The organism is Pantoea dispersa (assembly GCF_019890955.1).
GTDB classification, from domain to species: Bacteria; Pseudomonadota; Gammaproteobacteria; order Enterobacterales; family Enterobacteriaceae; genus Pantoea; species Pantoea dispersa.
Window position 1 is genome coordinate 3250657 of the sequence record NZ_CP082346.1, and the last position, 57671, is coordinate 3308327.

The following is a 57671-nucleotide window of genomic DNA, read 5'->3' on the forward strand; positions in this document are numbered from 1 at the left end:
AATAAAACGGTTCAGACGCTTCATGGTATCGCTGCGCCCCAGTTCGATGCGCACATCGTCGCTGGTCACCAGCTGCCACGAGCGCCGCGCCGTCATCGACGCGACCTTCAGGGTAAACTTACTGGCCCGCAGCACATCACTCATGGTGTGATAGCCGGCCAATACCTCTTTCTCACTGCCTTCCGGACCATACAGCATCGGCAACGTCTCTTTGCCGATGTGGCTGGCCGGGACGCTGAAGGAGACGCCATCGGCGTCCACCATGTGCGAGTCATTCCAGCGTGCCACCGGGACGTACTCCACCAGGTTTATCTTCAGCTCATCAGGCCACTGCTTGCGCACGCTAACCTGTTTAATCCACGGTAACCGCTCGATCTGCTGCTGGATAATGTCCACGTTCTGCGACATGAACGTTCCCGGCGCGCCGAGCGATAAAATCGCCTGACGAATATCATCGTGCGTGGTGTAGTGGGTTTCGCCCGTCACCACCAGCTTCGACAGCGGCAGTCGCGACGCATCGTTCATCCACTTCAGCACCACTAGGCCGCCAGCCACCATGATGCCCATCACCAGCAGCAGGAACACGATGCCAAACAGCCGTGCTCCGTTGCTCCGTCCGGAGCGCGCACGCTCCTGAGGTTCGCGATTTCTTACGCGCAGTGCCGCCTGAGACATATCAGTCAGCCAGCTCCAGAATGCGCGCCACCAGTTGCGGGAAGCTGTATCCCGCCTGCTTTGCCGCCATCGGCACCAGGCTGTGGCTGGTCATGCCTGGCGAGGTGTTCACTTCCAGCAGCTGGAAATTGCCGTCACCGTCGACCATCACATCAACCCGTCCCCAGCCGCTGCAGCCTAACGCGCGCCACGCGGCCAGCACTAATGTCTGCAGTTCCGCCTCTTTCTCCGCACTCAGGCCGCTCGGGCAGAAGTATTGAGTATCGTCAGAAATGTATTTTGCTTCATAGTCATAGAACTCGCTGGCGGTCTGAATTCTGATTGACGGCAGAATTTCGTCGCCGACGATGCCCACGGTGTATTCGGCACCGCTGAGAAAAGCTTCCACCAGCACGTCATCATCATGGCGAAACGCCTCCTGCAGCGCGGCTGGCAGCGCTTCCGCCTGGTTCACGCGGCTGATGCCAACGCTGGAACCTTCACAGCTTGGCTTCACAAACAGCGGCAGTCCGAGCGCGGCGATCGACGCCTGCGCTGCAGCATCCAGCCCCTGCTCATACTGCTGGCGCGTCAGCCAGACAAATTTGCCCGCCGGTAACCCCCTGCCCTGCCACAGCAGTTTGCTGCGCAGTTTATCCATGGTGATGGCCGACGCCATGACGCCGCTGCCGGTGTAGGGCAGTTGCAGAAACTCCAGCAGCGCCTGCAGCGTGCCGTCTTCGCCACCGCGACCGTGCAGCGCGATAAACACTTTGGCAAAGCCCTGCTGCCGGAGGTCCAGCACTGAGACGTCACGGGTGTCGACACCGTGCGCATCAATGCCCATCTCGCGCAGTCCCGCCAGCACCGCGCTGCCGGACATCAGTGACACCTCACGCTCGGCGGAGGTACCGCCCATCAATACCGCGACTTTCTCAGCCATGGCGCGCCTCCGTGTTCAGAGCCGGCTGCAGCTGAATCTCAGCCAGCTTGCGGGCAATTTTGCCGATGTTGCCGGCGCCCTGCACAATCACCAGATCGTCGCCGGACAGCAGCGGCGCCAGCGCATCCGGCAGCGCTTCGTGCTCGGAGACCAGAATCGGATCAACCTTGCCGCGATTGCGGATGGCACGGCAGAGTGAACGGCTGTCCGCGCCCGGAATAGCGGCTTCGCCCGCCGGGTAGACATCCAGCATCAGTAACACATCCACCTGTGACAGCACATTGGCGAAATCATCGAACAGGTCGCGGGTGCGCGTGTAGCGATGCGGCTGAAACACCATCACCAGCTTTTTCTCTGGCCAGCCGGCGCGCGCCGCTTTGATGGTGACATCCACTTCGGTCGGATGATGGCCATAATCGTCGACCAGCATCGCGCTGCCTGGCTTACCGTTAACGGCTGCGGTGTCAAACTCGCCCAGCACATCGAAACGTCGACCGGTGCCCTGGAAACTCTCCAGCGCCGCCAGAATAGCGTTGTCGTCAATGCCCTCTTCGCTGGCAACCGCCACGGCTGCCGCGGCGTTCAGCGCGTTATGGCGACCCGGCGCATTCAGCGTCACGTGCAGCACCGGTTTGTCCTGACGAATCAGGGTGAAGTGGCCCTGCGCGCCGCGCTGTTCGTAGTTTTCGACCCGCACATCCGCATCGTCGCTGAAACCATAGGTGGTGACCTGACGGCCCACGCGCGGAATCAGATCGCGAATCACCACATCGTCCACGCACATCACCGCGCGCCCGTAAAACGGCAGGTTGTGCAGGAAGTTAATAAACGTCTGCTTCAGGTTCTCAAAATCGCCCTGATAGGTATCCATGTGATCCGCTTCGATGTTAGTGACAATCGCCACCATCGGTTGCAGATGCAGGAAAGACGCGTCGCTTTCGTCCGCTTCCGCAATCAGATAACGGCTGCTGCCGAGGCGCGCGTGCGTACCCGCCGCTTTAACCAGACCGCCATTGACGAACGTCGGATCGAGACCGCCTTCCGCATAAATACTGGTCACCATCGCAGTGGTGGTGGTTTTACCGTGCGTGCCGGCAATCGCGATGCCGTGACGGAAACGCATCAGCTCAGCCAGCATCTCCGCCCGGCGGATCACCGGGATACGCTGCTCACGCGCCGCCACCAGCTCCGGGTTGTCCTGCGCCACGGCGGTGGAAACCACGACGACGCTGGCGTCGGTAACATTTTCCGGGCGATGGTTGAAGTAAATGGTCGCGCCCAGCGAGGCCAGATGCTGCGTAACCGGATTGGGCGCCAGATCGGAGCCGCTAATGTGATAGCCTTCGTTCGCCAACACCTCGGCAATACCGCCCATGCCGGCACCGCCGATGCCGACAAAGTGGATGTGCCGGACGCGACGCATCTCGGGCACAATAGAACGCAGTTTTGCCAATTGTTGTGTATTCATCTGTCTCTGTTACCTGTTTTCCCGTTTGCACCTGCATTCAGATGCGGGCCAGTCAAACTGACCGGTTAACTTACTTCGCGACGCGCGCAACCTCTTGTGCCACCCGCTCGGTCGCATCAGGAATCGCGACCTGGCGGGCTTTTTCCGCCATCGCCAGCAGCGTGGCGCGATCCCAGTGGCGCAGCGTGTCTGCGACGGCCGCAGCAGTAAACTGCGGCTGCTCGAAAATTTTGGCCGCGCCGGCTTTTTCCAGCGGCAGCGCATTCCAGTACTGCTGACGATCTTTGTGCTGGAACGGCACGAAAATCGCCGGTAAACCCGCCGCCGCCACTTCACTGACGGTCAGCGCGCCGGAGCGGCACACCACCACATCGGCCCACGCATAGGCTTGCGCCATGTCATCGATGAACTCGGTGACCTTATGCTGCGGCTGGCCAGCGGCCTGATACGCCTGCTGCACGGTCTCACGTGCGCCTTTGCCGGTCTGATGCCACAACGTGATGGCGTCACCCAGTTCGGCGGCGACCTGCGGCACGATCTGATTGAGGATGCGCGCGCCCTGACTACCGCCAATCACCAGCACGCGAATCGGCCCGCTGCGGTGTGCCAGACGCTGCGCCGGCAGCGGCAGCGCCAGCACATCATTACGCACCGGGTTGCCCACCACCTCAGCAGTGGGGAACGCGCCCGGAAAGGCCTGCATCACTGTGGTAGCGATTTTCGCCAGCCACTTATTGGTCAGCCCGGCAATACCGTTCTGCTCGTGCAGCACCACCGGGATGCCGCAACTCCACGCCGCAAGGCCGCCCGGACCGGAAACATATCCGCCCATGCCCAGCACCACATCCGGCTGCCAGTTTTTCATGATGCGGCGCGCCTGGCGCCACGCATTGAAGATGCGCACCGGTGCCAGCAGCAGGGCCTTTACGCCTTTACCGCGCAGTCCGCTGATGCGGATGAAGTCGATATCGATGCCATGCTTTGGCACCAGATCGGCTTCCATCCGGTCTGCGGTTCCCAGCCAGCGCACCTGCCAGCCTTGTTCGATCAGATGATGCGCCACGGCCAGTCCGGGGAACACATGTCCGCCGGTACCCCCTGCCATGACCATCAGCCGTTTACCACTCATCGGGCACCTCGGGTAAACGCCTGGGCTTTTGCCAGACGCGTTTCATAATCTATGCGCAATAAAAACACGATGGCGGTCGACATAATGATCAGACTCGATCCACCGTAACTGATCAGCGGCAGCGTCAGGCCCTTGGTCGGCAGCATACCCGCCGCCGCACCAACGTTAACCAGCGCCTGGAAGCTAAACCACACGCCAATGGAACAGGCGAGGAAGCCGGAAAAACGCTGGTCGATTTCCAGCGCGCGACGGCCAATCGACATTGCGCGAAAAGCGACGAAGAATACCATCAACAGCGCCAAAACCACACCGACATAACCCAACTCTTCACCGATAATTGAGAAGATAAAGTCGGTATGCGCTTCCGGCAGATACTCCAGTTTCTGCACCGAGTTGCCCAGGCCCTGACCCCAGAACTCACCGCGGCCAAACGCCATCAGCGACTGAGTCAGCTGGTAGCCGCTGCCGAACGGATCTTCCCACGGGTTCCAGAAGGAGGTCACGCGGCGCATACGGTAAGGTTCCGCGATAATCAGCAGCACCACGGCGAAAATGCCGGAGCCGATAATCGCCAGGAACTGCCACAGTTTGGCGCCCGCCAGGAACAGCATCGCCAGCGTGGTAACAAACAGCACCACCACGGTGCCGAGGTCCGGCTGGGCCAGCAGCAGCACCGCCAGCACCACCATCACGCCCATCGGCTTACAGAAGCCCCAGAAGTTGTTCCGCACCTCTTCCACTTTGCGCACCAGATAGCTGGCGAGATAGCAGAACAGCGACAGCTTGGATAACTCCGCCGGCTGAATACGCAGCGGCCCGAGCGCGATCCAGCGCGATGCGCCGTTAACCGAGCTACCGACCACCAGTACGATCAGCAGCATCGCCACCGAAGCCATCAGCATCGCGTTACTGTAGCGCTGCCAGAAATCCATCGGTACGCGCAGCGTCACTAACGCCATCCCCAGCGCCAGTGCGATATAAAAGGCATCACGCTTGGCAAAGTAGAACGGATCGTCGTTAAGACGCTGTCCAACCGGCATCGACGCCGAGGTGACCATGACAAAACCGATAATCGCCAGGCCAAATGTCAGCCACAGCAGCGTGCGGTCATATAGCACCACCGGCGCGTCGTCGTTGTCGCGCGCGCCCATCACCCAATCACGCAGGCGCAGCGAAATAAAACTGGCGATACTGGCTCCGGGAATACGCATCAGCTCAGCTCCTTCGCCAGTTGCGCGAAGCGATCGCCGCGCTGTTCAAAATTACGGAACTGGTCGAGGCTGGCGCACGCCGGTGACAGCAGCACCAGGTCGCCCGCCTGCACCTGCGCGGCAATCTGCGTCATCGCCTGTTCGAGCGTGTCGGTGCGCGTCGCCACTGCCGGACGCAGCGCGGCCAGCGCGTCGCCGTCACGGCCAAAGCAGAACAGCCGCACGTTGTCGCCCTGCAGATAGCGCGTCAGCGGCGTAAAGTCCGCCCCTTTGCCATCGCCACCCAGCAGCAGCCACAGCGTACCTTTCACCTGCAGGCCGTTAAGCGCGGCTTCGGTGCTGCCCACGTTGGTGGCTTTCGAATCATTAATCCAGCGCACGCCATGCGCTTCGTGCACCAGCTGGAAGCGATGCGGCAGGCCGCTGTAGGTGGTTAACGCTTTCAGGCTGGAGGCGCGCGGGATATTCACCGCATCGGCCAGCGCCAGCGCGGCCAGCGCATTGGTGTAATTGTGCTGCCCGACCAGCTTCATCTCGTCGGTATTAAGGACTTTCTCGCCCTTCACCCGCAGCCAGGTACTGCCCTGCTGCTGGTTGAGGTGATAATCGCCAACGTCGATGCCAAAGCTGACGCAGCGGCGATCGGCGCCGCGCACCGGCATGGTCATGCCATCGTCTGCATTCACCACGCAGATATCCGCGTTTTCATAGATGCGTAATTTAGCGGCGCGGTACTGCTGCATGCCGAGCGGATAGCGATCCATATGATCCTCAGTGACGTTGAGGATGGTTGCCGCCGCCGCTTTCAGGCTGTAGGTGGTTTCCAGCTGGAAGCTGGAGAGCTCCAGCACATACAGCTGCGCCGGCGATTTAAGCAGCGTCAGCGCTGGCAGCCCAATGTTGCCGCCTACGCCCACCTGCCAGCCCGCGGCGCGCGCCATTTCGCCCACCAGCGTGGTGACAGTACTTTTGCCATTGGAACCGGTGATCGCCACAATCGGCGCCTGCGCTTCACGGCAGAACAGTTCGATATCGCCGACAATTTCAATGCCGGCGTCAGCCGCTTCGCTCAGCGCCGGGTGCGCCAGCGCGATGCCCGGGCTGGCGATGATCAAATCGCACGCCAGCAGCCAGTCGCTGTTGATACCGCCAACGTGGCGCTCCACCTGCTCTGGCAGTTTGTCCAGCCCCGGCGGTGACAAACGGGTATCCATCACGCGGGGCGTTACGCCCTGCGCGAGGAAGAAATCAACACAGGAGAGGCCGGTAATGCCTAATCCAATGATGACGACTTTTCTGCCCCGATAGTCAGCCATGATTAACGTACCTTGAGCGTTGCCAGGCCAATCAGCACCAGCATCAGCGAAATAATCCAGAAGCGCACGATCACGCGCGGCTCCGGCCAGCCTTTCAATTCATAGTGGTGGTGAATCGGTGCCATGCGGAAAATACGCTGACCGCGCAGCTTAAACGACCCCACCTGCAGAATCACCGACAGCGTCTCGACCACAAATACGCCGCCCATGATCACCAGCAAAAATTCCTGACGCAGCAGCACTGCCAGCGTACCCAGTGCGCCACCCAGCGCCAGCGACCCCACGTCGCCCATAAAGACCTGCGCCGGATAGGTGTTGAACCACAGGAAGCCGAGACCGGCCCCGACAATCGCGGTACAGACAATCACCAGCTCACCGGCGTGACGCAGATACGGGATGTGCAGATACTCGGCAAATTTCACGTTACCGGTCGCCCAGGCCACCAGCGCAAATCCCGCTGCGACAAACACCGTTGGCATGATGGCCAGGCCATCCAGACCGTCCGTCAGGTTGACCGCATTACCGGTTCCGACGATCACAAAGTAGGCCAGCACCACGTAGAACAGGCCGAGCTGCGGCATAACATCTTTGAAGAATGGCACCACCAGCTGTGTGGCAGGCGTATCTTTACCAGCGATGAACAGCGCGAACGCCACACCAAGCGAAATCACCGACATCCAGAAATATTTCCAGCGCGCGATCAGGCCTTTAGTGTCTTTACGCACCACTTTGCGGTAGTCATCAACGAAGCCAATTACGCCAAAACCGACCAATACCACCAGCACACACCAGACGTAAGGATTGGACGGATAAGCCCACATCAGCACCGAAACCGTGATGGAGGTCAGAATCATTATGCCGCCCATGGTCGGCGTGCCGCGCTTGCTGAAGTGCGACTCCGGACCATCGTTACGTACCACCTGGCCAATCTGCAGTTTCTGCAGCCAGGCGATCAGGCGCGGGCCCATCCATAAAGAGATGAACAGAGCGGTCAGCAGGCTGACAATGGCGCGAAACGTCAGATAGGAAAAGACGTTAAAGCCGGAATAAAATGCGACCAGATGTTCGGCCAGCCAGACTAGCATGTTCCTTTCTCCTGTAAGCTCTGTACTACCTGCTCCATGGCGGCACTACGTGAACCTTTAACCAAAATAGTGATGTCCGCATGTTGGGACAGCAGCGTGCGTAAACGTTCAGTCAGTTCAGCTTTACTGGCGAAATGTTCGCCCCGGCCGCTGCTTTCACTAATCAAATGGCTGAAGCTGCCGGTGCTCAGCACACAATCAATACCAGCGGCTTTCGCCGCTTCGCCCACCTGACGATGACAGGCTTCGGCTTCGTCGCCCAGCTCGCCCATGTCGCCGACCACCATGACGCGGAAGCCCGGCATATCGCCCAGCACCTGCGCAGCGGCGGTCATCGAACCGACGTTGGCGTTGTAGCTGTCATCCAGCAGCAGCTGATTACCGGCGAGGCGAATCGGGAACAGGCGCCCAGGAACAGGCTGTAAGGTTTTAAGGCCAGACTGGATAGCGGTTAACGGCGCGTCAACCGACAGCGCCAGCGCGGCAGCAGCCAGCGCATTAGCGATATTGTGCCGACCCGGCAGCGGCAGCTCGACGGCGATGTCGCCGCGCGGCGTGTGCAGGGTAAACAGCGTGGCGTCAGCGCGCAGTACGATATCGCTGGCGCGGAACTCCGCGTCTGCCATCGGCTGCGGCGAAAAGCGCCACAGGGTTTTATCAGCAAACTGCGGCTGCCAGTTGGGCAGATCGTTGCTGTCAGCGTTGATGATTGCGGTGCCGTGCACCGGTAAGCCGCCAAAGATTTCGCCTTTGGCTTTTGCCACGCCCGCCAGCGAACCGAAGCCTTCCAGATGCGCCGCCGCCAGATTGTTGACCAGCGCGGTTTCCGGACGCACCAGATTGGTGGTGTAGGCGATTTCACCCTGATGGTTCGCGCCCATTTCAATCACGGCATACGCGTGTTGCGGGGTAAGACGCAGCAGCGTCATCGGCACGCCGTAATCGTTGTTGAGATTACCGGCGGTATACAGCGTTTCACCGCACTGGCGCAGAATCGCCGCGGTCATCTCTTTTACTGAGGTTTTACCGGAGGAGCCGGTCAGCCCCACCACGCGCGCTTTCGACTGCTGACGCACCCAGGCGCCGAGCTGACCAAAGGCGATACGCGTGTCAGCGACCACCACCTGCGGCACGTCAACCGCTAAACGACGATTCACCAGCAGCGCCTGTGCGCCACTGGCGATAGCGTCGGCGGCAAAATCGTGCGCATCAAAACGTTCGCCCACCAGCGCCACAAACAGGCTGCCTGGGGTGACTTTACGGGTATCCGTGGTGACATCCGCAATAGTGAGATCGCTGCCGTGCAGCTGCCCACCGCAAATCTCTGCCAGGGTTTTCAGCGTAACCGGAATCATGCCATTACCCCCAGCAAACGGGCGACGGTGTCGCGGTCAGAGTAGTCAAGGCGGCGGTTGCCGATGATTTGATAATCTTCATGGCCCTTACCGGCCACCAGCACGATGTCGTCGGCGCTGGCCTGCATCACCGCATGGGTAACCGCCTGCGCTCGTCCTGCAATGACGCGAGCCCGGCCCGGATCGAGCAGGCCGGTGAGAATGTCGTTAACAATCGCCGTCGGCTCTTCGCTCCGCGGGTTGTCATCGGTGATCACCACGATATCGGCAAACTGTTCGGCAATCGCGCCCATCAGTGGACGTTTGCCTTTGTCACGGTCGCCACCGCAGCCAAATACGCACCACAGCTGACCCTTGCAGTGCAGCCGGGCCGCTTCCAGCGCTTTTTCCAGCGCGTCTGGCGTATGTGCGTAATCCACCACCACCGTCGGCTTGTGCGCGGCGGTGAACACTTCCATACGACCGCACACCGGCTGCAGCTGGCTGGCACTGGCCACCAGCGTGTCGAGCGGATAATCCAGCGTCAGCAGTGTCGCCAGCGCCAGCAGCAGATTGCTGACGTTAAAGGCGCCCATCAGGCGGCTGTCAAACTCGCCTTTGCCCCAGCTCGAACTGAACTGCACGTGTGCGCCGCCGTCGTGATAATCGATCGCCGTCGCCTGCAGCCAGCGGCCACGACAGCCGGGCTGCAGGTTGTTGCCCAGCGTGACAGCCACGGCATCCGGTAATTTTTCCAGCCAGCGGCGGCCCACTTCATCATCAGCGTTGATGATGGCCTCGCCTACCTGATGCTCAGAGAACAGCAGCCACTTGGCCGATTCGTAGCCCTGCATGTCACCGTGATAATCAAGGTGATCGCGACTCAGATTGGTAAATACCGCGGCGGCAAACGGCAGCGCGGCCACGCGATGCTGCACCAGACCGTGCGAAGAAACTTCCATCGCTGCCACGGTAGCCCCCTGCCCGACCAGGTCGTGCAGAATATGCTGTACATCTACCGCCGAACCGGTGGTGTTTTCACTCGGCACCAGCTGACCGTACAGGCCATTGCCCACCGTGCCCATCACCGCGCCGGTTTCGCCCAGCAGGTTGGCCCACTGCGCAATCAGCTGCGTGGTGGTGGTTTTGCCGTTAGTGCCGGTCACACCAATCAGCTTTAATTTTTCAGCCGGCTGCTGGTAGAAACGCCCGGCCAGCGCGGAAAGGCGCTGCGGCAGCTGGGCCAGATAGATAACCGGGACGCCGTGCATCTCGCGGATATCCCCATCGCTGGCTTCGCCTTCAGCCTCGGCAATGATCGCCGCCACACCCTGGGCGATGGCCTGTGGAATAAATCGACGTCCATCAGCATGATGGCCCGCCACGGCGATAAACAGATCGCCAGCAGCCGCAGCGCGGCTGTCCAGTGTCATGTCACGGAGTGGACGCGCCGGCGCGCCAGGCACCCACGGGGCCAGCAAGTCGCGCAGGTTACGATCTGTCACTTGATTCCTCACTTCTCTTATTCTTCACCAACTCGTTTTTATCCACCGTTGGCAGCGCATCCGGTTCAATGTTCATGGTGCGCAGCACACCGCCCATGATGGCGCCAAATACCGGTGCAGAAACCGCACCACCATAATATTTACCGGCCTGGGGATCGTTGATTACCACCACCAGCGCAAAACGCGGGTGACTGGCAGGCGCAACGCCCGCGGTGTAAGCAATGTATTTATTGACGTAGCGTCCGTCCGGCCCGACTTTTTTCGCGGTACCGGTTTTGATCGCGATGCGATAGCCCTTGATGGCGGCTTTAACACCACCGCCACCCGGCAGCGCCACGCTTTCCATCATGTGCATCACGGTTTTCACCAGGTCTTCCGGGAAAACACGCTCGCCCGCCACCGGCGGGTCAACTTTGGTAATCGACAGCGGGCGATTGATGCCGTAGCTGCCAATGGTTGCGTAGACTCGCGCTAACTGTAACGGCGTTACCATTAGCCCATAGCCGAAAGAGAAGGTGGCCCTCTCTATGTCAGACCACCGTTGTTTTTGAGGGTATAAGCCACTACTTTCCCCGACCAGCCCCAAATTGGTCGGTTTACCCAGGCCAAAGCGCGCGTAAGTTTCTACCAGCGCTGAGGAGGGCATCGCTAACGCGAGGCGCGAAACCCCGACGTTACTCGACTTCTGCAGAACCCCGGTAAGGGTCAATTCGTTGTAGCGCGCCACGTCTTTGATCTCATGGCCATTGACGCGATACGGCACGGTGTTCAGAACGCTGTTCTCTTTCACCACGCCACGCTGCAGTGCGGTCATCACCACCATTGGCTTCACGGTGGAACCTGGCTCGAAGATGTCGGTAATAGCGCGGTTACGCATGACGTCTTTCGGCGTGTTGCTGAGATTATTGGGGTTGTAAGCCGGGCTGTTGGCCATCGCCAGCACTTCGCCGGTGTTCACGTCCACCAGCACCGCAGTGCCCGATTCGGCTTTGTTGAAGGCAACGGCATTGTTCAGTTCGCGGTACACCAGCGCCTGCAGGCGCTCGTCGATGCTCAGCGTCAGGTTGTGCGCGGCGCGACTGTCGACCGAGGAGATATCTTCAATCACCCGCCCGTAGCGGTCTTTGCGCACGGTACGTTCGCCCGGCTCGCCGGTCAGCCATTTATCAAAGCTCTTCTCGATGCCTTCAATGCCCTGGCCGTCAATGTTGGTGAAGCCAATCAGGTGGGCAGTGACCTGGCCGGCCGGATAGTAGCGCCGCGACTCCTGACGCAGGTAAATACCGGGCAGCTTGAGCTTTTTCACGTATTCGCCAATCGCCGGGTTAACCTGACGGGCGAGGTAAATAAAGCGCCCTTTTGGATTGGCGTTGACGCGCGCCGCCAGCTGATCGAGCGGGATCGACAGCGCATCCGACAGCGCTTTCCAGCGGCTATCAACGGTGACGCCGCCGTGCTCGGTCAGCTCTTTGGGATCGGCCCAGATGGCGTTAACCGGCACGCTTACCGCCAGCGGGCGTCCGGCGCGATCGCTGATCATGCCGCGTGCGGTAGGCACTTCCTGCACGCGCAGCGAACGTAAATCGCCCTCCTTCACCAGCTTATCCGGGCTGATGACCTGCAGCCACGCCACGCGCGACAGCAATCCACCCAGCGCAAGAAGAATACAGCCGCACAGCAACGCAAAACGCCAGCTTACAAAGCTGGCCTTATCTTCCTGTTTTCTTAACTTCAGCGTTTTGCCTGCGCCGCTCATTGAGGTCTGCGATTCCTTATTTCTGCACCACAATATTTTCCTGTGAAGGATCAACATGCTGCAACTGCAGCTTATCGGTTGCTATCCGTTCTACCCGGCTGTGATCGCCCAGCGCATTCTCTTCGAGGATCAGGTTGCGCCATTCGATATCCAGCGCATCACGCTCCAGCACCAGCTGCTCACGCTGCGCCGTCAGCAGACGGGTCTTATGCGTGGTGGTCACCACCAGCACCGAAGAAACCAGCACGGCGATCAGCAGCAGCAGCGGGATCTTGCCAAAACGCAGCAGATCGCCACCAATGACGCCGGGCAGGCTGTGACGCTCATTGCCAATCACGATGCGGTTCTCTCAGCGATACGCAGGACCGAACTGCGCGCGCGCGGGTTGTCTTTGACTTCGGCTTCGCCAGGAATCAGCTTGCCGAGGGTTTTCAGTTCACGTCCGCCCAGCGCTTTCAGCTGGCTCTCGGTCATCGGAATCCCGGCCGGCACCTGCGGTCCGCGGCTCTGGTCACGCATGAAGCGCTTCACCAGCCGATCCTCCAGCGAGTGGAAGCTGATGATGGATAAACGCCCGCCCGGTGCCAGCACCGTCAATGCCCCTTTCAGCGCGATATCGATCTCTTCAAGCTCACTGTTGATCCAGATGCGTATCGCCTGGAAGCTGCGCGTCGCCGGATGCTTAAACTTGTCTTTTACCGGCGTTGCCGCCGCAATCAGATCGGCCAGCTCTTTGGTGCGCGTCATCGGCTGTTCCCGGTTGCGCTCGACAATGGCGCGGGCGATGCGTTTCGCAAAGCGCTCTTCGCCGTAGGTTTTCAGCACAAACGCAATATCTGCCTCTTCCGCGCTCTGCAACCACTCGGCTGCCGACTGACCGCGCGTCGGATCCATACGCATATCCAGCGGCCCGTCGCGCATAAAGGAGAAACCGCGCTCGGCGTCATCCAGCTGAGGCGAAGAGACGCCCAAATCCAGCAGTACGCCGTCGATTTTGCCGGTCAGCCCGCGCTCTTCGACATACTCAGCCAGCGCTGAAAACGGCCCGTGCACAATCGAAAAACGTGGATCTTTTATCTCAGCGGCTGCGGCTATCGCTTGCGGATCGCGATCGATCGCCAGTAATTGCCCGTGCGCGCCAAGCTGCGACAGGATCAGGCGTGAGTGACCGCCGCGACCAAAGGTGCCGTCAATATAAATGCCGTCTTCCCTGATATTAAGGCCGTTAACCGCCTCATCCAGCAGCACCGTGGTGTGTTTAAAATTTTCCTGCATAGCTATAGCGACAAGTCCTGCAACCGCTCAGATAAAGGCTCCTGAGCTAACTGTTCTGCGTCAATATCGTCCTTAACTTGTTGATACCAGGTCTGTTCATCCCACAGCTCAAACTTGTTGAACTGTCCAACCAGCATCACTTCTTTGGTCAGGCTCGCATGCTGGCGCAACGTATTCGCCAGCAGTAAACGGCCTGCGTTATCCATCTGGCACTCGCTGGCATGACCTAACAGCAGACGCTGCACGCGACGCTCGTTCGGATTCATACTGGATAACCGGGCCAGTTTTTTCTCAATAATTTCCCATTCGGGCAGGGTATAAAGCAGCAGGCAGGGCTGATGGAGGTCAATGGTGCAAACCATTTGACCCTGAGACTCTGCGAGCAGCAATTCGCGATAACGCGTCGGCACCGCCAGGCGCCCTTTGCTGTCGAGATTGACTAACGTTGCTCCACGGAACATGCCAGCCCTACCCCTCAGTTACCCGTTTTCACCACTTTATCCCACTTTTTACCACGAAACGAGTTTACGGAGCCGATGAAATCCTTGTCAAGCCGCAACGGCAAGTGAATATCACTCTTTACACCGAATGAAATTAACCGGAGAGAAGAATAAGAGGAGAATGAATGGTCAATTTAAAATTAACCTGATGAATAACAGTATAAAGAAAATTTGCGTCAGATTTATCGGTGAAAATTAGCGCAATTTTACCGCTGCGATTATTCTGCCCCAATCTGCGACGGCGGCGGCATTTTAGGGGATTTCTGAAAGGAAGCCCAGCACCATCGCGTCAGCTCTGCTATGCGCGATTGCTGAAGATGTAAACAAATAAGAAAATCCAGCGCCGATAATTCGTTAGCCGGGGCGATGATAATTTACGCTTTTTTACGCCCGTGCGCGTCTGGTTAAATATGGATGAGAGAAATTAGCGCGGGCGACGTCTCGCCCGACGCTTCATTTAGCGCGACGACTTAATTGTCCGCGGCGGAATAAATTACGGCGGATACGGGTTAAACCTGGCTTCGGTTTGCGTGGCTCATCCAGCGAAGCCAGCACCAGCTCGAGCACACGCTCAGCGACATCGCGATGGCGCTGCCCTACCGCCAGCACCGGGCACTCCAGAAAGTCTAATAATTCGTGGTCGCCGAAAGTCGCAATAGCCAGGTCAGTTGGCAAGCGGCCGTCACGCTTCAGCGTCACGTCCATCACCCCCTGCAGCAGGCCAAACGAGGTGGTAAACAGTGCTTCGGGCATCGCGTGGTCTTCGAGGTATTTTTCAAACAGCGTCGCCGCAGCGGCGCGGTCAAAGCTGTTGCAATAGATGAAATCGATCGGGCGCTCATCGCCCTGCCACGCCTCGCGGAACCCCATTTCACGCAGGAAGCTGACCGACAGCTCCGGCAGCGCGCCGAGAAACAGCACATTTCTTACCGGCAACTGACGCAATTCAGCCGCCAGCGTCTGAGCGTCATCCTGATCGGCACCGACCACGCTGGTGAAGTGTTCACGATCCAGCGCACGGTCCAGCGCGATAATCGGCAGCGGATCGTTGACCCAGCGCTGATAGAACGGATGTTCCGGCGGCAGCGACGTGGAGACGATGATCGCATCCACCTGACGCTGCAGCAGATGCTCAATGCAGCGCATTTCGTTATCCGGCTGATCTTCGGAACAGGCAATCAGCAGCTGATAGCCGCGCTGACGCGCCTGGCGTTCAAGATAGTTGGCGATGCGGGTATAACTGGTGTTTTCCAGATCGGGGATCACCAGACCAATCGAACGGGTGCGTCCGGCGCGCAGGCCCGCAGCCACCGCGTTGGGGTGATAGTTGTACTCACGCACCACCGCCATGACTTTCTCAACGGTTTTGTCGCTGACACGATACTGCCGCGCTTTGCCATTGATGACATAGCTCGCCGTGGTGCGCGACACGCCCGCCAGGCGCGCAATTTCATCCAGTTTCACGATGACACCTTAATTCTGATAAGCCAGGGCTGGCGAAAATGTCCGCAGAGTAGCTAAGGGTAAAACATTTGTAACATCTAACCGCAGAACAGTACGCTGAGCAACCGCTTTTCATGCACAAGCGGCCGAAGCGCATAAAATAAAAAAACCCGGCATTCCGCCGGGTTAGCTTGAAAACCGATGATAACTTTGCGGTATTAACGCATTACGCGATCGCCGCGTGATACCCCGACGATGCCGGAACGCGCCACTTCAACGATTTCCGCCACTTCGCGTACGGTGTTGAGGAACGCGTCGAGTTTATCGCTGGTGCCGGCCAGCTGAACCGTGTACAGCGTCGGCGTCACATCGATGATCTGCCCACGGAAAATTTCCGCGCTGCGTTTTACCTCTTCGCGACCGTACCCACTGGCCTGAATCTTCACCAGCATGATTTCACGCTCGACGTAAGCGCCCTGCCCCAGTTCGCTGACGCGCAACACGTCCACCAGCTTATGCAGCTGCTTTTCGATCTGCTCCAGCACTTTCTGGTCGCCCACGGTCTGAATGGTCATGCGCGACAGGGTAGGATCGTCGGTCGGCGCGACGGTCAGGCTCTCAATGTTATAGCCGCGCTGGGAAAACAGCCCCACCACGCGCGACAATGCGCCGGATTCGTTCTCCAGCAGAACTGATAAAATACGACGCATAATTAAGTCCTCTCCGTTTTGCTCAACCACATCTCATCCATCGCGCCACCGCGAATCTGCATCGGGTAGACGTGCTCGCTGCCATCCACCGTGACATCCACAAACACCAGACGCCCTTTCGCCAGCGTATCGAGCGCCAGCTGCAGCTTCTCTTCCAGCTCAGCCGGATGCTGAATCGCGATGCCCACGTGGCCATAGGCTTCCGCCAGGCGCACGAAGTCCGGCAGCGACTCCATATAGGATTGTGAATGGCGGCCGGAGTAAATCATGTCCTGCCACTGTTTCACCATGCCGAGGAAGCGGTTGTTCAGGTTCAGCACCAGCACCGGCAGGTCGTACTGCAGCGCGGTCGACAGCTCCTGAATATTCATCTGAATACTGCCGTCGCCGGTCACGCAAATCACGGTTTCCTGCGGCAGCGCCATCTTCACGCCGAGCGCCGCCGGCAGGCCAAAGCCCATGGTGCCGAGGCCGCCGGAGTTGATCCAGCGACGCGGTTTATCGAACTGGTAGTAAAGCGCGGCGAACATCTGGTGCTGGCCGACGTCCGAGGTCACATACGCCTCGCCGTGCGTCAGACGACAAATGGTTTCGATCACCGCCTGCGGTTTGATTTTGTCGCTGGTACGGTCAAATTCCAGGCACTTGCGGCTGCGCCAGCCTTCAATGCACTGCCACCAGTCACGCAGGCTGTCGAGCTCCTGCTTCGCCTCGCTCTGCGCCAGCAGCTCCAGCATCTGCGTCAGCGTCTGTCTGGCATCGCCGACAATCGGGATATCGGCGCTGACGGTTTTGGAGATCGAGGTTGGATCGACATCAATATGCATCACGGTGGCATTCGGGCAATACTTCGCCAGATTGTTGGTGGTGCGGTCGTCAAAGCGTACGCCGATACCAAAGATCAGATCGGCATTGTGCATGGTCATGTTGGCTTCATAGGTGCCGTGCATACCGAGCATGCCCACACACTGACGATGCGTGCCCGGGAACGCGCCCAGCCCCATCAGCGAGGTGGTGACCGGAATATTCAGCTGCTCTGCCAGCTGCAGCAGTTCCGCCTCGCAGCCTGAAGTAATGGCCCCGCCGCCGACGTAAATTACCGGCTTGTGCGCCGCCAGCAGCGTCTGCAGCGCGCGCTTGATCTGGCCTTTGTGGCCCTGCAGCGTCGGATTGTAAGAGCGCATGCTGACAGTTTCCGGCCACACGTACGGCAGCTTATTGGCCGGATTCAGAATATCTTTTGGCAGATCGATCACCACCGGCCCCGGACGACCACTGGCCGCCAGCCAGAAGGCTTTTTTCAGCACTGTCGGGATCTCTTCGGTGCTTTTCACCAGGAAGCTGTGCTTCACCACCGGACGCGAAATCCCCACCATGTCGCACTCCTGGAAGGCGTCATAGCCAATCAGCGAGGACGGCACCTGACCGGAGAGGATCACCAGCGGAATGGAATCCATATAAGCGGTCGCAATGCCGGTGATGGCGTTGGTGGCGCCAGGACCTGAGGTGACCAGCACCACGCCGACTTCGCCGGTCGCGCGCGCCAGGCCATCCGCCATATGTACGGCACCCTGCTCGTGGCGTACCAGCACGTGGTCAATACCACCGACCGTTTGCAGCGCATCATAAATATCGAGCACCGCACCGCCCGGATAACCGAATACCTGCTTAACGCCCTGATCGATTAACGAACGGACGACCATTTCGGCTCCTGACAACATCTCCATTTTCTGCCTCCAGGCTTGAGAGCCAGCTGCGCCAGCAAACGCTATCCTGCGTGCCGCTCGCATCTGTCCCTTTATTGCCAATTAAGATCAAAACCTTATGTTTATGCTCAGAAGACGCCATTCATTTCGTCTTCCAGGTACAGGGAATCTACCTGCGTGGATTCTTTTGAGAGTAGGTCGATTACCATAACCGCAGAAAACCCGGCCTGCAAACGTCATAAGGCGGCACGGCGCTGTCAGTGGCAAAAAAGGCACTGACGCGTGATTATCGCCCGGGAGGAATAAACTAATGCGATGGCATATGGACAGAGGAAAATGCTGGTTTGCAGATTATTTACAGCGTGTTGTAAGAAATATGATTTTCATATTGCCAGCGTGTTTAGCCCACAATTTTTTCCGTTACCGCGTTTCTGGCGTGATTAACTCTTAAATCCATCTTCCACATCACAATCTGCTAAGCAACAAGCTTTATCTTGTTTTTCCACCTGACGAATAAGCCTGACTAAAAACATATAATTCAGCAACTTAAAATTACCCGCCTTTTTTAAAAAATTTTTTAAAGTGGCATAACGCGCTAAGCCACCGTTAATTAATGGCAATGCTCTGTGATGACCGATAATCCCAGCACATCGCCCTTTTCCGGCCAGAGAAATACCCTTTCACTTAGGGTTGACATCGCCAGGCGAATCCAGTACCAATATGTGCAGCACTCATTTTACGAGGTTTGATTCATGTCACGTTCTTTTCGTCTACTCGGTCTACTACTTAACGCATCCAGTTTGCGCGGTAGACTCGTGGGCGAAATCAACAACTGATTCGAACCTGCTGAAAGTTAAAAAACCCGCGCCACTGCGCGGGTTTTTTTATGCTCGTAGCACCGGCGAAGTCAATGCAAAAGGAAGATGACCATGAGCCAGCAAGTAATAATTTTCGATACCACTCTGCGCGACGGCGAACAGGCATTACAGGCCAGCCTGAGTGTTAAAGAAAAACTGCAGATCGCCCTGGCGCTGGAAAGGATGGGCGTGGATGTAATGGAAGTCGGTTTTCCGGTCTCTTCGCCGGGTGATTTCGAATCCGTGCAGACTATTGCCCGGACCATCAAAAACAGCCGCGTGTGTGGTCTGGCGCGCTGTGTGGAGAAAGATATCGACGCGGCTTACGAATCGCTGCGCGTGGCCGACGCCTTCCGTATTCACACCTTTATCGCCACTTCGCCGATGCACATCGCCACTAAACTGCGCAGCACGCTGCCGGATGTGATTGAACGCGCGGTGCACATGATTAAGCGGGCGCGCAACTATACCGATGACGTTGAGTTCTCCTGCGAAGACGGTGGTCGTACGCCGATTGACGACCTGTGCCGCATGGTAGAAGCCGCGATCAACGCCGGCGCCACCACCATCAATATTCCGGACACCGTGGGCTATACCCTGCCGGGCGAGTACGCCAACATTATTGGTCAGCTGGTGCAGCGCGTACCCAACATCGACAAAGCGATTCTGTCGGTGCACACCCATGACGATCTGGGCATGGCGACCGGTAACGCCATTGCGGCAGTGCTGGCCGGTGCGCGTCAGGTCGAAGGCACGCTGAACGGCCTGGGCGAGCGCGCCGGTAACTGTGCGCTGGAAGAGGTGATCATGGCGATCAAAACCCGTCAGCAGATCATGAACGTGCACACCAATATCAATCATCAGGAAATCTACCGCACCAGCCAGATTGTCAGCCAGATCTGCAACATGCCGATCCCCGCCAACAAAGCGGTGGTCGGTTCCAACGCCTTCGCCCACTCCTCCGGCATTCATCAGGATGGCGTGCTGAAGAACCGCGAAAACTACGAAATCCTGACGCCAGAATCGATTGGCCTGCACAAAATTCAGCTGAACCTGACGTCCCGCTCCGGCCGTGCCGCCGTGAAGCACCGTATGGAAGAGATGGGTTATAAAGAGTCCGATTACAACCTGGATACGCTGTACGACGCCTTCCTCAAGCTGGCGGACAAAAAAGGCCAGGTGTTCGATTACGACCTGGAAGCGCTGGCCTTCATTAATAAGCAGAATGAAGAGCCGGAGTACTTCCAGCTGAACGAATTCAACGTGCAGACCGGCTCCAGCGTCACCGCAACGGCGTCAGTGCAGCTGGGCTGCGGCGAAGAGGCCAAAGCCGACGCCGCTACCGGTAACGGTCCGGTTGATGCCGTCTACCAGGCCATTAATCGTATCACCGGCTTCGATGCTGAGCTGGTGAACTACAAGCTGACCGCGAAAGGCCACGGCGAAAACGCGCTGGGTCAGGTCGATATCGTAGTCAACTACAACGGGCGTAAATTCCACGGCGTGGGCCTGGCGACCGATATCGTCGAATCCTCGGCGAAAGCGATGGTGAATGCCCTGAACAACATCTGGCGGGCAAAGCAGGTCGAAAAAGAATTGCAGCGTAAATTTAAAGATCAGAAGGAAACGGTGTAACTATGACTCAGTCTTATCATATTGCGGTAATGCCAGGCGACGGAATCGGTCCGGAAGTGATGGCGCAGGCCATGAAAGTTCTCGACGCGATTCGCGCGCGCTTCGATATGCGCATCACCACCAGCGAATATGATGTCGGCGGTATCGCCATCGATCGTCACGGTGAACCTTTACCCGCCGCCACCGTGGCCGGTGCTGAGCAGGCTGATGCCATTCTGTTCGGCTCGGTCGGCGGTCCAAAATGGGAACATCTGCCGCCGGCCGGCCAGCCTGAGCGCGGTGCACTGCTGCCGCTGCGTAAACACTTCAAACTGTTCAGCAACCTGCGCCCGGCGGCACTGTACAAAGGTCTGGAAGCATTTTGCCCGCTGCGCAGCGACATCGCTGCCCGCGGCTTCGACATCCTGTGCGTGCGTGAGCTGACCGGCGGCATCTATTTCGGCCAGCCGAAAGGCCGCGAAGGCAGCGGCGCGCATGAACGCGCTTTTGATACCGAGGTCTATCACCGTTTCGAAATCGAGCGTATTGCCCGCAACGCCTTTGAAGCTGCGCGCAAACGTCGTAACAAAGTGACCTCGGTAGATAAAGCTAACGTTCTGGCGACCTCGGTGATGTGGCGTGAAATCGTCAACGAAGTGGCAAAAGATTATCCGGATGTGCAGCTAAGCCATATGTACATCGACAACGCCACCATGCAGCTGATTAAGGATCCGTCGCAGTTTGACGTTTTACTCTGCTCGAATTTGTTTGGTGACATTCTGTCGGACGAGTGCGCGATGATTACCGGCTCGATGGGCATGCTGCCTTCGGCCAGCCTGAATGAAGAGGGATTCGGCCTGTTCGAACCGGCGGGCGGTTCCGCACCGGATATCGCCGGCCAGAACATCGCCAACCCAATTGCGCAGATTCTGTCGCTGGCGATGCTGCTGCGTTTCAGCCTGAACGCTGACGCCGCTGCGGATAGCATTGAGCGCGCGGTAAGCCGTGCGCTGGAAGCGGGCCATCGCACCCGTGATTTGGCCGGTGACGGCCCTGCCGTGAGCACCGATGAAATGGGCAGCATCATTGCCGGTTACATCAGCGAGGAAAAATAACAAAATGAAAAGCTTATACCAGAAGTTATTTGATGCACATGTCGTTCACGAAGCGCCAGACGAAACGCCGTTACTGTATATCGATCGTCACCTGATTCACGAAGTCACCTCGCCGCAGGCGTTTGACGGTCTGCGTGCGCACGGCCGCAAAGTGCGCCAGCCGTCGAAGACCTTTGCCACCATGGACCACAACGTTTCCACCCAGACCAAAGACATCAACGCCTCGGGTGAAATGGCGCGTATCCAGATGCAGGAGCTGATGAAGAACTGTGCTGAGTTCGGCATTCAGCTGTATGACCTGAACCACCCGTTCCAGGGCATTGTGCACGTGATCGGTCCTGAGCAGGGCATGACGCTGCCGGGCATGACCATCGTTTGCGGCGACTCGCACACCGCCACGCACGGCGCCTTCGGTTCCCTGGCGTTCGGTATCGGCACCTCCGAAGTGGAGCACGTGTTCGCCACCCAGACCCTGAAACAGGGCCGGGCGAAAACCATGAAGATTGAAGTGCTGGGCGAAGCTGCGCCGGGCATCACCGCCAAAGACATCGTACTGGCGATCATCGGTAAAACCGGCAGCGCCGGCGGCACCGGTCACGTGGTTGAATTCTGTGGCCCGGCGATTGAAGCGCTGAGCATGGAAGGCCGCATGACGCTGTGCAACATGGCGATTGAGATGGGCGCCAAAGCGGGCCTGGTAGCACCGGATGACACCACGTTTGCCTATCTGAAAGACAAGCAGTTTGCGCCGAAGGGCGAGCAATGGGAGCAGGCGGTGGCTTACTGGCGCACCCTGAAGTCCGACAGCGACGCGCAGTTTGACGCCGTCGTGACGCTGAATGCTGCCGATATCGCGCCGCAGGTCACCTGGGGCACCAATCCGGGCCAGGTGATGGCCGTGGATCAGGCCATCCCGAATCCGGCCTCGTTTGCCGATCCGGTTGAACGTGCTTCCGCCGAAAAAGCGCTGGCCTATATGGATCTGCAGCCGGGCATCAAACTGACTGAGGTAGCGATCGATAAAGTGTTTATCGGTTCCTGCACCAACTCACGTATCGAAGATCTGCGCGCGGCTGCCGCGATCGCCAAAGGCCGCAAAGTGGCGCCGGGCGTAGTTGCGATGGTGGTGCCGGGTTCCGGTCCGGTGAAAGCGCAGGCTGAAGCCGAAGGCCTGGACAAAATCTTCCTCGAAGCCGGTTTTGAGTGGCGTTTGCCGGGCTGTTCGATGTGCCTGGCGATGAACAACGACCGTCTGAATCCGGGCGAGCGCTGTGCCTCAACCAGTAACCGTAACTTTGAAGGTCGCCAGGGTCGCGGCGGTCGCACCCATCTGGTGAGCCCGGCGATGGCTGCTGCGGCGGCGGTAACCGGTCGTTTTGCCGACATTCGTGAATTGACTCAGGGAGCTTAAGCCATGGCGAACAAATTTACCCAACACACCGGGATTGTGGCCCCACTGGATGCCGCAAACGTCGACACCGATGCCATCATCCCGAAGCAGTTTTTGCAGAAAGTGACGCGCACCGGCTTTGGCGCGCACCTGTTCCACGACTGGCGTTTTGATGATGATGCCGGCACCCAGCCGACCGCCAGCTTCGTGCTGAATAAGCCGGAGTTCAAAGGCACCAGCATCCTGCTGGCGCGCGAGAACTTTGGCTGCGGCTCCTCGCGTGAACACGCGCCGTGGGCGCTGACCGACTTCGGTTTTCACGTGGTGATTGCGCCGAGTTTCGCCGACATCTTCTACGGTAACAGCTTCAACAACCAGCTGCTGCCGGTGAAGCTGAGCGAAGAGCAGGTCGATGAAATGTTCAAACTGGTGGCCGCGCAGCCGGGCATCCGCTTCACCGTCGATCTCGAAGCGCAGACCGTCACCGCCGGCGACAAGGTTTACCACTTTGAAATCGACAGCTTCCGCCGTCACTGCATGATCAACGGCCTCGACAGCATTGGCCTGACGCTGCAGCATGAAGCGTCCATCGCCAGCTACGAATCCAGCCAGCCAGCGTTTCTGCGTTAAGGTTTACCCGGTGCGCAGCAAGGCGCACCCTACAGCAAACGCGTCAGTAATTTGGTCGCCATTGATGGCGACCAAAGATGCTTAAATGCACAATGCCCTGTAGGGTCGCCATTTATGGCGCCCAAAAATGTGCAAAACATGCCCGAAACGCGCAATGCCCTGCAGGGTCGCCATTGATGGCGACCTTCAATCTACACATCGCCCTCACCGCGCATCGCGCACCCGCGCCGCCAGCACCAGCGCCACCACCGCCATCACTAACGCCAGCCAGTACACCGACTCATGACCAAAGCGCTCACTCAGTATCCCCTGGATCAGGCCGGCGATAATCAACCCGGTTGAAATCGAGGTGGTGAACATGGTGGTCGCCGCACCGGCACGGCCCGGCATCAAATCCTGAAACCACAGCATACCTATGCCGGCGATGATGCCGATAAACGCGGCGTTAAACAGCTGCAGCACCATCAGCGCGGTTTGGGAACGGAATAGCACCAGCCCGAGATAAAATACAATCGCCGCTACCAGCGCCAGCAGCATCAGCTTGCGCTTGCCGTAGCGCTTCGCGTAATGGCCGGCCAGCAGCATGATCGGGATCTCCAGCCCGGCGGCGGTGCCCATCAGCAGACCCGCCAGCTTCTCTGGCAGGCCAAGGGTTGCGCTGATATACAGCGGCATATCAATGATATACATGGTATTACACGCCCACATCACCACCGAGGCGATAAACAGCAGCCGCACCTGGCTGTCTTTCCACGGGCTGAGCTGCATCAGCACCTGCTCCGGCGTGGCGGCGATGCGCGGCACCGAGGGCAGCGTGCGCCAGATCAGCAGCATACTCAGCAGAAAAATCACCGCCGCCACGCAGAATAGCGTGACGAAGCCGTAGTTGAGCGCCAGCGCGAACGACAGCGGCGGCCCAATCACCCACGCCAGCGACAGCTGGGCGCGCATCACCGAACTGAACATCACTACTTCACGCGCCGACTGATCGGCATATTCACGCGCCAGCGCGAAGATCTGCGGAATCGCCACGCTGGCCAGCGCCGATAGCAGCACGCCGAGGGTGATGAGCGTCAGATAGTGACGGTTAAAGGCAAACAGTAGCGCGTTGGCCACCGCCATCAGGCAGCAAAACAGAATCAAATGACGGCGATCGCCACGGTTATCCGAACGCTTCGCCATCAGCAGGCTGATCACGATCCCGGCGACGGCGTTGATGGTAAAGAACAGGCCGACCCAGAACGGCCGCACCTGCACCTCACGCGTCAAAAACAGGCTGAGCGTCGGCGCCTGTAACGCCCCCGCCACGCCGACCATAAACGACACCGCCATAAAGGAGAGGTAAACCGGATTCAGGCGGCGCGGCCGCGGTAACAGCGATTTCATGCAGAAATCCCTTTGAGGAAAAAGACCGGGAAAAAAACAGCGTAGAAGATTCCACAGCAAAACGAAAAAAGCCAGCAGAGAAAAACTCCGCTGGCGGTGAAATTGCACCCTACTCAGAAAAGGTTCCACGTCGGCGGAACCGCTGGCAGAGCGCCATTCATTGCTGAATGCCTCCCGCTCTTCCATTGCCCGCCAGTATGCCTCTAATATGGGGCAGGAAAAACTGAGCGAAGTCGAGAAGGAGTTCCCCTTTTATGTCCTCTGCGCGTCTGCAACAGCAATTCATTCGCCTGTGGCAACACTGTCAGGGCCAGGATCAGGAAACCACGCTGAGCGAGCTGGCCGAACTGCTGCACTGCTCACGCCGCCACATGCGTAACCTGCTGAACGCCATGCAGGCAGCGGGCTGGCTGATCTGGCAGGCTGAAGCCGGTCGCGGTAAACGCTCGCTGCTGAGCTTCTGCTACACCGGACTGGCGCTACAGCAGCAGCGCGCCGAAGACCTGCTGGAGCAGGATCGCATCGACCAGCTGGTGCAGCTGGTGGGCGATAAAAACCAGGTGCGGCAGATGATTGCCGCGCACCTTGGCCGCAGCTTTCGCCAGGGCAAGCATATTCTGCGCGTGCTCTACTACCGGCCCCTGCCTAACCTGCTGCCCGGCTCGCCGCTGCGCCGTTCAGAAACCCATCTGGCGCGACAGATATTCAGCGGCCTGACGCGTATAAATGAGGAAAAGGGGGAAATCGCCGCCGACATTGCCCATCACTGGCAGCAAACCTCTCCGCTGCACTGGCGCTTCTTCCTGCGGCCGGCAATCCGCTTTCATCATGGCCGCGAGCTGGAGATGGAGGATGTCATCGCCTCGCTGGACCGGGTGCGCAGCCAGCCGCTGTTTTCGCACATCGACCAGTTGCACTCGCCGGCACCGTGGACGCTGGATATCCATCTCAGCCAGCCGGACTGCTGGCTGCCGTGGCTGCTGGCCAGCGTCAGCGCCATGATTCTGCCGCGTGAATGGCCGACACTGCGCCACTTCGCCCGTCAGCCCATTGGCACCGGTCCGTACAGCGTGGTGCGCAATCAGCAAACCCAGCTGAAAATCGCCGCGTTTGATGACTACTTCGGCTACCGCGCGCTGATTGATGATGTCTCGATCTGGGTGCTGCCGGAGATCAGCGATGAGCTGGTCTACGCCGGTGTAAAACTGGAAGGCGAAAACGACGACGAAAAATCGGAAGAGAGTCGTCTCGAAGAGGGCTGCTATTTTCTGCTGTTCGATCAGCGCTCTGAACGCGGGCGCGATGCCGGTTTCCGCCGCTGGGTGAGCGATCTGCTTAACCCTATCGCGCTGCTCAATCATGCCGGCGTCGGCTATCAGCGCTACTGGTTCCCGGCTTATGGCCTGCTGCCGCGCTGGCACCATCGGCGCGATATCACCCCAGCCCACAAGCCCGACGGCGTGACCCAGCTGACGCTCAGCTGGTACAGCCACCACGTCGAACACGAGGGCATCGCCAATGCGCTGCGGCCGCTGCTGGCGCAGCAGGGCGTCGAGCTGATTACCCGCGAAGTGAGCTACGAAAGCTGGTTCGACGGCGCGGGCGAGAGTGACATCTGGCTGGGCAGCGTCAACTTTACCCTGCCGCTCGACTACGCCCTGTTCGCTCAGCTCTACGAGCTACCGCTGATGCATCACTGTATCCCGCTGGACTGGCAGGCCGACGCCGCGCGCTGGCGTGAGAAAGCGCTGCCGCTGGCGGAGTGGAGCAAACAGCTGGTAAACAGCGACTATCTGCATCCGCTGTTTCATCACTGGCTGCTGCTGGAGGGCCAGCGCAGCATGCGTGGCGTGCGACTGAACACGCTCGGCTGGTTTGACTTCAAGTCCGCCTGGTTCGCCCCGCCGGAGCTGTAAAAAGGGCAGCATCAGACAACACGACCGGCAGGTGAACCTTTCGCGTTGTCATGTAAATGTCTAGAATATGTCGTTCTCAACGGGGTGCCGGTTAACTGGCTGAGAGAGACCCGTCGAACCTGATCCGGCTCGTACCGGCGTAGGGATTTGAGATGCTCCGCCCTCAGATCCTTTGCGACGCAACCTTACCTTCTCCTTAAGGAACGCAAAGTGTTAAATAAAGTTCTGCCCCTGTTGCTGCTGATCGCTGCGCCGGCTCTGGCGGCCAAACCCGTTCTCACCGTGTATACCTACGACTCGTTCGCCGCCGACTGGGGCCCCGGTCCGGCAGTGAAAAAAGCCTTTGAGGCCCGCTGCGGCTGTGAGCTGAACTATGTGGCGCTGGAGGATGGCGTATCGCTGCTTAATCGCCTGCGCATGGAAGGAAAGAACAGCAAGGCCGACGTGGTGCTGGGGCTGGACAATAACCTGATTCAGGCGGCGGAAAAAACCGGCCTGTTCAGCAAAAGCACGGTGGATACCCGTGCACTGCAGCTGCCGGACGGCTGGCACAATGACACTTTTATCCCGTTTGATTACGGCTACTTCGCGTTCGTTTACGACAAAAACAAGCTGAAGAATCCGCCGCACAGCCTGAAGGAGCTGGTCGAAAGCCCGGAAAAATGGCGGGTGATTTATGAAGACCCGCGCACCAGCACGCCGGGGCTCGGTCTGCTGCTGTGGATGCAGAAAGTGTACGGCGATGAAGCGCCGGCGGCCTGGCAGAAGCTGGCCAGCAAAACCGTGACCGTCACCAAAGGCTGGAGCGAAGCTTATGGTCTGTTCCTCAAAGGCGAAAGCGATCTGGTGCTGAGCTACACCACCTCGCCGGCTTACCACATTATTGAAGAGAAAAAGGATAACTACGCCGCCGCGCCGTTCAGCGAAGGCCACTATCTGCAGGTAGAAGTGGGCGCGCAGCTCGCCAGCAGCAAACAGCCGCAGCTGGCGCAGCAATTCATGCAGTTTATGGTGTCGCCAGCGTTTCAGCGCACCATTCCCACCGGCAACTGGATGTATCCGGTGATCAAAAGCGATTTACCCGCCGGTTATCAGGCGTTGCCGGTGCCTGCTAATGCGCTGCAATACACCCCGACAGAGGTGGCTGACCATCGCGCGGCGTGGATTAGCGCGTGGCAGCGCGCCGTCAGCCGCTGATGCCCGGCTGGCTGCTGCCCGGAGCGCTTAGCGCACTGCTCTTGTGTGCGGTCGCGCTGCTGGCGCTCGGTGCCCTGCTGCTCGCCGCGCCGGCCACCGACTGGCGCGCGCTGCTCAGCGATAGCTATCTGCACCATGTGCTGGCGTTCTCCTTTGAACAGGCGCTGCTGTCAGCGCTGCTCTCGGTGCTGCCAGCCATTCTGCTGGCCCGCGCGCTCTATCGCCGCCGCTTTACCGGCCGCACCCTGCTGCTGCGCCTGTGCGCCATGACGCTGGTGCTGCCGGTGCTGGTCGCCGTATTCGGTCTGCTGAGCGTCTATGGGCGCAGCGGCTGGCTGGCGCAGCTTTGCGCCGCCGTCGGTATCGACTATCACTTCTCGCCGTACGGCCTGCAGGGCATTTTGCTGGCGCACGTGTTCTTTAATCTGCCGCTGGCGACGCGCATGCTGCTGCAGGCGCTGGAGAGCATTCCCGGCGAGCAGCGCCAGCTGGCGGCGCAGCTCGGTCTGCGCGGCTGGTCGCTGTTTCGCCTGCTGGAGTGGCCGTGGCTGCGCCGTCCGCTGCTGCCAACGGCGGCTCTGATCTTTATGCTGTGCTTCGCCAGTTTTGCCACCGTGCTGGCACTGGGCGGCGGTCCGCAGGCCACCACGCTGGAGCTGGCCATTTATCAGGCGCTTAGCTTTGATTACGATCCCGGCCGCGCCGCGCTGCTGGCATTGTTGCAGCTCGGCTGCTGTCTGCTGCTGGTGCTGCTCAGCCAGCGCTTCAGTAAAGCGATTCCGGCCGGTAGCCAGACGGTGCACGGCTGGCGCGATCCGCAGGATTCCTGGCGCGCACGCGTCGCGGATACGTTGCTGATTACGCTGGCACTACTGTTACTGCTGCCACCGCTGGCGGCGGTACTGGTCGACGGCTTACGGGGCGGCATTGCCGGCGCGCTGCAACAGCCCGCGCTATGGCAGGCCACGTGGACGTCGCTGCGTATCGCACTCGGTGCCGGTGTGCTGTGCGTGCTGCTGACCATGATGCTGCTGTGGAGCAGTCGCGAACTGCGCCAGCGTCAGCAGCGCTTCGCCGCGCAGGCCATGGAACTCAGCGGAATGCTGATTCTGGCGATGCCGGGCATCGTGCTGGCAAGCGGGTTCTTTCTGCTGTTCAACGCCACCGTTGGCCTGCCGCAGCGTGCCGATGCGCTGGTGATCTTCACCAACGCGCTGATCGCCATCCCCTACGCCATGAAAGTGCTGGAAAATCCGATGCGCGATCTCAGCGCGCGCTACGCTCAGCTGTGCGCCTCGCTGGGCATCAGTGGGTTTACTCGCCTGCGGCTGATTGAACTGCGGGCGCTGAAACGTCCGCTGGCACAGGCGCTGGCCTTTGCCTGCGTGCTGTCGATTGGGGACTTCGGCGTGGTGGCGCTGTTCGGCAGCGCCGATTTCCGCACCCTGCCGTTTTATCTGTTCCAGCAGATTGGCGCCTATCGCGGTGCCGATGGCGCGGTAACCGCGCTGCTACTGCTGCTGTTATGCCTGCTGCTGTTTACGCTGATGGAAAAATTACCGGGTCGCCATGCTGACACTGAATAACCTTACTTATCTCTACCAGCATCTGCCGATGCGCTTCAGCTTTAGCGCACAGGCCGGTGAACGTCTCGCCATTCTCGGCCCGAGCGGCGCGGGCAAAAGTACCCTGCTGAGCCTGCTCGGCGGCTTTCTGCCGGTGAGTCAGGGCAGCCTGCTGATCGATGGCGTCGACCACACCCGCAGCGTGCCTTCCGCGCGACCGGTATCGATGCTGTTTCAGGATAACAATCTGTTTCCGCACCTGACGGTGCAGCAAAATCTGGGGCTGGGCCTGCATCCCGGCCTGAAGCTGACGCGCGAACAGCAGCAGCAGGTACAGCAGATTGCGGAGCAAACCGGGCTGGAATCGATGCTGACGCGTCTGCCCGGCCAGCTCTCCGGCGGTCAGCGCCAGCGCGTGGCGCTGGCGCGCTGCCTGCTGCGCAATCAGCCGGTACTGCTGCTGGACGAACCGTTTTCGGCACTCGATCCGGCGCTGCGCAGCGAGATGTTACAGCTGGTGCGCGCGGTGTGCGAGGCGCGCACTATCACGCTGCTGATGGTGTCGCACAGTCTGGAGGATGCGCAGCAGATTGCGTCACGCAGCCTGGTGATTGTTGACGGTCGGGTGTACTGGGATGGCAGCACCGCCAGCCTGCTGCGCGGAGAAAGCCCGGCGGCCGCCATCCTTGGCGTATCACCGCGTTAAGCGAAGAACACCTTCCACAGCAGCTGCAGGAAAATTGGCATCATCGGGTGGAACAATAGCGCAATAAAGGCACCCACACCGATGAGCGCCATTAGCGGAGCCAGCCAGCGCAGCCGCGCCTGCGGCAGATAAGGCGTAGCCCAGTCGACGCTTTTGCCGCTGCGCCACCAGCGCCACAGCAGCCAGCCGCCGATCCACAGCAGCAGCGCCACCGCCAGCAGCAGCCATTTGAAGCTGTCGCCCTGCGCCGCCTGCGGCACGTCGATCGCCACGCCCGCCAGAATGCCCGGCATCAGGTAGGCCGGCGGCCACAGGATGCAGCCGATAATGTTCGGCGGCAGGAATTTACGCACCGGCAGCTCCAGCATGCCGGCCGCCAGCGGAATCAGCGGACGCGTCGGTCCGACAAAGCGCCCCACGAGGATGGTAAACATACTGTGCTGATGCAGCGCGTGCTCGGTTTTATCCAGCAGCCCTTTGTATTTTTGCAGGTATTTCCAGCGGTGCAGCGGTCCCTGGAATTTCCAGCCAATGCCGTACGACACCCAGTCGCCAATCAGACAGCCGGCCAGCCCGGCGGCCCACGCCGGATAGAGCCCGATTTGTCCGCTGCCCACCAGCGCGCCGAGGCTGGCCATCAGGACCGTTCCCGGCAGCAGCAGGCCGACAAACGCCAGCGACTCAAGAAAGGTCACCAGCGCCACGGCAATCAGCGCGTACTCCAGCGATTGCGTAAACAGGTGTTGGATCCAGGCTTCCATAACTATCCTCTGCGGAATATAGAGGCTGGATTGTCCTGAGACAGCCCCACAGCGTCAAGCAATTCCCCGCGCTGCCGCACGCCCGCGCCGCGCGGACGACGGCACCACCGGCAGTACACTGTATAAACATCCATGATATACTGAAATGAATTCATTCTCCGGAGTTAACGTGACCGAACCGCGCGCAGGATTTTTGCTGACTCGCCACTGGCGGGATACCCCGACCGGCAGCGAAGTGGTGCTGTGGCTGGCCACCGACCAGGGCCCGCAGCGCCTGGTGCTGCCTGCGCAGGAGTCAGTGGCGTTTATTCCCCAGGAGTTCCAGGCGCAAACCGAAGCGCTGATTCGCGACGAGCGCCATACGCGCCTGCAACCGCTGGATCTGAAAGATTTCCGGCGCCGACCGGTGCTGGGACTCTATTGCCGCAGCCACCGACAGCTGCAAAGCATCGAAAAACGCCTGCGTGAAAACGGCATTGCGGTGTATGAAGCAGATATCCGCCCGCCGGAACGCTACCTGATGGAGCGCTTTATCACGGCGCCGGTGTGGTTCAGCGGCGAGCCGCGCGGCGACAGCCTCGTCAACGCGCGCCTCAAGCCGCATCCCGATTACCGTCCGCAGCTGAAATGGGTGTCGCTCGACATCGAAACCACCGAGCACGGCGAGCTGTACTGCATCGGGCTGGAGGGCTGCGGCCAGCGCCAGGTGTATATGCTCGGCCCCCCGAACGGTGATGCCAGCCAGCTGGATTTTGAGCTGATTTACCTCGACAGCCGGCCACAGCTGCTGGAGCAGCTTAACGCCTGGTTCGCCCGTCACGATCCCGATGTCATCATCGGCTGGAACGTGGTGCAGTTTGACCTGCGCGTGCTGCAAAAACATGCCGACCGCTACGGTATTCCGCTGCGTCTTGGCCGTCAGCAGCAGCCGCTGGAGTGGCGCGAGCACGGCTTTAAGCCCGGCGTGTTCTTCGCTCAGGCCAGCGGCCGGCTGGTGATTGACGGTATCGAGGCGCTGAAATCGGCGTTCTGGGACTTCGCCTCATTCAGCCTCGAAGCGGTGTCGCGCGAGCTGCTGGGCGAAGGCAAAGCCATCAACAACCCGTGGCAGCGCATGGAAGAGATCAACTGGCGCTTTGCCCACGACAAACCGGCGCTGGCCACCTACAACCTGAAGGATTGCGAGCTGGTTACGCGTATTTTCCAGCACACCGCGATCATGCCGTTTTTGCTGGAGCGCGCTACCGTCAATGGCCTGGCAGTGGATCGCCACGGCGGATCGGTGGCGGCGTTCAGCCACCTGTATATTCCGCGAATGCACCGCGCCGGCTTTGTCGCGCCTAATCTCGGCGAAGTGGCACCGGAAGCCAGCCCTGGCGGCTACGTAATGGATTCGCGCCCCGGACTGTATGATTCGGTACTGGTGCTGGATTATAAAAGCCTCTATCCGTCGATCATCCGCACCTTTCTGATTGATCCGGTCGGGCTGGTCGAAGGCCTGGCGCATCCGGATGACGCCGATTCGGTTCCCGGTTTTCGCCACGCGCGCTTTTCGCGCCGCACCCACTGTTTACCGGCGATTGTCGGGCAGATCTGGCAGGGGCGCGAGGCCGCCAAACGTGACGGCAACCAGCCGCTGTCGCAGGCGCTGAAAATCATCATGAACGCTTTTTATGGCGTACTTGGCACCAGCGCCTGTCGGTTTTTCGATCCGCGCCTTGCTTCGTCGATTACCCTGCGCGGCCACGCCATCATGCAGCAAACGCGTGAGCTGATTGAAGCCGAAGGTTTTGACGTGATTTACGGTGACACCGATTCTACTTTTGTCTGGTTGAAAAACGCCCACAGCGAAGCCGATGCCGCCGCGATCGGCCAGCGGCTGGCCGGGCACGTCAATCGCTGGTGGCAACAGCATCTGCAGCAGACTTACGGTCTCGACAGCGCGCTGGAGCTGGAGTACGAAACCCACTTCAGCCGCTTCCTGATGCCAACCATACGCGGGGCCGAACAGGGCAGTAAAAAGCGCTATGCCGGACTGATTCGCCGCGACGGCGACGAGCGGCTGGTGTTTAAGGGGCTGGAATCGGTGCGCACCGACTGGACGCCGCTGGCGCAGCAGTTCCAGCAGACGCTGTATGGCCGCATCTTCCGCGGTGAACCCTGGCAGGACTACATTCGCGACACGGTAGCACAGCTGCTGGCCGGTGAGCTGGACGATCTGCTGGTGTATAAAAAGCGCCTGCGCCGGCCGCTGAAAGATTACGAACGCAACGTGCCGCCCCACGTGCGTGCCGCGCGCCTCGCCGATGAACATAACCGTAAACTGCAGCGTCCGCTGCAGTATCAGAACGGCGGATCGATCCGCTACGTCATGGCCACCGCCGGGCCAGAGCCGCTGGAAGCGCGCAGCACGCCGCTGGATTACGATCATTACGTCAGCAAACAGCTAAAGCCGATCGCCGAGGGGATTTTACCGTTTGTCGGCGATGACTTTGCTACACTGATCACCGGGCAACTGGGGCTTTTTTGACAGGTGACGAATGCCCTGCCATCCAGTACCATAGCGCCCTTCCTGATTCTCACCGCGTGCACCAGCTGACCAGATAACTGTCTGGCGGTGGGGTATTGTCTGAGAGCAGGCGAACGTCTTTCTATCTTTTAGAGAATCGAGCAAAAAATATATGGTTTTTACACTGGGTCAACGCTGGATTAGTGATACGGAAAGTGAGCTGGGACTGGGGACAGTCGTGGCGCTGGATACGCGCATGGTCACACTGATGTTTCCCGCCACCGGCGAAAACCGCCTCTATGCCCGTAATGATTCTCCGGTCACCCGCGTGATTTTTAATCCGGGTGATACCGTCACCAGCCACGAAGGCTGGCAGATGCAGGTTGATGAAGTCCGCAACGAAAACGATTTAGTGACTTACATCGGCACGCGTCTTGATACCGACGAAAGCAACGTGGTGCTGCGCGAAGTGATGCTCGACAGCAAACTGGTGTTCAGCAAGCCACAGGATCGCCTGTTTGCCGGCCAGCTGGACCGCATGGATCGCTTCGCCCTGCGCTTCCGCGCACGCAAATACCAGAGCGAACAGTATCGCCTGCCGATTAGCGGCCTGCGCGGCATGCGCACCAACCTGATTCCGCATCAGCTGCACATCGCGCATGACGTCGGTCGCCGTCACGCGCCGCGCGTGCTGCTGGCCGATGAAGTCGGCCTGGGTAAAACCATTGAAGCCGGGATGATTATCCAGCAGCAGCTGCTGGCCGGACGCGCCGAGCGCGTGCTGATCGTGGTGCCGGAAACCCTCCAGCACCAGTGGCTGGTGGAAATGCTGCGCCGCTTCAACCTGCGCTTTGCCCTGTTTGACGACGATCGCTACACCGAAGCGCAGCACGACAGCGACAACCCGTTTGATACCGAGCAGCTGATTATCTGCTCGCTGGATTTTGTCCGCCGCAATAAGCAGCGGCTGGAGCTGCTGGCCGAAGCTGACTGGGACCTGCTGGTGGTCGACGAAGCGCACCATCTGGCGTGGAGCGAAGCCGCGCCGAGCCGCGAATATCAGGTTATCGAACAGCTGGCGGAAAAGACCGCCGGCGTGCTGCTGCTGACCGCGACGCCGGAGCAGCTCGGCATGGAGAGCCACTTTGCCCGTCTGCGCCTGCTGGACCCGAATCGTTTCCACGATTTCGCGCAGTTCGTGGCCGAGCAGCAGCACTACCGCCCGGTGGCTGACGCCGTCAGTTCGCTGCTGGCCGATCACGCCATCAGCAAAGACGAGATGAACCTGATCAACGATCTGGTCGGCGAGCAGGACATCGAGCCGCTGCTGCAGGTGGCGAACAGCGATCGCGACGGCAAAGACGACGCGCGTAAAGAGCTGATTTCGATGCTGATGGATCGCCACGGCACCAGCCGCGTGCTGTTCCGTAACACGCGTAACGGCGTGAAGGGTTTCCCGAAACGCGAACTGCATCAGATTCGCCTGCCGCTGCCGGCGCAGTATCAGACGGCGATTAAAGTCTCCGGCATTATGGCGGCGCGCAAAACGGCGGAAGAGCGCGCGCGCGACATGCTGTATCCCGAGCAGATTTATCAGGAATTTGAAGGCGACAGCGGCACCTGGTGGAACTTCGACCCGCGCGTTGAGTGGCTGATGGGCTACCTCACCAGCAACCGTAAAGAGAAAGTGCTGGTGATTTGCGCCAAAGCCGCCACTGCGCTGCAGCTGGAGCAGGTGCTGCGCGAGCGCGAAGGCATCCGCGCCGCGGTGTTCCATGAAGGACTATCAATCATCGAACGCGACCGCGCGGCCGCCTTCTTCGCTTCGCAGGAAGATGGCGCCCAGGTGCTGCTGTGTTCGGAGATCGGCTCGGAAGGGCGTAACTTCCAGTTCGCCAGCCGGCTGGTGATGTTCGATTTACCGTTTAACCCGGATCTGCTCGAGCAGCGTATCGGCCGTCTTGATCGTATCGGCCAATTGCATGACATCCAGATTCTGGTGCCGTGGCTGGAGAAAACCGCCCAGGCAGTGCTGCTGCGCTGGTACCACGAAGGGCTGGACGCGTTTGAGCACACCTGCCCGACCGGCCGCACCATCTACGACAGCGCCTACCCGCAGCTGATTGAGTATCTGGCCGCACCGGACAACCCGCAGGGGCTGGACGACTTTATCGCCCAGAGCCGCAAACAGCACGACACGCTGAAGGCGCAGCTGGAGCAGGGGCGCGACCGTCTGCTGGAGCTGAACTCGAACGGCGGCGAAGCCGCGCAGGCGCTGGCTGATGCCATCGGCGAGCAGGATAACGACACCGAGCTGGTGAACTTTGCGCTCAACCTGTTTGATATCGTCGGGATCAACCAGGAAGATCGCAGCGATAACCTGATCGTCCTGACGCCGTCTGACCACATGCTGGTGCCGGATTTCCCCGGCCTGCCGGAAGATGGCTGCACCGTAACCTTTAACCGTAACCAGGCGCTGTCACGCGAAGATACCCAGTTCATTACCTGGGAACATCCGCTGATTCGCAACGGCCTCGACCTGATTCTCTCCGGCGATACCGGCAGCTGTGCGCTGTCGCTGCTGAAGAACAAGGCGCTGCCGGTGGGCACGCTGCTGGTAGAGATGATCTATGTGGTCGAAGCACAGGCGCCGAAGCACCTGCAGCTTACCCGCTTCCTGCCGCCCACGCCGGTCCGCCTGCTGATGGATCGCGCCGGAAATAACCTCGCCGGCAAGGTGGAGTTCGAAAGCTTTAACCGTCAGCTCAACGCAGTCAATCGCCATACCGGCAGCAAGCTGGTGAATGCGGTGCAGCAGGATGTGCATCACATTCTGACGCAGGCGGAAAAAGTCATCGTGCCGGAAGCGCAGGCGCTGATTGCGGCGGCCAAAGTTGAGGCCGATGAGAAGCTGAGCGCCGAGCTGTCGCGCCTTGAAGCGCTGAAAGCGGTCAACCCCAACATCCGTGATGATGAGGTTGATGCGCTGGAGAGCAACCGCGAGCAGGTGCTGGCCAGCCTCGGTGAAGCCGGCTGGCGGCTGGATGCGCTGCGTCTGATCGTTGTGACACACCAATAATCGCTGAGGCCGCGCTGAATCATGCTGATGGAACCCTACAATCCGCCGCTCGACCCCTGGCTGCATATTCTGTATCAGGACGAGCACATCATGGTGGTTAACAAGCCGAGCGGTTTGCTGTCGGTGCCTGGCCGCCTTGAGGAGCACAAGGACAGCGTGATGACGCGCATCCAGCGTGATTTTCCGCAGGCGGAGTCGGTGCACCGGCTCGATATGGCCACCAGCGGTGTGATTGTGGTGGCGCTGACCAAGGCGGCTGAGCGCGAGCTGAAGCGGCAGTTTCGCGAGCGCGAGCCCGCGAAGCAGTACGTGGCGCGCGTCTGGGGACATCCGGCAGCGGAACAGGGCATGATCGATCTGCCGCTGATTTGCGACTGGCCTAACCGGCCGAAGCAGATGGTGAGTGTGGAGCTGGGTAAGCCGGCGCAGACGGAGTATCAGGTGCTGGCGTATGACGCCGATAACAGCGCGCGGGTGCAGCTGAAGCCGATCACCGGCCGTTCACACCAGCTGCGCGTGCATCTGCTGGCGCTGGGGCATCCGATTCTCGGCGATCGCTTCTATGCCCATCCCGAGGCGTTAGCCATGGCGCCACGCCTGCAGCTGCACGCCGAATCGCTGACCATTACCCATCCGGCGTTTGGCAACAGCATGACGTTTCGCCAGCCGGCTGATTTTTAAGGGGCCGCCGCCCCTTATTTAAAGCCCTTCTCTTTGCGAATCAGGTCGTACGCGGCCTGAATTTCCTGCGCTTTCTGCTTCGCCATCTCCATCATCTCCGGCGGCAGACCTTTCGCCACCAGCTTATCCGGATGGTGCTCGGCTATCAGCTTGCGGTAGGCGCGCTTAATGGTGGTGCTGTCGTCGCTGCTTTTCACCCCCAGCACGCTGCAGGCATCTTCCAGCGTCGGGCCACGTTTCGCCTGCTGATAAGCGCCGCCGCCGTACGACGAACCGCCACCAAACTGCTGGCCGCCCTCCATCATGCGCAGGAACTGGTCGAACTGCGCGCGGGAAATCCCCAGCTCTTCCGCGATGACGTACAGCACCTGACGCTCGTTGGGATGCAGCGAACCATCAGCAAACGCCGCCTGGATTTGAATTTCCAGAAACATCCGAATCAGGTCGAAACGGCCAAAGCAGGCGCTGCGCAGCTCGCGCAGTTTGTTACGTAACGGATATTCGCTCTGCTTACCTTCACGAAACGCACGCTGCGCCGCAGTACGCGCCTCGCCATGCAGCTGCATGCGATCCATAAATAAAGAGGCAATCTGGATATCCGCTTCGGTGACGCGCCCTTTCGACTTGGTCAGATGGCCCATCACCTGAAACGTGGTGCTGAAGAACAGCGTCTGACGCGCCTGATTATTGGCGAAGTAGCCCTGTCCCTTCACGCTGCGCACTTTGTCAAACAGATGACCAATGATCAGACCCAGTACGATGCCCCAAAAGCCTGCTCCGGAAAGTAAGCCGAGAGCCAGACCAATAACTTTTCCCCAGTAGCGCATAAACTCCTCAATTCGCCATGCTTGCGGCTGAAAATTGCATTATCATACCTGTCATTTATCTCCGCGCCTAACGGCAACGCAGGCAGAGCAGGATTAACACTGGCGCAACGCCGGGCGGTACGTTAGTCTCTGTCCGGATTGTCGGCATGATGCCAGTTTTCATGGAATTATCGAAACCGCGTATGAAAAAACGTATACCTACCCTGCTGGCTACCATGATTGGTGCAGCGCTTTATAGTCAGCATGCACTGGCCGACGATCTGATGTCGCAGTGTATGCTGGGCGTGCCGAGCTACAACCGTCCGCTGGTCAGTGGCGACGCGAATTCGCTGCCGGTAACCATCAACTCTGACTCAGCAAAAGGGAACTATCCGAACGACGCGGTGTTCACCGGCAATGTTGATGTGCAGCAGGGGAACAGCCGTCTGGTTGCCGACGAGATGCAGTTGCATCAGCGTCAGCAGGACGGACAAACGACGCCGGTGCGTACCGTCGATGCGCTGGGTAATGTGCACTATGACGACAACCAGGTCATCCTGAAAGGTCCGAAAGCCTGGTCCAATCTGAACACCAAAGACACCAACGTGTGGAACGGTAATTATCAGATGGTCGGCCGTCAGGGTCGCGGTGATGCTGACCAGATGAAACTGCGCGGTAATAACCGCTATACCATTCTGGAAAACGGCAGCTTTACCTCCTGTCTGCCGGGTTCCAACAGCTGGAGCGTGGTCGGTTCGGAAGTGATTCAGGACCGTGAAGAAGAAGTGGCGGAGATCTGGAATGCGCGCTTCAAGCTCGGCAACGTGCCGGTGTTTTACAGCCCGTATCTGCAGCTGCCGATTGGCGACCGCCGCCGCTCCGGCTTCCTGATCCCCAACGCGAAATACGGCAGCAATAACGGCTTCGAATTCATGCTGCCGTACTACTGGAACATCGCGCCTCAGGCCGATGCCACCATTACGCCGCACTACATGAGCAAGCGCGGTCTGCAGTTGCAGAACGAGTTCCGCTACCTGACGCAGTTTGGTGCCGGCCTGTTAGAGCTGGACTATCTGCCGTCTGACAATCAGTACAACAAAGATAAAGCCGCGCGACCGTCGGTGCAGAACGACAGCAACGACGACCGCTGGCTGTTCTACTGGCGTCACTCCGGCGTCTACGATCAGCACTGGCGCTTCAACGCGGACTACACCAAAGTCAGCGATCCTTATTACTTCAACGATCTTGATTCGAAGTACTACAGCTCGACTGACGGCTACGCCACGCAGAAATTCAGCGTAGGCTACGCTGATACCAACTGGGATGCGACGCTGTCCAGCAAAGACTTCCAGGTGTTTGGTAATACCAGCAGCCAGAACGTGTACCGGGCGATGCCGCAGCTGGATGTCAATCTGTACCAGAACGATATCGGGCCGTTTGACGGTCGCATCTATGCGCAGGCGGTGAAGTTCACTAACGTCAGTAACCGAATGCCGGAAGCGACGCGTTTGCACATCGAGCCAACGCTCAACCTGCCGCTGTCCAACGGCTGGGCCAGCCTGGATACCGAGGCAAAGCTGCTGGCGACGCATTACCAGCAGGATAACGTTAATTACTACAACGAAAATATCGATACCACCCGCACCAATCAGCTGAAAGAGTCGGTCAACCGCACCCTGCCACAGTTCAAGGTAGATGGTCGCCTGGTATTTGACCGCAATATGGACTGGGCCGAAGGCTACACCCAAACGCTGGAACCGCGCGTGCAGTACCTGTATATCCCGTACCGCAACCAGAGCAACATCTATCCGTACGACTCCACGCTGCTGCAGACCGACTACACCGGCCTGTTCCGCGATCGCACCTACAGCGGCCTCGATCGTATCGCTTCGTCTAACGAAGTGGCGACCGGCGTGACCACGCGTATTTATGATAACGATCTGGTTGAACGTTTTAACGTTTCCGTGGGTCAAATCTACTCGTTTACCCCGTCTCGTACCGGCGTAAACCAGACGAATAAAGAAGATGATACCGGTAGCCTGGTGTGGGCGGGTGATACTTACTGGAAAGTCAGCGATCGCTGGGGCGTGCGCGGTGGCTTGCAATACGATACGCGGCTGGACAACGTTTCCCAGGGCAATGCCATTGTGGAATACCGTCGTGATGCCGACCGTATGGTGCAGCTGAGCTACCGCTACAGCAGCCCGGAGTATGTGGCGCAGGCGTTGAATAACCCCAGCTATGTCACTAACCCGATCTACAAAAACGGTATCTCGCAGGTGGGCGCCACGGCCAGCTGGCCGATTGCCGATGCCTGGTCGCTGGTGGGAGGTTACTACTATGACACCCGTAACAGCCGTCCGGCCGAGCAGCTAGTCGGTCTGCAGTACAGCTCCTGCTGCTACGCCATTCGTCTGGGTTACGAACGCAAGATCAACGGTTGGGAAAACAACGACAGCAAGTATGACAACCAAATCTCATTCAACATTGAGCTGCGTGGTCTGAGTTCTAACTATGGCTTAGGCACCAATGAAATGCTGCGTCAGGGCATCATCCCTTATCAGCGCGCTTTCTGATGTTGTGATATTTGACAGGCTATCCCGCAGTGCGGAAACAACAATGGATAAAGTATGAAGAACTGGAGAATGCTGATTCTTGGTGTGGCGATTACCGCTAACACTGCGTTCGCAGCCCCACAGATGGTCGATAAAGTTGCCGCAGTCGTGAACAACGGCGTGGTGCTGGAAAGTGACGTAGACAACATGCTGCGCACGGTGAAGTCACAGGCGCAGCAGGCTGGTCAGCAGCTGCCGGATGACAAAACCCTGCGTCATCAGATCCTTGAACGCCAGGTCATGGACGCCATCATTCTGCAGATGGGCGAAAAAGCCGGTCTGCAGGTGAGCGATCAGCAACTGGATCAGGCGATACAGAATATCGCCGCGCAGAACCGCATGAGCGTTGATCAGCTGCGCAGCCGTCTGGCCTATGACGGGATGAACTACAACGATTATCGCGCGCAGATCCGCAAAGAGATGCTGATCTCTGAAGTGCGTAACAATGAAGTGCGTCGTCGCGTCACCATTCTGCCGCAGGAAGTGGATACGCTGGCTAAGCAGATCGGCTCGCAGAATACCCAGGGCACCGAACTTAACATCAGTCAGATTCTGCTGCCGCTGCCGGAAAATCCAACTCAGCAGCAGGTTGACGACCAGGAAGCGCTGGCGCGTCAGCTGGTGGGTGAACTGAAAGGCGGTGCCGATTTCGGTAAACTGGCCGTGACCTACTCTGCCGATCCGCAGGCGCTGAAAGGCGGCAACATGGGCTGGGGCAAAATTGAAGAGCTGCCAACGCTATTCTCGCAGGCGCTGAGCAGCGCGAAGAAAGGCGACATCGTCGGCCCAATCCGCTCTGGCGTTGGCTTCCATATCCTGAAAGTGAACGATCTGCGCGGCGAGAGCAAAAACATTTCGGTCACCGAAGTGCATGCCCGCCACATTCTGCTGAAGCCGTCACCGATCCTTACCGACGATCAGGCACGTCAGAAGATTGAACAGATTGCCGCAGACATCAAGAGTGGCAAAACCACCTTCGCCGCTGCCGCGAAACAGTTCTCCGACGATCCGGGTTCAGCGAACCAGGGCGGCGACCTCGGCTGGGCGTCACCGGAAATCTACGATCCGGCGTTCCGTGATGCGCTGCTGAAGCTGCAGAAAGGCCAGGTCAGCGCGCCGGTGCACTCCTCCTTCGGCTGGCACCTGATTCAGCTGCTGGATACCCGTCAGGTGGATAAAACCGATGCCGCGCAGAAAGAGCGCGCTTACCGTCTGCTGTTCAACCGTAAGTTTGCCGAAGAAGCGCAAACCTGGATGCAGGAACAGCGCGCCAGTGCTTACGTGAAGATTCTGGATGGCAATGGTCAGTAATTATCGTGTGGCGATCACGCCCGGCGAACCCGCCGGGATTGGTCCCGATCTCGCCGTTGCGCTGGCTCAGCGTGACTGGCCGGTTGAGCTGGTGGTGTGCGCAGACGGCGACGTGCTGCGCCAGCGCGCGGCTCAACTGGGTTTGCCGCTGACGCTGCGTGACTATCAGCCCGGCGTGGCACCACAGCCGCAGCAGGCCGGTACGCTGACGCTGCTGCCCATCGCGACGGCGCAGCCGGTGACCGCCGGCGAACTGACGGTCGCCAACGGTCATTACGTACTGGAGACGCTGGCCCGCGCCTGCGACGGCTGCCTCAGCGGCGAGTTTGCCGCGCTGGTAACCGGTCCGGTGCACAAAGGTGTGATCAATGACGCCGGCATCCCCTTCACCGGTCACACCGAGTTCTTCGCTGAGCGCGCCGGTGGCGATCGCGTGGTGATGATGCTGGCGACCGAAGCGTTGCGCGTGGCGCTGGCCACCACGCATCTGCCGCTGAAAGATGTCGCGGACGCCATCACCCGTGACAGCCTGCATGAAGTGATCACCATCCTGCATCAGGATTTGCAGCGTAAGTTTGGCATTGCGCAGCCGCATATCTTTGTCTGCGGCCTCAACCCGCATGCCGGCGAAAGCGGTCACATGGGCCGGGAAGAGATCGATACCATCATTCCGGCGCTCGACGAACTGCGCCAGCAGGGCCTGCAGCTCACCGGTCCGTTACCGGCCGATACGCTGTTTCAGCCGAAATATCTGCAGCACGCTGATGCAGTGCTGGCGATGTATCACGACCAGGGCCTGCCGGTGCTAAAATTTCAGGGATTTGGTCGCGCGGTGAATATCACCCTCGGCCTGCCATTTATCCGTACCTCTGTTGACCACGGCACCGCGCTGGAACTCGCCGGTCTGGGCAGCGCAGAGCCGGGCAGCTTTATTACGGCGCTTAACCTCGCCATCACTATGATCAAGAGCAGTAATGAATAATCGCGTCCATCAGGGGCACTACGCCCGTAAACGTTTCGGGCAGAACTTCCTGAACGATCAGTACATTATCGACAGCATCGTCTCCGCTATTCATCCGCAAAAGGGTGAAGCCATGGTGGAGATTGGCCCAGGGCTGGGTGCGTTAACCGAGCCGGTGGGCGAGCGTCTTGATGCGCTGACTGTCGTCGAGCTGGACCGCGACCTTGCCGCGCGTTTGCAGACGCACCCGTTCCTCGGTCCTAAGCTGACGATTTATCAGCAGGATGCGATGACCTTCGACTTCTCCGCGCTGTCAAAGGAGCAGGGTCAGCCGCTGCGCGTGTTTGGCAACCTGCCGTACAACATCTCGACGCCGCTGATGTTCCACCTTTTCAGCTATACTGGTTCGATTAAAGATATGCACTTCATGCTGCAAAAAGAGGTGGTTAACCGTCTGGTAGCCGGCCCGGGCAGTAAAGCTTACGGGCGTCTCAGCGTGATGGCGCAATATTATTGTCAGGTGATTCCGGTGCTGGAAGTGCCACCACAATCGTTCACCCCGCCACCGAAAGTGGATTCGGCGGTAGTGCGTCTGGTGCCCTTTACCCAGCCACCGTATCCGGTCAGCGATGTGCGTTTACTGAGCCGTATCACCACCGAAGCGTTTGGTCAGCGACGCAAAACCCTGCGTAACAGCCTGGGACACCTGTTTACGGCCGGTGCGCTGGATGAACTCAACATCGACGCCTCGCTGCGGGCAGAAAATGTCACCGTGGCGCAGTATTGCCAGCTGGCAAACTGGCTGGGCAATCATCAGGCTGAATCTGCGGAGAACTGAGTGCATGAGTGAACTGGCCCGCGTTTGTGTTCAGGTACTGAGTCAGTATGTGGAATCGCAATCCTCTCCCGATGAGGATCGCTACGTGTTCGCCTACACCATCACTATTCGTAATCTCGGGCGCAACAGCGTGCAGCTGCGCAGCCGCTACTGGCTGATCACCAATGGCAACGGGCGCGAGACCGAAGTGCAGGGTGAGGGCGTGGTCGGTGAGCAGCCGCATATCGCGCCCGGCAATGAGTTTCAGTACACCAGCGGTGCGGTTCTGGAAACGCCGATGGGCACCATGCAGGGACACTATGTGATGATCGACGAAGAGGGCGAGACCTTCCACGTGGAGATTCCGGTGTTCCGCCTCGCGGTGCAAACCCACATTCACTAATTCCTCCTCCGCCCGGCCCGTCCGGGCGGCGCGTTTTCATCGGACTGACTTAATGAGTACATACCTGATTGGCGATATTCACGGCTGTTATGACGAATTACGTGCGCTGCTGGCGCAGGTCAATTTTGATGCGCAGCAGGACGAGCTATGGCTGACCGGCGACCTGGTGGCGCGCGGTCCGGGTTCGCTTGAAGTGCTGCGCTACGTCAGGTCGCTCGGAGACTGTGTGCGCATGGTGCTGGGCAACCATGACCTGCATTTGCTGGCAGTGTATGCCGGTATCAGCCGTAACAAGCCCAAGGATCGCCTGACGCCCCTGCTGGAAGCGGACGATGCCGACGAGCTGATTAACTGGCTGCGGCGCCAGCCGCTGCTGCAGGTAGATGAAGAGAAAAAGCTGCTGATGGCGCATGCTGGCATTACGCCGCAGTGGGATCTGGAGACGGCACAGCAGTGCGCGCGCGAAGTTGAGGCGGTCTTATCCAGCGACAGCTATCCGCTGTTTCTCGATGCCATGTATGGCGACATGCCGAACAACTGGACACCGGAACTGAGCGGACTGGCGCGCCTGCGTTTTAGCACCAATGCGCTGACGCGCATGCGCTTCTGTTTCCCCAATGGTCAGCTCGATATGATCTGCAAAGAGGCACCCGCCTCAGCGCCGCCGCCGCTGAAACCGTGGTTCCAGGTGCCCGGCAAAATCAGCAGCGATTATACGCAAATCTTTGGTCACTGGGCTTCGCTGGAAGGAAAAGGCACGCCAGAGCATGTGATCGGGCTCGACACCGGCTGCTGCTGGGGCGGAACGCTGACCCTGCTGCACTGGGAGAGTGGCCAGTATTACACCCAGGTCTCGAACCGTGACCAGGCCATGGCGGAAAGCGCGGTGAATGCGCCCTCCCCCCTGAGCGATATGCAGTAAACAAAAAGCCCCGCGATGTTAGCGGGGCTTTTTTTCGGTCGCCATAAATGGCGACCCTACAAAGACAATCTGTACCGTGACAGCCATCAGCCTGATATTGCGCAGGTTTATCGCGTCATAAACAGCGATTGATCCCTGCCTTTACAGGCTGCGCATTCATATTGCACCGTTTTTACAGGCTGCGCATTCATGCGCACCTGGCCACAATCAACGGCGGCGATCCAGAATCTCAAAGCAGTAACTGTGCGAATTCTGCGCATCGGCATCGTGGAACTCACTGAACGTCGACTGCCACTCGTCCGGCTCGTAATCCGGGAACTGGGTGTCGCCTTCCACTTCCGCATCGATATGCGTCAGATAGAGACGATCGGCGCGCGCCAGCATCTGCGCATAAATCCGGCCACCGCCAATCACCATGATCTCTTCTGCCTCACCCGCTGCGGCAATTGCCTCTTCCGGCGACGTCACCCAGGTCACGCCGTCATGGTTGCCGGGCTGGCTGCTGACCACAATATTCAGGCGTCCCGGTAACGGGCGACCAATCGATTCAAAGGTCAGACGGCCCATAATCACCGGTTTGTTCAGCGTGTTGCGCTTGAACCACGCGAGGTCGGCAGGCAGGTGCCATGGCATGGCGTTTTCCATGCCAATAATACGATCTGCTGCCAGTGCCGCGATCAAACTAATCATGTTAAAAGACCTACAGGAAAAAAATTGGCGCAATGATACGTAAAGGTGAAACTTTCGTCGATAGGACGACCGTGCTATTTACGTAAAGCCCGCTTGGCTCGGCGTTTTGTCTGAGCGACAGAGTTTTACTCCGGCTTTGCGGCCGTTAGCGGAAAGAGCCGCCAGAATTCGCGGTGAAGACGCTACAACTCAGGGTGATGCTCCACGCTGACCGCGCGCTGTGTAAAGAAAAGCGCACTGTGCCCGCCCCAAAAAAAACGGCTCCCGCAGGAGCCGTTGATTTACGCATCAGAAATCGTAGCGCAGGCGCACCAGATTAACGTTGCCCAGTGATTTATCGGTACTGGAGGTGATCACGTACTCGTAGTCGACGCGGAAACCGTAGTCGAGCTGCGCGCTGACGCCCACGCCGTTATCGATACGCTTGTAGTTACGTCCGTTGACGAACTCCAGACGATCGCCCATGAAGTAAGGCTGGATGCTCTTCACAGCATACTGGCCGATCGGGAATTTATAACCGGCGAAGTATTCAACGCCCCACGCATCATCCGCGAAGTAGTTGTTAACGGTGTTGCGTTTGGTTGGCGAGAAGTTCTCATACCAGCCTGCACCGGCGGACAGCGTCCAGTTATCCGGCGTCCAGCTCAGCGCGGTGCCGTAGATATTCTGGTCGTAACGCTTGCTGTCGCCATTGCCCGGATTGCGGATATCCGCGCGGGTGTAGTTCCACGCGGTGCCCCACGCCAGATCTTTGGTGATGTGATAGTTCACACCCAGCGAACCGCCGCCCTTACGCTTGTAGCGCAGGCCGTTGCCCGGCAGATAATCGTCATCTTCAAACAAATAAGCGGCATAGACATCCGCATCGCCAAAGGTGTTTTTATACTTCAGCATCTTACGCGAGCGGTAAGATCCGTCGTAGTCACCGTTGATGCCGTTGCCCGGTGCCTGGGCCAGCATATCGTAGTCCCAGATATCGGTTTTAGCGCCGACGACATCGTAATAAACGCTGTTCTGCTGGCCAAAATAGAGCTCGCCCAGCGATGCGCTTTTGAAACCGGTATACAGCTGGCGACGCGTGGTGTTGTGGGCACCGTCCGCATAGTGGTTATCCCAGCCCCACCAGGCCGGGAAGTTAACGCCCAGCTCGTAGTAACCCACCCAGCTGACATCGTCAAACAGATAGTAGTTGGCGCTGAAGCGGAAACGTGAACCGCCGTCGTAGCCGTTACGCTTATACGATTTATCGTTAACCCCGTTCTGATGCAGATACTGCGGACGAATACTGCCGCCCACTTTGAAATCGAGACGGCTAAGCGGATCGCCGGCCTGCGGATCCTGCTTCAGCAGGGTGATTTCCGCCTGACTGGCGAGAGGTGCAGCAACAAGTAACGCAGCCACTGCGCTGAGAGTGAAAGCACGCATTTTCATTTTTATATCCCGTAAAGGTGAGCGCTCTATGATTGAGCTGCGGAATAGTACGGTGCGCTTAGCGGAGAGGTATTTATAATTTTGTGCGGATGCGCCTGAATGTAACTGGTTTCGCATCAACTGATAAAAATTATGTCAAATCAATAGATTTGTAACGTATAACCTTATGCAGCACAGGCAAAACAGGCCAAAAAAAACGGCCCGCGCGGGGCCGTTTAGTCACAGAGCAGGCGGTTTAGCCTTTAATCTGCGCGTGCATTTCCTGCACCGAAATCACTTTTTCGGTCGGATCCGCATTCAGCGCCATCGCGGTAGCAAAACCACCGTTCAGCGTGGTGTCGTAATGCACTTTGTACTGCAGCGCGCTGCGGCGAATCAGTTTAGAATCCTCAATCGCCTGGCGTCCTGCGGTGGTGTTGACGATGTAGGTGTACTCACCGTTCTTCAGGCGATCCTGAATGTGCGGACGCCCTTCGTGCACCTTGTTCACCAGGCGCGGATTGATGCCGGCTTCACCCAGCACCACGGCGGTACCGTGCGTCGCATCCAGCTCGAAGCCAAACTTCTGCAGCTTCGCGGCCAGGTCAACAATACGTTTCTTGTCGCCTTCACGCACCGACAGCAGCGCACGCCCCTGCTTCTTCATATTGCTCTGCGCGCCGAGCATAGCTTTGCTGAATGCTTCCGCGAAGGTGCGGCCCACGCCCATCACTTCACCGGTCGAACGCATTTCCGGACCAAGAATCGGGTCCACACCCGGGAATTTGTTGAACGGCAGCACCACTTCTTTTACCGAGTAGTACGGCGGAATCACCTCTTCGGTCACGCCCTGTTCAGCCAGGGTTTTGCCAGCCATCACGCGCGCAGCCACTTTCGCCAGCGGCACGCCGGTGGCTTTGGAGACAAACGGCACGGTACGCGCGGCACGTGGGTTGACCTCAATCAGGTAAACTTCGTTGTCCTTGACCGCAAACTGCACGTTCATCAGGCCACGTACGTTGAGTTCGAACGCCAGCTTTTCCACCTGCTGGCGCATCACGTTCTGAATCTCAGTGCTCAGGGTGTACGCTGGCAGCGAACAGGCCGAGTCACCGGAGTGCACGCCCGCCTGCTCAATGTGTTCCATGATGCCACCAATCAGCACGCGTTCGCCGTCGCAAATCGCATCGACGTCCACTTCCACCGCGTCATCAAGGAAGCGATCCAGCAGCACTGGCGCATCGTTGGACACGGACACCGCAGTCTGGAAGTAGCGCTTAAGATCCACTTCGTCATAGACGATTTCCATCGCCCGGCCGCCCAGCACATAAGAAGGACGCACCACCAGCGGATAGCCAATCCCTGCGGCTTTCTCTACCGCCTGTTCCAGCGTCGCCACCGTGGCGTTAGCTGGCTGTTTCAGTTTCAGGCGATCCACTGCCTGCTGGAAACGCTCACGGTCTTCCGCGCGGTCAATGGCATCCGGACTGGTACCAATCACCGGCACGCCAGCCGCTTCCAGCGCGCGCGCCAGCTTCAGCGGCGTCTGGCCACCGTACTGCACGATAACGCCTTTTGGCTGCTCGATGCGCACGATCTCCAGCACGTCTTCCAGCGTTACCGGCTCAAAGTAGAGACGATCTGAGGTATCGTAATCGGTTGACACGGTTTCCGGGTTACAGTTGACCATAATGGTTTCGTAACCGTCTTCACGCAGCGCCAGCGCCGCATGCACGCAGCAGTAATCGAACTCAATGCCCTGACCGATACGGTTTGGCCCGCCGCCCAGAATCATGATCTTGTCGCGATCCTGATTAGGATTGGCTTCGCACTCTTCTTCATAGGTGGAGTACATGTAGGCGGTGTCCGTGGCGAACTCTGCCGCACAGGTATCCACGCGCTTGTAAACCGGATGCAGGTTGAACTGATGACGCAGCTTGCGGATTTCACTCTCCGCCACGCCCGCCAGCGTTGCCAGGCGCACATCGGCAAAGCCTTTACGCTTCAGCGCACGCAGGAAATCCGCGCTCAGCGAGTTAACACCTTCGCGCGCCACCTGCTCTTCCAGGCGCACCAGCTCTTCAATCTGCACCAGGAACCAGCGGTCAACGTTGGTCAGGTTGAACACGCCGTCGACTGACATGCCGGCACGGAACGCATCAGCGATATACCAGATGCGGTCAGAACCGGCATCTTTCAGCTCGCGGCGGATACGGGTCAGGGCTTCGCCATCATCCAGATCCACTTTCGGGTCGAAACCGCTGGCGCCCACTTCCAGACCGCGCAGCGCTTTCTGCATCGATTCCTGGAACGTGCGGCCAATCGCCATCACTTCACCGACCGACTTCATCTGCGTGGTCAGACGATCATTGGCACCGGCAAACTTCTCGAAGTTGAAGCGGGGAATCTTGGTGACGACGTAGTCGATGGACGGCTCGAACGAGGCCGGCGTACGGCCACCGGTGATGTCGTTCATCAGTTCATCGAGGGTAAAGCCCACCGCCAGCTTGGCCGCGACTTTGGCAATCGGGAAGCCGGTCGCTTTCGAGGCCAGCGCTGAAGAACGCGACACACGCGGGTTCATCTCAATGACGATCAGGCGGCCATCTTTCGGGTTCACCGAGAACTGGACGTTGGAACCGCCGGTTTCGACACCGATTTCACGCAGTACCGCCAGCGAGGCGTTACGCATGATTTGATACTCTTTATCCGTCAGCGTTTGGGCAGGCGCCACGGTGATGGAGTCACCGGTGTGAATCCCCATCGCGTCAAAGTTTTCAATCGAGCAGACGATGATGCAGTTGTCGTTTTTATCACGCACCACTTCCATCTCGTACTCTTTCCAGCCAATCAGCGACTCATCAATCAGCAGCTCATTGGTTGGCGACAGATCGAGGCCGCGCTCGCAAATCTCTTCAAACTCTTCGCGGTTGTAAGCGATACCGCCACCGGTGCCGCCCATGGTAAACGACGGACGAATGATGCACGGGAAACCGACCTCTTCCGCTACCGCCAGCGCTTCTTCCATGGTGTGCGCGATACCGGAACGTGCGGTATCCAGGCCGATGCTCTTCATCGCCACATCGAAGCGGCGACGGTCTTCGGCTTTATCAATCGCATCGGCGGTGGCACCAATCATGGTCACGCCAAACTCGGCCAGCACACCCTGGCGCTCCAGCTCCAGCGCACAGTTCAGCGCGGTCTGGCCACCCATGGTCGGCAGCACCGCATCCGGGCGCTCTTTTTCAATGATTTTACGCACCACTTCCCAGTGGATAGGCTCGATGTAGGTCGCATCCGCCATTTCCGGGTCGGTCATGATGGTGGCCGGGTTAGAGTTCACCAGAATGACGCGGTAACCCTCTTCACGCAGCGCTTTACACGCCTGCGCACCTGAATAGTCGAATTCACATGCCTGGCCAATCACAATCGGGCCAGCGCCAAGGATCAGGATAGATTTTATGTCAGTACGTTTTGGCATCGTGGGCTCCTGATTACTTCGCGTTAGAACGGTAAGCTTCGATCAGTTCGATAAAGTGATCGAACAGCGGCGCCGCATCGTGCGGGCCTGGGCTGGCTTCCGGATGTCCCTGGAAGCTGAACGCCGGTTTGTCGGTGCGGTGAATGCCCTGTACGGTCTGGTCAAACAGGGAAACATGGGTCACGCGCAGGTTAGCCGGCAGGTTGGTTTCATCGACGGCAAAACCGTGGTTCTGCGCGGTGATCATCACAGTATTGTTATCGAGGTCTTTCACCGGATGGTTGCCACCGTGATGGCCAAGCTTCATCTTCACGGTTTTCGCACCGCTGGCCAGCGCCAGCAGCTGATGGCCAAGACAGATACCAAACACCGGAATGTCAGTTTTCAGGAAAGCCTGAATCGCGCTGATGGCGTAGTCGCACGGCTCCGGGTCGCCAGGGCCATTCGACAGGAAAATCCCGTCCGGATTCAGCGCCAGCACTTCATCAGCCGGCGTTTGCGCCGGGACAACCGTCAGGCGACAGCCGCGATCCACCAGCATGCGCAGGATGTTGCGCTTGGCGCCGTAGTCATAAGCCACCACGTGGAACGGCAGCGCGTCAGCGCTTTGCTGTTCGGGCAGGCCGCCTTTCAGCGCCCAGCTCCCCTGCTGCCACGCGTAGGTTTCCGCCGTGGTCACTTCTTTCGCCAGGTCCATGCCTTTCAGGCCCGGGAACGCCTGGGCTTTCTGCAGCGCCAGCGCCGCATCCGGACTGTCGCCGGCGATGATGCAGCCGTTCAGCGCCCCTTTCTCACGCAGCAGGCGCGTCAGTTTGCGCGTATCGATATCGGCGATACCGACAATATTGTTGCGCTGCAAATAGGCTGACAGGCTCTCTTCGCTGCGGAAGTTGCTGGTAATCAGCGGCAGATCGCGGATGACGAGGCCCTGAGCATGGATTTGACTGGATTCTTCATCGGCGGCATTGGCACCAACGTTGCCGATATGAGGATAAGTGAGGGTGACGATCTGGCGGGAATAGGAAGGATCAGTGAGGATTTCTTGATAACCGGTCATTGACGTATTGAAAACGACCTCCCCCACTGCCGATCCCGTTGCCCCGATGGCCCGACCGTGGAATTGGGTTCCGTCTTCCAGAACCAAGAGCGCTGACTTAATCAAAACATCCTCCAGGGAATAAGCAGTCACAATATCTGCATATTAATTCAAAATGATGCGCTGAATCAATGCAAAAACCGCCTGACCGCTCGATTTTTGGCAAATTGCGCGCATTCTAATGATCGACCTGGTGATTGTCTACCCTGAGCGGTTATTTTTTTGTATATTTCGGGCTACTGAATGTTAAAAGTGAAGCAAGGCGACAAAATAGTGAGAGATCTCCGATAAATAATCGGTTGCCTGACGCAATTAATGGCAAAACACCGGCTGACTGCGTAAATTTTTGACCAAATGGTCAAAAAAAGCCACTCGACATGAAAAAACGTGCAGATAAGTCACAAAAACAACCATCATAAACAAAAATAACAATCAGACTACCATTTTACAGACAAAATAAAGGGCAATGAAAACATTGCCCTGTTCAATCAATATCTTACCGATTGAAATAACCACATCACGATGGTTCACAACACTCACAACATCGATAAATCCAGCACATCACGCATATCATAAAGGCCAGATTTCTTATCTTTTAACCACGCAGCAGCCTTAACGGCCCCGTTGGCGAAGGTCATACGGCTGGAAGCCTTGTGCGTAATCTCTACACGCTCGCCGATATCCGCAAACATCGCGGTGTGCTCACCGACAATATCGCCCGCGCGCACAGTGGCAAAGCCGATGGTTTGCGCCTTGCGCTCGCCGGTATGGCCTTCGCGCGCGTAAACCGCGTGCTCATCCAGCTTCCAGTGCATGGTGTCGGCAATCGCCTCTCCCATCGCCAGCGCCGTGCCTGATGGCGCATCCACTTTGTGGCGGTGATGCGCTTCCACAATCTCGATATCCGCATAGTCGCCCATCACTTTTGCCGCCTGCTGTAACAGGTTAAGCACCAGATTGACGCCGACGCTGAAGTTCGCGGCAAACACGATGCCAATCTCTTCAGCCGCTTCACGGATGGCTGCCTTACCGGCTTCATCAAAACCGGTGGTGCCAATCACCATCGCTTTTTGATGCTGACGGCAGAACGCCAGATATTCCAGCGTGCCTTCCGGACGGGTGAAATCGATCAGCACATCGAAATCATTCACCACCTGCCGCAGATCGTCGGTCACCCGTACGCCGGTTTTGCCGATTCCCGCCAGTTCACCGGCATCCGCCCCCAGCAGCGAGGAACCGCTGCGCGCCAGCGCCGCGCCTAACACCACGCCTTCCGCCTGCTGTGCGGCCTGAATCAGATTGCGTCCCATGCGACCCGGCGCACCAACAATAGCAATGCGGATTTCACTCATATTTATTCATTCCTGATACAAAACTATGCATGCAAAGCGTAAACAGGTTAACGGTCAGATAACAGTCACGCCACAATAATAACGGGATAATAAGAATTTTAGGCCAGCCGCGATAGATTATCAGTAAAAGCAATCCCGCCCGCTGGAAGTCACGGCTGAGGTGACAAAGGATAAAGAAAAGGCCGAACATTGTCGGCCTGTTTCTGTCAGCAAATTGAAGTGCTTACTGCACGTTGCGTACGTCGACGCGCAGCTCTTTCGGCACTTCAAACACGATATTCTCTTCACGGCCAATCAGCTCAATTGCCGCTTCGCCGCCCAGCTCACGCAGGCGCTGAATCACCTGCTGCACCAGAATATCCGGAGCCGAAGCGCCGGCGGTAACGCCGATACACTGCACGCCTTTGACCCACTCTTCCTGAATATCATCCGCAGAATCAATAAGCTTCGCCAGCTTGCCGGCACGCTGCGCCAGTTCCGCCAGACGATTCGAGTTGGAGGAGTTTTTCGAGCCGACCACCAGAACCACCTCCGCATCCTGCGCCAGCACACGCACGGCTTCCTGGCGGTTGGTGGTGGCATAGCAGATATCATCCTTACGCGGTCCGATGATTGCCGGGAAGCGCTGACGCAGCGCATCGATCACGTCCGAGGTATCATCCACCGACAGCGTGGTCTGCGTCATAAAGCACAGGTTGTTTTCATCTTTTACCTGCAGCTTAAACACATCCTCAGGCGACTCCACCAGATACATACCGCCGTTCGGGTTGCTGTACTGGCCCATGGTGCCTTCCACTTCCGGATGGCCGGCGTGGCCGATGAGAATCGCTTCCACACCTTTACGGCTGGCACGCGCCACTTCCATATGCACCTTAGTCACCAGCGGACAGGTGGCGTCAAACAGCATGGTGAGGCTGCGCGCTTTCGCTTCGGCGCGTACCGCCTGGGAAACGCCGTGTGCCGAGAAAATCAGGATGGCGTTGTCCGGTACTTCACTGATCTCTTCAATGAAGATCGCACCGCGCTCGCGCAGGCTGCTAACCACGTAGCGGTTATGCACCACTTCATGACGCACGTAGATTGGCGCGCCATACATCTCCAGCGCCCGCTCGACAATGCTGATGGCGCGGTCGACGCCTGCACAGAAACCGCGTGGGTTAGCTAACAGGATTTGCATCGCTGGCCTCCAGCACCGGATCGATCTCCAGCACTTCAATCTCGAATTTAATGCGCTGACCCGCCAGCGGATGGTTGAAATCGACGGTAATCGAGTCACCGGAAATTTCACGAATCACGCCCGGCATTTCGCTGCCGCCCATGCCGCTGAACAGCATGATGGCACCGACTTCCGGCTCGCCCGCGTCGATGAAATCACGGCGCGAGAAGTACTGGATCAGATCCGGGCTGGCAGCGCCAAAGGCGTCTTCCGGCTCGAGCGTAAAGGCGTGCTGATCGCCCACTTTACGCCCGACCAGCTCCTGCTCCAGCGCCGCCGACAGGCTGCCATCTCCCAGACGGAACAGCGCAGGCTTGCCGTTGGCGCGCGTGGATTCAGCCGTCGAGCCATCCTCCAGCTTCAGTGTAAAATGCACCAGCAGCGCGCTGTCGCGCTGAACGATGTCTGTCATCTGTTACCCTTATTTATTCGTGACCTGTTTGCCTTTCGGGCTGAGAAAGCCCTCCAGCACCACCAGCGCCGCACCGATGCAGATTCCGCAGTCGGCAATGTTAAAGGTGGCGAAGTGCCAGTCACCGACATAGAAGTCGATAAAGTCGACCACAAAGCCGTGCCAGGCACGATCAAACAGGTTACCCAGCGCCCCGCCAATAATCAGCGCGTAGGCAATGTTGGTTAATTTATTGCTGGCGCGATTGCGATACATCATCACCAGCAGCGACACCACAATGGCGATGGCAATACCGGCAAAGAACCAGCGCTGCCAGCCGCCTTTGTCTGCCAGGAAGCTGAACGCCGCGCCATAGTTGTGCGCGTAGAACAGGTTCAGGAACGGCATCAGCGGCTGGGTTTCATGCAGCATCATGTTGTTCATGACCCACTGCTTGCTGGCAAAATCGACCACGATCACCACCAGCACCAGCCATACCCAGCGCAGTCCGGTTGAGCACAGTTTACTCATCAGGCAAATTTCCGCACTTCACCGTTTCCGGCTACGTTGGTGTAGCAACGTCCACACACCGCAGCATGCTCCGGATTCTGGCCGACGTCAGTAGTGTAATGCCAGCAGCGCGGACATTTCTCGCCTTCTGCTTTATGCAGCGCGATTTTCAGACCTTTTAACAGCTCGCTCTGCTGTGCTTCGTCGCTGGCCGTCACATAATCCGCCACGGTCGCGCCCGAGGTCAGCAGCACGAAACGCAGCTCATCGCCCAGCGCCTGCAGCTTCGCCGCCAGTTCCGGATCGGCGTACAGCGTGACGGTGGCTTCGAGTGCGCCGCCGATGCGTTTGTCGCTGCGCGCCTGCTCAATAACCTTGTTTACTTCACCGCGCACTTTCAGCAGTTCTGCCCAGTAAGCATCATTCAGCGCTTCATCCTGCGCCAGACCAAACAGGCCCTGATACCACTCTTCGGTGAACACGTACTGTGGACGCTCGCCAGGCAGATAGCCCCAGATCTCATCCGCGGTGAACGACATGATCGGCGCCATCCAGCGCACCAGCGCTTCAGCGATATGCCACAGCGCGGTCTGGCAGCTGCGACGCGCCAGGCTGTCGCCCTTCGCGGTGTACTGACGATCTTTGATCACGTCGAGGTAGAACGAGCCCATCTCAATGGAGCAGAAGTGCATCAGACGCTGCACCACTTCGTGGAAATCGTAGTTCTCGTACGACTGCACAATATCCTGCTGTGCCGCCAGCGCACGGCCGACAGCCCAGCGATCCACTACCACCATTTCTTCCGGGCTGACGCAGTCTGTCGCCGGATTGAAGCCTGCAAGGTTGGCCAGCAGGAAGCGCGCGGTGTTACGGATACGGCGATAGCTGTCGGCGGCCCGTTTCAGGATTTCGTCGGATACGGCCATCTCACCGGAGTAGTCGGTTGAGGCCACCCACAGACGCAGAATATCCGCGCCCAGCTTGTCCATCACGTCCTGCGGTGCCACGGTATTGCCGATGGATTTCGACATTTTGCGGCCCTGACCGTCGACGGTAAAGCCGTGGGTCAGTACCTGACGGTAAGGCGCTTTGCCTTTCATCGCCGTGGAGATCATCAGCGACGACATGAACCAGCCGCGATGCTGATCCGAGCCTTCCAAATACATATCCGGTGCGTGCCCGTCAAATTCCGGACGCGCATCCACCACCGAGAAGCTGGTCGATCCGGAGTCAAACCAGACGTCGAGGGTATCCGGCACTTTGACGTAGTGATCGGCGTCATCGCCCATCAGATCGCGCGGATCGAGATCCCACCACGCCTGAATGCCGTCCTGCTCGACGCGCTGCGCCACTTTCTCCATCAGCTCCAGCGTATCCGGGTGCAGCTGCTCGCTCTCTTTATGGACGAACAGCGCCATCGGCACGCCCCAGGTGCGCTGACGCGAGATGCACCAGTCCGGACGGTTAGCGACCATCGCTTCGATACGCGCCTGACCCCAGTCCGGGATCCACTGCACGCCTTTGATCTCTTTCAGCGACTGCGCACGCAGGCCTTTCTGATCCATGCTGATAAACCACTGCGGCGTAGCCCGGAAGATGATTGGCGTTTTATGACGCCAGCAGTGCGGATAGCTGTGCAGCAGTTTTTCCACGTGCAGCAGCGCGCCTTTCTCCTGCAGCAGCGCAACGATCATGTCGTTGGCTTTAAATACGTTAACGCCATCCAGGGTTGGATAGGTGCCCGGCAGATACGCGCCGTCCGGTCCGACCGGGTTAGCGGTTTCGATGCCGTACTTCTGGCCGATCACATAGTCATCCGGACCGTGGCCTGGCGCGGTGTGCACCGCACCGGTACCGGCGTCCAGCGTGACGTGCTCGCCCAGCACCACTTTCGACTGGATCTGCTCAAGGAACGGATGCTGGAACAGCTGCAGCTCCAGCGCGGCGCCTTTGCATTCGCCCAGCACCTGCCACTCGCTGATGCCCGCGCGTTTCAGCACCGATTCCACCAGATCTTTCGCGAGGATCAGGCTGCGGCCGGCAATCTGCACCAGCTGGTAGTCGAATTCCGGATGCAGCGAGATGGCGCGGTTTGCCGGCATAGTCCACGGCGTGGTGGTCCAGATAACCAGTGAAACCGGGCCTTCCGACGCCGCAACGCCAAACTTCGCGCGTACCGCGTCGGCGTCCAGCGCGTTAAACATCACGTCGATAGAAGGTGAGGTTTTGTCGTAATACTCCACTTCCGC

The 57671-nt window shown here is 58.7% G+C and carries 47 protein-coding genes and 1 riboswitch (2 of these 48 only partly in view); of the genes, 18 read left to right on the plus strand and 29 right to left on the minus strand.

The window, feature by feature from the left end; genetic code table 11:
- From ftsQ to K7H94_RS15365, 17 genes are all read right to left on the minus strand, one after another.
- Positions 1-675: the 5' portion of a cell division protein FtsQ gene (gene ftsQ, locus K7H94_RS15285; protein WP_021507557.1), read on the minus strand. The gene continues 165 nt to the left of window position 1, outside the view; only the first 675 of its 840 coding nucleotides appear in the window; its start codon is at positions 673-675; its stop codon lies beyond the left edge, outside the window.
- A gap of 1 nt (position 676) precedes the next feature.
- The gene (locus K7H94_RS15290) at positions 677-1597 is read right to left on the minus strand and encodes a D-alanine--D-alanine ligase (protein ID WP_222951283.1); all 921 of its coding nucleotides are present in this window, start codon (positions 1595-1597) and stop codon (positions 677-679) included.
- The gene (murC, locus tag K7H94_RS15295) at positions 1590-3065 is read right to left on the minus strand and encodes a UDP-N-acetylmuramate--L-alanine ligase (RefSeq protein WP_031279704.1); all 1476 of its coding nucleotides are present in this window, start codon (positions 3063-3065) and stop codon (positions 1590-1592) included. The genes K7H94_RS15290 and murC overlap by 8 nt, the downstream gene beginning before the upstream one ends.
- A gap of 70 nt (positions 3066-3135) precedes the next feature.
- Entirely contained in the window at positions 3136-4194 is a 1059-nt protein-coding gene (gene murG, locus K7H94_RS15300; protein ID WP_059010288.1) for an undecaprenyldiphospho-muramoylpentapeptide beta-N-acetylglucosaminyltransferase, read from the minus strand.
- A complete protein-coding gene (ftsW, locus tag K7H94_RS15305) occupies positions 4191-5405 on the minus strand; it encodes a cell division protein FtsW (RefSeq protein ID WP_021507561.1) in 1215 nt (404 codons plus the stop codon). Before ftsW ends, murG begins: the two co-directional genes overlap by 4 nt.
- The gene (gene murD, locus K7H94_RS15310) at positions 5405-6721 is read right to left on the minus strand and encodes a UDP-N-acetylmuramoyl-L-alanine--D-glutamate ligase (RefSeq protein ID WP_222951284.1); all 1317 of its coding nucleotides are present in this window, start codon (positions 6719-6721) and stop codon (positions 5405-5407) included. Before murD ends, ftsW begins: the two co-directional genes overlap by 1 nt.
- Positions 6722-6723: 2 nt before the next feature.
- The gene (gene mraY / locus K7H94_RS15315) at positions 6724-7806 is read right to left on the minus strand and encodes a phospho-N-acetylmuramoyl-pentapeptide-transferase (protein WP_021507563.1); all 1083 of its coding nucleotides are present in this window, start codon (positions 7804-7806) and stop codon (positions 6724-6726) included.
- A complete protein-coding gene (murF, locus tag K7H94_RS15320; RefSeq protein ID WP_222951285.1) occupies positions 7800-9161 on the minus strand; it encodes a UDP-N-acetylmuramoyl-tripeptide--D-alanyl-D-alanine ligase in 1362 nt (453 codons plus the stop codon). Before murF ends, mraY begins: the two co-directional genes overlap by 7 nt.
- Positions 9158-10645, minus strand: a complete 1488-nt coding sequence (gene murE, locus K7H94_RS15325) for a UDP-N-acetylmuramoyl-L-alanyl-D-glutamate--2,6-diaminopimelate ligase (protein WP_222951286.1) — start codon at positions 10643-10645, stop codon at positions 9158-9160. Before murE ends, murF begins: the two co-directional genes overlap by 4 nt.
- Positions 10632-12401 (minus strand): peptidoglycan glycosyltransferase FtsI, encoded by a 1770-nt coding sequence (locus K7H94_RS15330; RefSeq protein ID WP_088516656.1) that lies wholly within the window; start codon positions 12399-12401, stop codon positions 10632-10634. Before K7H94_RS15330 ends, murE begins: the two co-directional genes overlap by 14 nt.
- A gap of 16 nt (positions 12402-12417) precedes the next feature.
- Positions 12418-12738 (minus strand): cell division protein FtsL, encoded by a 321-nt coding sequence (gene ftsL / locus K7H94_RS15335; RefSeq protein ID WP_021507567.1) that lies wholly within the window; start codon positions 12736-12738, stop codon positions 12418-12420.
- Positions 12735-13676: a 16S rRNA (cytosine(1402)-N(4))-methyltransferase RsmH gene (gene rsmH, locus K7H94_RS15340; protein WP_021507568.1), complete on the minus strand. Its 942-nt coding sequence runs from the start codon at positions 13674-13676 to the stop codon at positions 12735-12737. The genes ftsL and rsmH overlap by 4 nt, the downstream gene beginning before the upstream one ends.
- A gap of 2 nt (positions 13677-13678) precedes the next feature.
- A complete protein-coding gene (mraZ, locus tag K7H94_RS15345) occupies positions 13679-14137 on the minus strand; it encodes a division/cell wall cluster transcriptional repressor MraZ (protein WP_222951287.1) in 459 nt (152 codons plus the stop codon).
- Between the two features lie 492 nt (positions 14138-14629).
- A complete protein-coding gene (cra, locus tag K7H94_RS15350) occupies positions 14630-15640 on the minus strand; it encodes a catabolite repressor/activator (RefSeq protein ID WP_222951288.1) in 1011 nt (336 codons plus the stop codon).
- A 197-nt stretch (positions 15641-15837) separates the two neighbouring features.
- Positions 15838-16329 carry an acetolactate synthase small subunit gene (gene ilvN / locus K7H94_RS15355; protein ID WP_010615603.1) on the minus strand — a complete coding sequence of 164 codons (492 nt, stop codon included), beginning with the start codon at positions 16327-16329 and terminating at the stop codon, positions 15838-15840.
- A 2-nt stretch (positions 16330-16331) separates the two neighbouring features.
- Positions 16332-18056 (minus strand): acetolactate synthase 3 large subunit, encoded by a 1725-nt coding sequence (gene ilvI, locus K7H94_RS15360; RefSeq protein WP_222951289.1) that lies wholly within the window; start codon positions 18054-18056, stop codon positions 16332-16334.
- Positions 18057-18475: 419 nt separating this feature from the next.
- The gene (locus K7H94_RS15365) at positions 18476-18655 is read right to left on the minus strand and encodes a hypothetical protein (RefSeq protein WP_222951290.1); all 180 of its coding nucleotides are present in this window, start codon (positions 18653-18655) and stop codon (positions 18476-18478) included.
- A 132-nt stretch (positions 18656-18787) separates the two neighbouring features.
- On the opposite strand from K7H94_RS15365, the gene leuL reads away from it, so the two are divergent.
- From leuL to leuD, 5 genes are all read left to right on the plus strand, one after another.
- Entirely contained in the window at positions 18788-18871 is an 84-nt protein-coding gene (gene leuL / locus K7H94_RS23310) for a leu operon leader peptide (RefSeq protein WP_125308910.1), read from the plus strand.
- Between the two features lie 93 nt (positions 18872-18964).
- Positions 18965-20527, plus strand: a complete 1563-nt coding sequence (leuA, locus tag K7H94_RS15375) for a 2-isopropylmalate synthase (RefSeq protein ID WP_058759632.1) — start codon at positions 18965-18967, stop codon at positions 20525-20527.
- A gap of 2 nt (positions 20528-20529) precedes the next feature.
- Positions 20530-21621 carry a 3-isopropylmalate dehydrogenase gene (gene leuB / locus K7H94_RS15380; protein WP_058759633.1) on the plus strand — a complete coding sequence of 364 codons (1092 nt, stop codon included), beginning with the start codon at positions 20530-20532 and terminating at the stop codon, positions 21619-21621.
- Between the two features lie 4 nt (positions 21622-21625).
- A complete protein-coding gene (gene leuC, locus K7H94_RS15385; RefSeq protein WP_058759634.1) occupies positions 21626-23032 on the plus strand; it encodes a 3-isopropylmalate dehydratase large subunit in 1407 nt (468 codons plus the stop codon).
- A gap of 3 nt (positions 23033-23035) precedes the next feature.
- The gene (gene leuD / locus K7H94_RS15390; protein ID WP_021507574.1) at positions 23036-23641 is read left to right on the plus strand and encodes a 3-isopropylmalate dehydratase small subunit; all 606 of its coding nucleotides are present in this window, start codon (positions 23036-23038) and stop codon (positions 23639-23641) included.
- 204 nt (positions 23642-23845) lie between these two features.
- On the opposite strand, the gene K7H94_RS15395 is transcribed toward leuD, so the two are convergent.
- The gene (locus K7H94_RS15395; RefSeq protein WP_021507575.1) at positions 23846-25027 is read right to left on the minus strand and encodes an MFS transporter; all 1182 of its coding nucleotides are present in this window, start codon (positions 25025-25027) and stop codon (positions 23846-23848) included.
- Between the two features lie 254 nt (positions 25028-25281).
- Here K7H94_RS15395 and sgrR point away from each other — a divergent pair, with 254 nt between their 5' ends.
- From sgrR to thiQ, 4 genes are all read left to right on the plus strand, one after another.
- A complete protein-coding gene (gene sgrR, locus K7H94_RS15400; RefSeq protein WP_058774832.1) occupies positions 25282-26943 on the plus strand; it encodes an HTH-type transcriptional regulator SgrR in 1662 nt (553 codons plus the stop codon).
- A gap of 70 nt (positions 26944-27013) precedes the next feature.
- Positions 27014-27107, plus strand: a riboswitch (TPP riboswitch).
- Positions 27108-27153: 46 nt separating this feature from the next.
- Complete coding sequence (thiB, locus tag K7H94_RS15405; RefSeq protein WP_058759638.1) at positions 27154-28140, plus strand: thiamine ABC transporter substrate binding subunit; 987 nt, start codon at positions 27154-27156, stop codon at positions 28138-28140.
- Positions 28116-29726, plus strand: a complete 1611-nt coding sequence (gene thiP, locus K7H94_RS15410; RefSeq protein WP_222951291.1) for a thiamine/thiamine pyrophosphate ABC transporter permease ThiP — start codon at positions 28116-28118, stop codon at positions 29724-29726. Before thiB ends, thiP begins: the two co-directional genes overlap by 25 nt.
- The gene (thiQ, locus tag K7H94_RS15415; RefSeq protein ID WP_215800380.1) at positions 29710-30411 is read left to right on the plus strand and encodes a thiamine ABC transporter ATP-binding protein ThiQ; all 702 of its coding nucleotides are present in this window, start codon (positions 29710-29712) and stop codon (positions 30409-30411) included. The genes thiP and thiQ overlap by 17 nt, the downstream gene beginning before the upstream one ends.
- Here thiQ and K7H94_RS15420 read toward each other — a convergent pair.
- The gene (locus K7H94_RS15420; protein ID WP_058759640.1) at positions 30408-31172 is read right to left on the minus strand and encodes a DedA family protein; all 765 of its coding nucleotides are present in this window, start codon (positions 31170-31172) and stop codon (positions 30408-30410) included. The two genes, thiQ and K7H94_RS15420, sit on opposite strands and share 4 nt — an antisense overlap.
- A gap of 169 nt (positions 31173-31341) precedes the next feature.
- Here K7H94_RS15420 and polB point away from each other — a divergent pair, with 169 nt between their 5' ends.
- From polB to rluA, 3 genes are all read left to right on the plus strand, one after another.
- Positions 31342-33702 carry a DNA polymerase II gene (gene polB, locus K7H94_RS15425; protein ID WP_058759641.1) on the plus strand — a complete coding sequence of 787 codons (2361 nt, stop codon included), beginning with the start codon at positions 31342-31344 and terminating at the stop codon, positions 33700-33702.
- 151 nt (positions 33703-33853) lie between these two features.
- Positions 33854-36760, plus strand: coding sequence for an RNA polymerase-associated protein RapA (gene rapA / locus K7H94_RS15430; protein ID WP_222951292.1), 2907 nt, complete (start codon positions 33854-33856; stop codon positions 36758-36760).
- A 21-nt stretch (positions 36761-36781) separates the two neighbouring features.
- Positions 36782-37441: a bifunctional tRNA pseudouridine(32) synthase/23S rRNA pseudouridine(746) synthase RluA gene (gene rluA / locus K7H94_RS15435; protein WP_021507583.1), complete on the plus strand. Its 660-nt coding sequence runs from the start codon at positions 36782-36784 to the stop codon at positions 37439-37441.
- Positions 37442-37455: 14 nt separating this feature from the next.
- Here the strand turns inward: rluA and djlA are convergent, their stop codons facing one another.
- Complete coding sequence (djlA, locus tag K7H94_RS15440; protein WP_222951293.1) at positions 37456-38268, minus strand: co-chaperone DjlA; 813 nt, start codon at positions 38266-38268, stop codon at positions 37456-37458.
- A gap of 182 nt (positions 38269-38450) precedes the next feature.
- Between djlA and lptD the strand changes: the two genes are divergently transcribed.
- Genes lptD through apaH form a run of 6 tightly spaced genes read left to right on the plus strand, consistent with a single transcriptional unit; the run spans position 38451 to position 45276 of the window.
- Entirely contained in the window at positions 38451-40823 is a 2373-nt protein-coding gene (gene lptD, locus K7H94_RS15445) for an LPS assembly protein LptD (RefSeq protein ID WP_230857095.1), read from the plus strand.
- A gap of 54 nt (positions 40824-40877) precedes the next feature.
- Complete coding sequence (surA, locus tag K7H94_RS15450; RefSeq protein WP_031279707.1) at positions 40878-42173, plus strand: peptidylprolyl isomerase SurA; 1296 nt, start codon at positions 40878-40880, stop codon at positions 42171-42173.
- Positions 42163-43155, plus strand: a complete 993-nt coding sequence (gene pdxA / locus K7H94_RS15455) for a 4-hydroxythreonine-4-phosphate dehydrogenase PdxA (protein WP_166719837.1) — start codon at positions 42163-42165, stop codon at positions 43153-43155. Before surA ends, pdxA begins: the two co-directional genes overlap by 11 nt.
- Complete coding sequence (gene rsmA / locus K7H94_RS15460; protein ID WP_021507587.1) at positions 43148-43972, plus strand: 16S rRNA (adenine(1518)-N(6)/adenine(1519)-N(6))-dimethyltransferase RsmA; 825 nt, start codon at positions 43148-43150, stop codon at positions 43970-43972. The genes pdxA and rsmA overlap by 8 nt, the downstream gene beginning before the upstream one ends.
- 4 nt (positions 43973-43976) lie before the next feature.
- Positions 43977-44354 carry a Co2+/Mg2+ efflux protein ApaG gene (apaG, locus tag K7H94_RS15465; RefSeq protein WP_021507588.1) on the plus strand — a complete coding sequence of 126 codons (378 nt, stop codon included), beginning with the start codon at positions 43977-43979 and terminating at the stop codon, positions 44352-44354.
- 52 nt (positions 44355-44406) lie between these two features.
- Entirely contained in the window at positions 44407-45276 is an 870-nt protein-coding gene (gene apaH / locus K7H94_RS15470; protein ID WP_058759644.1) for a bis(5'-nucleosyl)-tetraphosphatase (symmetrical) ApaH, read from the plus strand.
- Positions 45277-45483: 207 nt separating this feature from the next.
- Here the strand turns inward: apaH and folA are convergent, their stop codons facing one another.
- From folA to ileS, 9 genes are all read right to left on the minus strand, one after another.
- Complete coding sequence (gene folA / locus K7H94_RS15475; protein WP_031279709.1) at positions 45484-45966, minus strand: type 3 dihydrofolate reductase; 483 nt, start codon at positions 45964-45966, stop codon at positions 45484-45486.
- A 288-nt stretch (positions 45967-46254) separates the two neighbouring features.
- Positions 46255-47397, minus strand: coding sequence for a porin (locus tag K7H94_RS15480; RefSeq protein WP_058774843.1), 1143 nt, complete (start codon positions 47395-47397; stop codon positions 46255-46257).
- Between the two features lie 235 nt (positions 47398-47632).
- Positions 47633-50857 (minus strand): carbamoyl-phosphate synthase large subunit, encoded by a 3225-nt coding sequence (gene carB / locus K7H94_RS15485; RefSeq protein ID WP_021507592.1) that lies wholly within the window; start codon positions 50855-50857, stop codon positions 47633-47635.
- Between the two features lie 13 nt (positions 50858-50870).
- A complete protein-coding gene (gene carA / locus K7H94_RS15490) occupies positions 50871-52019 on the minus strand; it encodes a glutamine-hydrolyzing carbamoyl-phosphate synthase small subunit (protein WP_031279710.1) in 1149 nt (382 codons plus the stop codon).
- Positions 52020-52489: 470 nt separating this feature from the next.
- Entirely contained in the window at positions 52490-53305 is an 816-nt protein-coding gene (gene dapB / locus K7H94_RS15495) for a 4-hydroxy-tetrahydrodipicolinate reductase (protein ID WP_222951294.1), read from the minus strand.
- 223 nt (positions 53306-53528) lie between these two features.
- Positions 53529-54482: a 4-hydroxy-3-methylbut-2-enyl diphosphate reductase gene (gene ispH, locus K7H94_RS15500; RefSeq protein WP_021507596.1), complete on the minus strand. Its 954-nt coding sequence runs from the start codon at positions 54480-54482 to the stop codon at positions 53529-53531.
- Positions 54463-54933, minus strand: coding sequence for an FKBP-type peptidyl-prolyl cis-trans isomerase (gene fkpB / locus K7H94_RS15505; RefSeq protein WP_021507597.1), 471 nt, complete (start codon positions 54931-54933; stop codon positions 54463-54465). The genes ispH and fkpB overlap by 20 nt, the downstream gene beginning before the upstream one ends.
- 9 nt (positions 54934-54942) lie before the next feature.
- A complete protein-coding gene (gene lspA, locus K7H94_RS15510; RefSeq protein ID WP_021507598.1) occupies positions 54943-55443 on the minus strand; it encodes a signal peptidase II in 501 nt (166 codons plus the stop codon).
- A protein-coding gene (gene ileS / locus K7H94_RS15515; protein WP_088516070.1) for an isoleucine--tRNA ligase crosses the window boundary here: on the minus strand, positions 55443-57671 show its 3' portion. Its footprint extends 591 nt past the window's final position; the window shows 2229 of its 2820 coding nt (coding positions 592-2820); the start codon falls outside the window, past its right edge; its stop codon occupies positions 55443-55445. Before ileS ends, lspA begins: the two co-directional genes overlap by 1 nt.

What these genes read in the sequence shown, in the direction of transcription:
- K7H94_RS15290 (WP_222951283.1), bottom strand. Translation starts at nt 1,597, where the DNA reads ATGGCTGAGAAAGTCGCGGTATTGATGGGCGGTACCTCCGCCGAGCGT.
- murC (WP_031279704.1), bottom strand. Translation starts at nt 3,065, where the DNA reads ATGAATACACAACAATTGGCAAAACTGCGTTCTATTGTGCCCGAGATG.
- murG (WP_059010288.1), bottom strand. Translation starts at nt 4,194, where the DNA reads ATGAGTGGTAAACGGCTGATGGTCATGGCAGGGGGTACCGGCGGACAT.
- ftsW (WP_021507561.1), bottom strand. Translation starts at nt 5,405, where the DNA reads ATGCGTATTCCCGGAGCCAGTATCGCCAGTTTTATTTCGCTGCGCCTG.
- murD (WP_222951284.1), bottom strand. Translation starts at nt 6,721, where the DNA reads ATGGCTGACTATCGGGGCAGAAAAGTCGTCATCATTGGATTAGGCATT.
- mraY (WP_021507563.1), bottom strand. Translation starts at nt 7,806, where the DNA reads ATGCTAGTCTGGCTGGCCGAACATCTGGTCGCATTTTATTCCGGCTTT.
- murF (WP_222951285.1), bottom strand. Translation starts at nt 9,161, where the DNA reads ATGATTCCGGTTACGCTGAAAACCCTGGCAGAGATTTGCGGTGGGCAG.
- K7H94_RS15330 (WP_088516656.1), bottom strand. Translation starts at nt 12,401, where the DNA reads ATGAGCGGCGCAGGCAAAACGCTGAAGTTAAGAAAACAGGAAGATAAG.
- rsmH (WP_021507568.1), bottom strand. Translation starts at nt 13,676, where the DNA reads ATGCAGGAAAATTTTAAACACACCACGGTGCTGCTGGATGAGGCGGTT.
- mraZ (WP_222951287.1), bottom strand. Translation starts at nt 14,137, where the DNA reads ATGTTCCGTGGAGCAACGTTAGTCAATCTCGACAGCAAAGGGCGCCTG.
- ilvN (WP_010615603.1), bottom strand. Translation starts at nt 16,329, where the DNA reads ATGCGTCGTATTTTATCAGTTCTGCTGGAGAACGAATCCGGCGCATTG.
- ilvI (WP_222951289.1), bottom strand. Translation starts at nt 18,056, where the DNA reads ATGGAGATGTTGTCAGGAGCCGAAATGGTCGTCCGTTCGTTAATCGAT.
- leuL (WP_125308910.1), top strand. Translation starts at nt 18,788, where the DNA reads ATGTCACGTTCTTTTCGTCTACTCGGTCTACTACTTAACGCATCCAGT.
- leuA (WP_058759632.1), top strand. Translation starts at nt 18,965, where the DNA reads ATGAGCCAGCAAGTAATAATTTTCGATACCACTCTGCGCGACGGCGAA.
- leuB (WP_058759633.1), top strand. Translation starts at nt 20,530, where the DNA reads ATGACTCAGTCTTATCATATTGCGGTAATGCCAGGCGACGGAATCGGT.
- leuC (WP_058759634.1), top strand. Translation starts at nt 21,626, where the DNA reads ATGAAAAGCTTATACCAGAAGTTATTTGATGCACATGTCGTTCACGAA.
- leuD (WP_021507574.1), top strand. Translation starts at nt 23,036, where the DNA reads ATGGCGAACAAATTTACCCAACACACCGGGATTGTGGCCCCACTGGAT.
- K7H94_RS15395 (WP_021507575.1), bottom strand. Translation starts at nt 25,027, where the DNA reads ATGAAATCGCTGTTACCGCGGCCGCGCCGCCTGAATCCGGTTTACCTC.
- sgrR (WP_058774832.1), top strand. Translation starts at nt 25,282, where the DNA reads ATGTCCTCTGCGCGTCTGCAACAGCAATTCATTCGCCTGTGGCAACAC.
- thiQ (WP_215800380.1), top strand. Translation starts at nt 29,710, where the DNA reads ATGCTGACACTGAATAACCTTACTTATCTCTACCAGCATCTGCCGATG.
- K7H94_RS15420 (WP_058759640.1), bottom strand. Translation starts at nt 31,172, where the DNA reads ATGGAAGCCTGGATCCAACACCTGTTTACGCAATCGCTGGAGTACGCG.
- rapA (WP_222951292.1), top strand. Translation starts at nt 33,854, where the DNA reads ATGGTTTTTACACTGGGTCAACGCTGGATTAGTGATACGGAAAGTGAG.
- rluA (WP_021507583.1), top strand. Translation starts at nt 36,782, where the DNA reads ATGCTGATGGAACCCTACAATCCGCCGCTCGACCCCTGGCTGCATATT.
- djlA (WP_222951293.1), bottom strand. Translation starts at nt 38,268, where the DNA reads ATGCGCTACTGGGGAAAAGTTATTGGTCTGGCTCTCGGCTTACTTTCC.
- lptD (WP_230857095.1), top strand. Translation starts at nt 38,451, where the DNA reads ATGAAAAAACGTATACCTACCCTGCTGGCTACCATGATTGGTGCAGCG.
- surA (WP_031279707.1), top strand. Translation starts at nt 40,878, where the DNA reads ATGAAGAACTGGAGAATGCTGATTCTTGGTGTGGCGATTACCGCTAAC.
- pdxA (WP_166719837.1), top strand. Translation starts at nt 42,163, where the DNA reads ATGGTCAGTAATTATCGTGTGGCGATCACGCCCGGCGAACCCGCCGGG.
- rsmA (WP_021507587.1), top strand. Translation starts at nt 43,148, where the DNA reads ATGAATAATCGCGTCCATCAGGGGCACTACGCCCGTAAACGTTTCGGG.
- apaG (WP_021507588.1), top strand. Translation starts at nt 43,977, where the DNA reads ATGAGTGAACTGGCCCGCGTTTGTGTTCAGGTACTGAGTCAGTATGTG.
- apaH (WP_058759644.1), top strand. Translation starts at nt 44,407, where the DNA reads ATGAGTACATACCTGATTGGCGATATTCACGGCTGTTATGACGAATTA.
- folA (WP_031279709.1), bottom strand. Translation starts at nt 45,966, where the DNA reads ATGATTAGTTTGATCGCGGCACTGGCAGCAGATCGTATTATTGGCATG.
- K7H94_RS15480 (WP_058774843.1), bottom strand. Translation starts at nt 47,397, where the DNA reads ATGAAAATGCGTGCTTTCACTCTCAGCGCAGTGGCTGCGTTACTTGTT.
- carB (WP_021507592.1), bottom strand. Translation starts at nt 50,857, where the DNA reads ATGCCAAAACGTACTGACATAAAATCTATCCTGATCCTTGGCGCTGGC.
- dapB (WP_222951294.1), bottom strand. Translation starts at nt 53,305, where the DNA reads ATGAGTGAAATCCGCATTGCTATTGTTGGTGCGCCGGGTCGCATGGGA.
- ispH (WP_021507596.1), bottom strand. Translation starts at nt 54,482, where the DNA reads ATGCAAATCCTGTTAGCTAACCCACGCGGTTTCTGTGCAGGCGTCGAC.
- fkpB (WP_021507597.1), bottom strand. Translation starts at nt 54,933, where the DNA reads ATGACAGACATCGTTCAGCGCGACAGCGCGCTGCTGGTGCATTTTACA.
- lspA (WP_021507598.1), bottom strand. Translation starts at nt 55,443, where the DNA reads ATGAGTAAACTGTGCTCAACCGGACTGCGCTGGGTATGGCTGGTGCTG.